Annotated in this window: 38 protein-coding genes, 1 tRNA gene and 1 riboswitch (2 of these 40 cut by a window edge); of the genes, 19 read left to right on the top strand and 20 right to left on the bottom strand. The window is 67.1% G+C overall.

Annotation, left to right across the window (positions count from 1 at the left end; translation table 11 throughout):
* The 7 genes from hutH to AC5JDC_RS23385 form a co-directional block, all read left to right on the top strand.
* Positions 1-721, top strand: partial view of a histidine ammonia-lyase gene (gene hutH / locus AC5JDC_RS23415; protein ID WP_495845040.1) — the final stretch only. Its footprint begins 815 nt before the window's first position; the window shows 721 of its 1,536 coding nt (coding positions 816-1,536); its start codon lies beyond the left edge, outside the window; it ends in the stop codon at positions 719-721.
* Entirely contained in the window at positions 718-1,572 is an 855-nt protein-coding gene (hutG, locus tag AC5JDC_RS23410) for an N-formylglutamate deformylase (protein ID WP_495845038.1), read from the top strand. Before hutH ends, hutG begins: the two co-directional genes overlap by 4 nt.
* Positions 1,569-3,239, top strand: a complete 1,671-nt coding sequence (gene hutU, locus AC5JDC_RS23405) for a urocanate hydratase (RefSeq protein ID WP_495845036.1) — start codon at positions 1,569-1,571, stop codon at positions 3,237-3,239. Before hutG ends, hutU begins: the two co-directional genes overlap by 4 nt.
* Positions 3,236-3,823 (top strand): HutD/Ves family protein, encoded by a 588-nt coding sequence (locus AC5JDC_RS23400; protein WP_495845034.1) that lies wholly within the window; start codon positions 3,236-3,238, stop codon positions 3,821-3,823. Before hutU ends, AC5JDC_RS23400 begins: the two co-directional genes overlap by 4 nt.
* Before the next feature lie 250 nt (positions 3,824-4,073).
* Positions 4,074-12,644, top strand: coding sequence for a GH36-type glycosyl hydrolase domain-containing protein (locus AC5JDC_RS23395; protein WP_495845032.1), 8,571 nt, complete (start codon positions 4,074-4,076; stop codon positions 12,642-12,644).
* 219 nt (positions 12,645-12,863) lie between these two features.
* Positions 12,864-14,639: a glucan ABC transporter ATP-binding protein/ permease gene (locus AC5JDC_RS23390; RefSeq protein ID WP_106772157.1), complete on the top strand. Its 1,776-nt coding sequence runs from the start codon at positions 12,864-12,866 to the stop codon at positions 14,637-14,639.
* Positions 14,640-14,836: 197 nt separating this feature from the next.
* Positions 14,837-15,625, top strand: a complete 789-nt coding sequence (locus AC5JDC_RS23385; RefSeq protein WP_495845030.1) for a heme ABC transporter permease — start codon at positions 14,837-14,839, stop codon at positions 15,623-15,625.
* On the opposite strand, the gene AC5JDC_RS23380 is transcribed toward AC5JDC_RS23385, so the two are convergent.
* The 5 genes from AC5JDC_RS23380 to AC5JDC_RS23360 form a co-directional block, all read right to left on the bottom strand.
* Positions 15,612-15,848: an Lrp/AsnC ligand binding domain-containing protein gene (locus AC5JDC_RS23380; RefSeq protein WP_106772159.1), complete on the bottom strand. Its 237-nt coding sequence runs from the start codon at positions 15,846-15,848 to the stop codon at positions 15,612-15,614. The genes AC5JDC_RS23385 and AC5JDC_RS23380 overlap by 14 nt on opposite strands.
* A 98-nt stretch (positions 15,849-15,946) precedes the next feature.
* Entirely contained in the window at positions 15,947-16,969 is a 1,023-nt protein-coding gene (locus tag AC5JDC_RS23375; protein ID WP_495845027.1) for an aldo/keto reductase, read from the bottom strand.
* A gap of 62 nt (positions 16,970-17,031) precedes the next feature.
* Complete coding sequence (locus AC5JDC_RS23370; RefSeq protein ID WP_495845025.1) at positions 17,032-17,949, bottom strand: carbohydrate ABC transporter permease; 918 nt, start codon at positions 17,947-17,949, stop codon at positions 17,032-17,034.
* A gap of 172 nt (positions 17,950-18,121) precedes the next feature.
* On the bottom strand, positions 18,122-19,141 hold the full coding sequence (locus tag AC5JDC_RS23365; RefSeq protein ID WP_495845069.1) for a carbohydrate ABC transporter permease: 1,020 nt from the start codon (positions 19,139-19,141) through the stop codon (positions 18,122-18,124).
* A 199-nt stretch (positions 19,142-19,340) separates the two neighbouring features.
* Complete coding sequence (locus tag AC5JDC_RS23360; protein WP_495845022.1) at positions 19,341-20,987, bottom strand: extracellular solute-binding protein; 1,647 nt, start codon at positions 20,985-20,987, stop codon at positions 19,341-19,343.
* Between the two features lie 254 nt (positions 20,988-21,241).
* Here AC5JDC_RS23360 and AC5JDC_RS23355 point away from each other — a divergent pair, with 254 nt between their 5' ends.
* From AC5JDC_RS23355 to rbsK, 5 genes are all read left to right on the top strand, one after another.
* On the top strand, positions 21,242-21,514 hold the full coding sequence (locus AC5JDC_RS23355; RefSeq protein WP_495845020.1) for a CopG family ribbon-helix-helix protein: 273 nt from the start codon (positions 21,242-21,244) through the stop codon (positions 21,512-21,514).
* Positions 21,511-21,795 carry a type II toxin-antitoxin system RelE/ParE family toxin gene (locus tag AC5JDC_RS23350; RefSeq protein ID WP_495845018.1) on the top strand — a complete coding sequence of 95 codons (285 nt, stop codon included), beginning with the start codon at positions 21,511-21,513 and terminating at the stop codon, positions 21,793-21,795. The genes AC5JDC_RS23355 and AC5JDC_RS23350 overlap by 4 nt, the downstream gene beginning before the upstream one ends.
* A 134-nt stretch (positions 21,796-21,929) precedes the next feature.
* Entirely contained in the window at positions 21,930-22,979 is a 1,050-nt protein-coding gene (locus tag AC5JDC_RS23345) for an ABC transporter ATP-binding protein (protein WP_495845016.1), read from the top strand.
* A gap of 53 nt (positions 22,980-23,032) precedes the next feature.
* Complete coding sequence (locus tag AC5JDC_RS23340) at positions 23,033-23,485, top strand: RbsD/FucU family protein (protein WP_495845013.1); 453 nt, start codon at positions 23,033-23,035, stop codon at positions 23,483-23,485.
* Positions 23,486-23,489: 4 nt separating this feature from the next.
* Entirely contained in the window at positions 23,490-24,413 is a 924-nt protein-coding gene (gene rbsK / locus AC5JDC_RS23335) for a ribokinase (protein WP_495845011.1), read from the top strand.
* On the opposite strand, the gene AC5JDC_RS23330 is transcribed toward rbsK, so the two are convergent.
* On the bottom strand, positions 24,410-25,222 hold the full coding sequence (locus AC5JDC_RS23330) for an SDR family oxidoreductase (RefSeq protein WP_495845010.1): 813 nt from the start codon (positions 25,220-25,222) through the stop codon (positions 24,410-24,412). The two genes, rbsK and AC5JDC_RS23330, sit on opposite strands and share 4 nt — an antisense overlap.
* A 179-nt stretch (positions 25,223-25,401) precedes the next feature.
* On the opposite strand from AC5JDC_RS23330, the gene AC5JDC_RS23325 reads away from it, so the two are divergent.
* Both AC5JDC_RS23325 and AC5JDC_RS23320 read left to right on the top strand, forming a co-directional pair.
* The gene (locus tag AC5JDC_RS23325) at positions 25,402-27,024 is read left to right on the top strand and encodes an LTA synthase family protein (RefSeq protein WP_495845067.1); all 1,623 of its coding nucleotides are present in this window, start codon (positions 25,402-25,404) and stop codon (positions 27,022-27,024) included.
* Positions 27,021-28,322, top strand: a complete 1,302-nt coding sequence (locus AC5JDC_RS23320; RefSeq protein ID WP_495845008.1) for a capsule polysaccharide biogenesis protein — start codon at positions 27,021-27,023, stop codon at positions 28,320-28,322. Before AC5JDC_RS23325 ends, AC5JDC_RS23320 begins: the two co-directional genes overlap by 4 nt.
* A gap of 30 nt (positions 28,323-28,352) precedes the next feature.
* On the opposite strand, the gene AC5JDC_RS23315 is transcribed toward AC5JDC_RS23320, so the two are convergent.
* Together AC5JDC_RS23315 and AC5JDC_RS23310 are read right to left on the bottom strand one after the other, a co-directional pair.
* Positions 28,353-29,753: an aminotransferase class I/II-fold pyridoxal phosphate-dependent enzyme gene (locus tag AC5JDC_RS23315; RefSeq protein WP_106772171.1), complete on the bottom strand. Its 1,401-nt coding sequence runs from the start codon at positions 29,751-29,753 to the stop codon at positions 28,353-28,355.
* Positions 29,750-37,219 carry an SDR family NAD(P)-dependent oxidoreductase gene (locus tag AC5JDC_RS23310; RefSeq protein WP_495845005.1) on the bottom strand — a complete coding sequence of 2,490 codons (7,470 nt, stop codon included), beginning with the start codon at positions 37,217-37,219 and terminating at the stop codon, positions 29,750-29,752. Before AC5JDC_RS23310 ends, AC5JDC_RS23315 begins: the two co-directional genes overlap by 4 nt.
* 624 nt (positions 37,220-37,843) lie before the next feature.
* Between AC5JDC_RS23310 and AC5JDC_RS23305 the strand changes: the two genes are divergently transcribed.
* From AC5JDC_RS23305 to AC5JDC_RS23285, 5 genes are all read left to right on the top strand, one after another.
* Complete coding sequence (locus AC5JDC_RS23305) at positions 37,844-39,286, top strand: phosphohexomutase domain-containing protein (RefSeq protein WP_495845003.1); 1,443 nt, start codon at positions 37,844-37,846, stop codon at positions 39,284-39,286.
* Positions 39,283-40,698, top strand: coding sequence for a mannose-1-phosphate guanylyltransferase/mannose-6-phosphate isomerase (locus AC5JDC_RS23300; protein ID WP_495845001.1), 1,416 nt, complete (start codon positions 39,283-39,285; stop codon positions 40,696-40,698). Before AC5JDC_RS23305 ends, AC5JDC_RS23300 begins: the two co-directional genes overlap by 4 nt.
* 29 nt (positions 40,699-40,727) lie before the next feature.
* The gene (locus tag AC5JDC_RS23295; RefSeq protein ID WP_495844999.1) at positions 40,728-41,303 is read left to right on the top strand and encodes a DUF1349 domain-containing protein; all 576 of its coding nucleotides are present in this window, start codon (positions 40,728-40,730) and stop codon (positions 41,301-41,303) included.
* Between the two features lie 275 nt (positions 41,304-41,578).
* Positions 41,579-42,361 carry a DUF6030 family protein gene (locus AC5JDC_RS23290; RefSeq protein WP_495844998.1) on the top strand — a complete coding sequence of 261 codons (783 nt, stop codon included), beginning with the start codon at positions 41,579-41,581 and terminating at the stop codon, positions 42,359-42,361.
* 161 nt (positions 42,362-42,522) lie between these two features.
* A tRNA-Gln gene (locus AC5JDC_RS23285) sits at positions 42,523-42,596 on the top strand.
* A 127-nt stretch (positions 42,597-42,723) separates the two neighbouring features.
* Here the strand turns inward: AC5JDC_RS23285 and AC5JDC_RS23280 are convergent.
* From AC5JDC_RS23280 to AC5JDC_RS23225, 12 genes are all read right to left on the bottom strand, one after another.
* Entirely contained in the window at positions 42,724-44,592 is a 1,869-nt protein-coding gene (locus AC5JDC_RS23280; RefSeq protein ID WP_495844997.1) for a beta strand repeat-containing protein, read from the bottom strand.
* Positions 44,593-44,804: 212 nt separating this feature from the next.
* A complete protein-coding gene (locus AC5JDC_RS23275; protein WP_495844995.1) occupies positions 44,805-45,710 on the bottom strand; it encodes a bestrophin family protein in 906 nt (301 codons plus the stop codon).
* Positions 45,711-45,824: 114 nt separating this feature from the next.
* Entirely contained in the window at positions 45,825-47,873 is a 2,049-nt protein-coding gene (gene parE, locus AC5JDC_RS23270) for a DNA topoisomerase IV subunit B (protein ID WP_495845065.1), read from the bottom strand.
* Positions 47,874-48,677: 804 nt separating this feature from the next.
* Positions 48,678-51,482: an aminomethyl-transferring glycine dehydrogenase gene (gcvP, locus tag AC5JDC_RS23265; protein ID WP_495845064.1), complete on the bottom strand. Its 2,805-nt coding sequence runs from the start codon at positions 51,480-51,482 to the stop codon at positions 48,678-48,680.
* 22 nt (positions 51,483-51,504) lie between these two features.
* Positions 51,505-51,873: a glycine cleavage system protein GcvH gene (gene gcvH / locus AC5JDC_RS23260; protein ID WP_106770397.1), complete on the bottom strand. Its 369-nt coding sequence runs from the start codon at positions 51,871-51,873 to the stop codon at positions 51,505-51,507.
* A gap of 4 nt (positions 51,874-51,877) precedes the next feature.
* A complete protein-coding gene (gene gcvT / locus AC5JDC_RS23255) occupies positions 51,878-52,978 on the bottom strand; it encodes a glycine cleavage system aminomethyltransferase GcvT (protein ID WP_495844992.1) in 1,101 nt (366 codons plus the stop codon).
* A gap of 148 nt (positions 52,979-53,126) precedes the next feature.
* Positions 53,127-53,213: riboswitch (glycine riboswitch) on the bottom strand.
* 154 nt (positions 53,214-53,367) lie between these two features.
* Positions 53,368-53,757, bottom strand: coding sequence for a helix-turn-helix domain-containing protein (locus AC5JDC_RS23250; RefSeq protein WP_106770395.1), 390 nt, complete (start codon positions 53,755-53,757; stop codon positions 53,368-53,370).
* 143 nt (positions 53,758-53,900) lie between these two features.
* A complete protein-coding gene (locus AC5JDC_RS23245; RefSeq protein ID WP_495844989.1) occupies positions 53,901-54,683 on the bottom strand; it encodes a molybdopterin-binding protein in 783 nt (260 codons plus the stop codon).
* 5 nt (positions 54,684-54,688) lie between these two features.
* Positions 54,689-55,552, bottom strand: a complete 864-nt coding sequence (locus AC5JDC_RS23240; protein WP_495844988.1) for a cytochrome b/b6 domain-containing protein — start codon at positions 55,550-55,552, stop codon at positions 54,689-54,691.
* Between the two features lie 116 nt (positions 55,553-55,668).
* Positions 55,669-56,325 (bottom strand): DUF1345 domain-containing protein, encoded by a 657-nt coding sequence (locus AC5JDC_RS23235; RefSeq protein ID WP_495844986.1) that lies wholly within the window; start codon positions 56,323-56,325, stop codon positions 55,669-55,671.
* The gene (locus AC5JDC_RS23230; RefSeq protein ID WP_495844984.1) at positions 56,322-56,786 is read right to left on the bottom strand and encodes a YaiI/YqxD family protein; all 465 of its coding nucleotides are present in this window, start codon (positions 56,784-56,786) and stop codon (positions 56,322-56,324) included. The genes AC5JDC_RS23235 and AC5JDC_RS23230 overlap by 4 nt, the downstream gene beginning before the upstream one ends.
* Before the next feature lie 10 nt (positions 56,787-56,796).
* Positions 56,797-57,671 carry the 3' portion of an S-(hydroxymethyl)glutathione dehydrogenase/class III alcohol dehydrogenase gene (locus AC5JDC_RS23225; RefSeq protein WP_495844982.1) on the bottom strand. 253 nt of this gene lie beyond the right edge of the window, so the window shows 875 of its 1,128 coding nt (coding positions 254-1,128); its start codon lies beyond the right edge, outside the window — the gene reads right to left on this strand; the stop codon is at positions 56,797-56,799.

Here is a 57,671-nt window from a genome sequence, read left to right as displayed (position 1 = left end):
CGACGAGCGCGTGCAGGACCCGTATTGCATCCGCTGCCAGCCGCAGGTCGACGGCGCCTGCCTCGACCTGCTGCGCATGGCGGCGCGCACGCTGGAGACCGAGGCCAACGCCGTCACCGACAACCCGCTGGTGCTGGGTGACGGGTCGGTGGTTTCGGGCGGCAATTTCCACGCCGAGCCGGTTGCCTTCGCTGCCGACCAGATCGCTATCGCAGTCTGCGAGGTCGGCGCCATCGCTCAGCGCCGCATCGCGCTGCTGGTCGATCCGGGGCTGTCCTTCGGTCTGCCGGCCTTTTTGGCGAAGAAGCCGGGGCTCAACTCCGGTCTGATGATCGCAGAGGTGACATCGGCGGCGCTGATGAGCGAGAACAAGCAGATGGCGCATCCCGCCTCCGTCGATTCGACGCCTACCTCCGCTAACCAGGAGGACCACGTCTCCATGGCCTGCCATGGCGCCAGGCGGCTTCTGCAGATGACGCGGAATCTCGCCGGCATCATCGGCATCGAGGCGATCACCGCGGCGCAAGGCGTGGATTTTCGGGCTCCGCTCAGGACCGGGACCGAATTGCTCAAGGCGCATGCGGCGATCCGGGCGATTGTGCCCGAGCTGGAAGTCGACCGATATATGGCCGACGATCTGGCGGCGGGTGCGGAATTGGTGCTGTCGGGAACGCTGAACGCCAGCGTGGGCAAGGGCGTCCTGCCGGAGCTGGAGGCATGAGCAACGAAAGGGAGATCGTAACGGGCGAGGATGGCCATACATATCCATCGGTTCATGTGAACCCCGGCAAATCGCCGCTTATATTGGCATTCCCGCATGTCGGAACTGCTGTCGCGCCATTGATCGAAGGGCGCTTGAATCATGAAGGTTGCAAGTTCCGGGACACCGATTGGCACGTGGATGAACTCTATCGCGGGATTCTTCCCAACGTGACGACGATTGCTGCGACCTTCCATCGCTACGTCATCGACGCCAACCGCGATCCGTCCGGGAAAAGCCTTTATCCCGGCCAGAACACAACCGGGCTGGTGCCGCTCACCGACTTCGATGACCAGCCGATCTGGAGGGACGGCGAGGAGCCGACCGAAACCGATATTGCCGCGCGGCTCAATGACTTCCACAGACCCTATCATGCCGCCCTGGAAGACGAAATCGAACGCGTGAAGGCCCTCCACGGGGTTGTTGTCCTCTATGACTGCCATTCGATCCGCTCGCGCTGCCCATTCCTGTTCGACGGCGTGCTTCCGGATTTCAACATCGGTACGGACAACGGCCGCACCTGCGCACCGAAAATCGAGAAAGCCGTGGCGGACATCTGCTCGAAGGCGGATGGTTACACGTCAGTCCTCAATGGCCGTTTCCGGGGCGGGTGGACAACACGGCACTACGGCCGGCCTCAGGACGGCCTCCACGCCATTCAAATGGAACTGACGCAGGCCACTCATCTGCAAAGTGAGGAGCTGCCCTTTGCCTTCGACTACGACAAGGCGCGCCGGCTGCGGATCGTGCTCGCCGAGATTCTGAACACCATCGAAACAATTGCCTATGAACTAGCCCGAGGCCGGACATGACCAATCCCCGCCACAACATCCGCGAGGTCCGCGCTCCACGCGGCGACAAACTCAACGCGAAATCCTGGACGACCGAGGCGCCGCTCAGGATGTTGATGAACAATCTCGACCCGGACGTGGCCGAAAACCCCAACGAACTGGTCGTCTATGGCGGTATCGGCCGTGCGGCCAGGACGTGGAACGATTTCGACGCAATCGTCGCGGCGCTGAAGACGCTGGAGAACGATGAGACGCTGCTGGTGCAGTCGGGAAAGCCGGTCGGCGTGTTCCGCACCCATGCCGACGCGCCGCGCGTGCTGATCGCCAACTCCAACCTGGTGCCGCACTGGGCCGACTGGGCGCATTTCAACGAGCTCGATAGAAAGGGCCTGATGATGTACGGCCAGATGACGGCCGGATCGTGGATCTATATCGGTACACAGGGCATCGTGCAGGGCACCTACGAGACGTTCGTCGAGGCCGGCCGCCAGCATTATGGCGGCAAGCTCACGGGCAAGTGGATCCTGACGGCCGGTCTCGGCGGCATGGGCGGCGCCCAGCCGCTTGCCGCCGTCATGGCCGGCGCCTGCTGCCTCGCCATCGAATGCAATCCCGACTCGATCGATTTTCGCCTGCGCACCCGCTATCTCGACGAGAAGGCCGGGACGATCGACGAGGCGCTGGAAAAGATCGAGCGCTGGACCAAGGCGGGTGAGGCGAAGTCGGTCGGGCTGCTCGGCAATGCCGCCGACATCGTGCCGGAACTGCTGCGGCGCGGCGTGCGGCCGGACATGCTGACCGACCAGACTTCCGCCCATGACCCGCTGAACGGCTATCTGCCGAAAGGCTGGTCGCTGGCCGAATGGCGCGAGAAGCGCATCAGCGATCCGAAGGCCGTGGAGAAGGCGGCACGCGCCTCCATGCGCGAGCATGTCGAGGCGATGGTCGGTTTCTGGAACGCCGGCGTGCCGACGCTCGACTATGGCAACAACATCCGCCAGGTGGCCAAGGACGAAGGTTTCGAGAACGCCTTCGCCTTCCCCGGCTTCGTGCCGGCCTATATCCGCCCGCTGTTCTGCCGCGGCATCGGTCCGTTCCGCTGGGCGGCACTTTCAGGCGATCCGGAAGACATCTACAAGACCGACGCCAAGGTGAAGGAGCTGACGCCCGGCAACAGTCACCTGCACAATTGGCTCGAAATGGCGCGCCAGCGCATTTCCTTCCAGGGCCTGCCGGCCCGCATCTGCTGGGTCGGGCTCGGCGATCGCCACCGGCTCGGGCTGGCCTTCAACGAGATGGTGGCCAAGGGCGAGCTGAAGGCGCCGATCGTCATCGGCCGCGACCATCTCGATTCCGGCTCGGTCGCCTCGCCCAACCGCGAGACCGAGGCGATGAAGGACGGCTCCGACGCCGTCTCCGACTGGCCGCTGCTCAATGCCCTGCTCAACACGGCCTCCGGCGCCACCTGGGTGTCGTTGCATCACGGCGGCGGCGTCGGCATGGGCTTTTCCCAGCACGCCGGCATGGTCATCGTCGCCGATGGCACGCCGGAAGCGGCGCGCCGTCTGGAGCGGGTGTTGTGGAACGACCCGGCCAGCGGCGTCATGCGCCACGCCGACGCCGGCTACGAGATCGCCCTCGACTGCGCCCGCGAGAAGCAGCTCAACCTGCCCGGCATTCTCGGGTGAGCGGTTTTGCCGTCATCCGAGCCGCCGACCATCGCGTCATGCGCTGGAAGAACGGAGGCGGCGAGACGGCCGAGGTCCTGATCTGGCCGGCAGGCGCGACGCTGGACGATTTCGACTGGCGGCTGTCGATGGCGCGGGTCGAGGCCGACGGGCCGTTCTCCGCCTTTCCCGGCATCGACCGCACGCTGGCGGTGCTCGAGGGAGAGGGTATCCGGCTGGTGGTCGGCGACGATTCCGCAGTCACGCTGACACAGGATTCGCCGCCCTTCGCCTTTGCCGCCGACCGGCCGGCCGCCGCCGACCTCGTCGGCGGACCGATCGTCGACCTCAACATGATGTCGCGACGCGGCCGCGTCGCGCATACGATGACACGCCTTGTCCTGGACGGTGCCGCCGCGATCGAGCTTTCCGACGCCGGGACCCTCGTCTTCTGCGCGGAAGGCGAAGTCGCAATCCAAGCGGTCGACGCCACGGCGGTGCTCGGCAGGCGGGACACGCTGATGTGTTCCGGCGTGATCGCCGCCGCGGTCCTGCGGCCCCAGCCTACAGCATTGATTTATGTGACAAAGATCGTACGCGGCTGACGCCGTTCACAGAGATTTCATCGCATTCTCGTATCACCACGAAAAAGCCAAAAATCGCTGCGCTTTCCATCATCGACCGGACGGTGTCGGCGGTCAATGCGTGAGCGGGGCGATGGTGGCGTGCGTCGCGAACTGAAATCGAAGATCGACCGGTACAGGATGCAACCTTTCCAGATTGAAACGGTTAAGCGCTCTTAAGGCCACGGCGTCCGCCGCGGCCTTTCCTTGTGTGAGTGGAACCCGACATTTAATGAATATTCAGGCCAGGCCCGATACGGCCAAGACCGCGAGCCCGCTCTTTCCCGCCGCGGCGGAACAGCCGATTCGTTCGACTTTCTTGCAGGAAGACCGTCTGCACGCCTTGGGACAGAGCCTGGCGCGTAACGAGCCGGTTCCGCTGAGCGGCCTTGAAGCGTTCGATTTCCAGGCACGGCATCGCGACAACGCCGCCAGGATTCTCGAAACCTACCGCTCCACCAACTCCGCCCAGGCACGCGGCGAACCGATAACGCCGGCGGCCCAGTGGCTGCTCGACAATAATTACGTGGTCGAGGAGACCATTTTCCAGATCAAGCGCGACCTGCCGCCGCGCTTCTATCGCCAGTTGCCGAGCATGAAACTGCCGGGCGGCGGAGAAGTTCCGCGCGCCCTGGCGCTTGCCTGGGTCTATGTCGCCCATTCCGACAGCGCCGTATCCGCGCAGATGCTGAAGGCGCTGGTCGACGGCTATCAGAGCATCCAGCCGTTCAAGATCGGGGAATTGTGGGCGCTGCCGTCCCTGCTGCGCTTCGTGCTGGTGGAGAACTTGCGCCGCATCGCGGTCCGGGTGAAGCGGGCGCGCGAGATGCGCCAGATCGCCAACGAGGTCGCCGACAGGGTGCTGGCGACCGGTGAGGGCGAGGATCGCCGCGCCATCATGGCTGCCTATGCGACGCATGCGCGCGACACCACCTTCGCCACCCAGCTGCTCTACCGGCTGCGCGACGGCTCGCAGAATGCCGGCGAGGCGCTGGTATGGCTCGAGGACGAGCTGGAGAAGTTCGGCTCGGATGCCGAGCAGATCACGCTGGGCGAGCATCACGTGCTGTCCAGCGGCAACGTGACTGCCGGCAACATCATCCGCGGCCTGCGCCTGATCAACGACGTCGACTGGCCGGAGTGGTTCGAGGGCGTCAGCCGCATCGACGGGCTGCTGCGTGAGCGCGGCGACTATGCGGCACTCGATTTCGAATCGCGCAACCAGTATCGCGGCGAGATCGAGGAGCTTGCCCGCCGCTCCAATCTCTCGGAATACGAGGTGGCCGTGCGGGCGACCGAGATGGCCGGCAAGTCGGTGCGTCCGGGCGCCGCGATCGACGCCCTCGGCATGCCGGAAGCTACGGATGTCGGCTTCTTTCTCGTCGGCGAAGGCCGCCGGCAACTGGAGAGGGCGATCGGCTACAGACCGGGGTTCGGCCGCCGCCTGGTACGCTCCTTCCATGCCGCCGGCTGGCTGGGCATCGTGCTGCCGGTGTTCGCGCTGACGGTGATCCTGCTCGTCGCGACCGGGTCGGCGCTTGCCAGCCTCGGTCTCTCGCCGGTGTCCATCGCCCTGCTGCTGATCCTGTTCGCTGTGCCGGCGAGCGAAGGCGCGCTTTCCTTCTTCAACACCGTGGTGCTGCTGTTCCTCGAGCCGACCAGGCTGCCCGGTTACGAGTTCAAGGACGGCATCCCGCCCGAGGCGCGCACGCTGGTCGTGGTGCCGTCGCTGATCAGCTCGCGCGACGACGTCGAGGAAAGCGTGCGCACGCTCGAGGTGCACCATTTGGCCAACATGAAGGGTGCGCTGCATTACGCGCTGCTCTCGGACTGGCCCGACAGCGACACCGAGCAGAGCGCGTCCGACCTGGAGATCCTCGCCCATGCGCGCACCGAGATCGCCCGGCTCAACGAACGCTATCCCTCGGAAGGCGCGCCGAAATTCTACATCCTGCACCGCCGCCGGCTCTACAACGAGCAGGAAGGCCGCTGGATGGGCTGGGAGCGCAAGCGCGGCAAGCTGCACGAGCTGAACCTGCTGCTGCGCGGCGATGCCGACACGACCTTCATGCCGCCGGAGCAACCGCTGCCGGCCGGCGTCGTCTACGTCATGACGCTCGACGCCGACACCAAGATGACGCGCGACGTGGTCACGGAACTCGTCGGCAAGCTGTGCCATCCGCTGAACCGACCGGAAGTCGACCCGAAGACGGGCAAGATCACGCACGGCTATTCGATCCTGCAGCCGCGCGTCACCGCCTCGCTGACCACCGGCGACGAGGCGTCGTTCTTCCAGCGCGTGTTCTCCGCCAATCGTGGCCTAGATCCCTATGTCTTCGCCGTCTCGGACCTTTACCAGGACGTGTTCGGCGAAGGCACCTTCACCGGCAAGGGCCTCTACCACATCGACGCCTTCGAGGCGGCCCTCAAGGGGCGCATCCCCGAGAACACGGTCCTCAGCCACGACCTGCTCGAGGGCGCCTACAGCCGCTGCGCGCTCGTCACCGACGTCGAGGTGGTCGAGGATTATCCGACCCGCTACTCCGTCGACGCCTCGCGACAGCACCGCTGGGCACGCGGCGACTGGCAGCTCCTGCGCTACATCCTCGACCCCGCCTCGGGCGTGCCGGCGCTGTCGCGCTGGAAGATGGTCGACAATCTCCGCCGCTCGATCACCCCGATCTTCTGGGTGATCGCGGCGATCGCCGGCTGGACGCTGCTTCCCTTCACGCAGGCGGCGCAGTGGCAGGCGCTGCTCATCCTCAGCCTGTTCATGGCGCCGACCTTCGACGTGGTCGACGGGCTCCTGCCGAAGAGCAAGGACGTCACCGCGCGCGGCCACTTCAATGCACTGTTCCGCGACGCCGTCTTCGCGACGGCCATGGTGGCGCTCAAGGTAGTGCTGATGGCGCATACCGCCTGGATGATGGGCGACGCCATCGTCCGCACCCTCTACAGGTTGTTCGTGAGCCGCCAGCACCTGCTCGAATGGCGCACCGCCTCGCAGGCGCACAAGGCCGGCGGCAACACGCTGACGGCCTATTACGGCATGATGTACGGTGCCGTGGTGATCGCGGTGATCGGCCTGGTCATCCCGGTCGCCGCCGACTCGACCGGCGCCTTCGTCGCCTTCTTCTTCACCATCTTCTGGGCGGGATCGCCGGCCTTCGCCTGGCTGATCAGCCGCTCGGCCGAGACCGAGGACCGCCTGCGGGTCTCGCCGTCCGACCGCAAGGCGCTGCGCGTGGTGGCGCGCCGCACCTGGGCCTATTTCGAGACCTATGTGACGGCCGGGCAGAACCATCTGCCGCCCGACAATTTCCAGGAGACGCCGGTTCCGGTCGTCGCGGCGCGCACGTCTCCGACCAATATCGGCGTCTATCTGCTGTCGATCGTGTCTGCCCGCGACTTCGGCTGGATCAGCCTGTCGGAAGCCGTCACCCGCATCGACCGGACGATGGCCACGCTGGAGCGCATGGAGCGGTTCAGGGGTCATCTTTACAACTGGTACGAGACCGACACGCTGCGGCCGCTCAACCCGCCCTACATCTCGAGCGTCGACAGCGGCAACCTGGCCGGCCATCTCATCGCCGTCGCGGCCGCCTGCGCCGAATGGGCGGAGGCTCCGTCCGTGCACCTGCAGGGCGAGTTCGACGGCCTGCTCGACACGGTCACCATCCTCGAGGAGAGCCTCAACGAGCTGCCCGACGACCGGCGCCAGCTCAGGCCGCTGCGCCAGCGCCTGCGCGACCGCATCGAAGGCGTGCAGCGCGCCGTCGAGACGATCAAGGGCCAGCCGGAAATGGCCTCGATCCGCACCATCAACCTGACCGTGCTGGCCGGCGAGATCCGCAAGCTGGCGGCGGCCATGCACACCGAGGTCGGCTCGGTGAAGAGCGAGATTCTTTCGGACTGGGCGGAGAAGCTGCAGGCGACCTGCGAGGCGCATGTGCATGACGCGCACAGCGACGACCGCAGCGTCGAGGCGCTGCGGGTGAAGCTGCTGGAGCTGCGCGAGCGCACGCGCAAGTTCGCCTTCGAGATGAACTTCTCCTTCCTGCTCCGGCAGGACCGCAAGCTGCTGTCAATCGGCTACCGCGTCGAGCAGCACCAGCTCGACGAGAGCTGCTACGACCTGATCGCCTCGGAGGCGCGGCTCACCAGCCTGTTCGGCATCGCCAAGGGAGACCTGCCGACCGAACACTGGTTCCGCCTCGGACGGCCGATCGTCGAGATCGGCTTCAAGGGCGCGCTGCTGTCCTGGTCGGGCTCGATGTTCGAGTACCTGATGCCGCCGCTGGTCATGAAGGAACCGCAGGGCGGCATCCTCAACCAGACCAACAACCTGATCATCAGCCGGCAGATCCAGTACGGCCGGCAGAAGCGCGTGCCGTGGGGCATCTCGGAGGCGGCCTACAACGCCCGCGACCGCGAGATGACCTACCAGTACACCAATTTCGGTGTGCCGGGGCTCGGGCTGAAGCGCGGCCTTGCCCAGAACACGGTGATCGCGCCCTATGCGACGGTGCTCGCCGCACAGTTCATGCCGGCCGAGGCGGTGCGCAACCTCAGGCGGCTGAAGGGTGTCGGCGCGCTCGGCCGCTACGGCTATCACGACGCGGTCGACTATACTCCGCAGCGCGTGCCCGAGGGCACCGACCATGCGGTGGTCTACAATTATTATGCCCACCACCAGGGCATGACGATCGTCGCGGTGGAGAACGCCATCTTCGAAGGCCGCATGCGCGACCGCTTCCACAGCGATCCGGTGATCGAGGCGGCCGAGTTGCTGCTGCAGGAGAAGGCGCCGCGCCACATCCCGGTCGCCACGGTGCGCACCGAGGCCGACGACGAGGTGAGCGTCGAGCAGGACGAGGCGAGCGTCGACAGCCGCACCATTCTCAACCCCTCGCACGCGCTGCGCGCCACCAACCTGATGTCGAACGGCCGCTATTCGGTGATGGTGACGGCGACCGGTACCGGCTACAGCCGCTGGAACGACTTTGCCGTGAGCCGCTGGCGCGCCGATCCGTCGGAGGACCGCGACGGCTCCTTCATCTTCCTGCGCGACGTGGCGTCCGACGACTGGTGGTCGGCCACTGTCGAGCCGCGGCGGGCGGAGGGCGAACGCGCCTACGCCCACTTCACCGACGACAAGGCGACCTTCACCAAGATCGTCGGCACGCTGCGCTCGGAAGTCGAATGCATCGTGGTTTCCGAGGGCAATGGCGAGGGCCGGCGCGTCACGCTGCACAATGACGGCGACGTCGACCGCCATATCGAGGTGACGTCCTTCGTCGAATGCGCGCTGGCGCCGGAACTCGACGATGCCGCCCATCCCGCCTTCTCGAAGATGTTCGTGGAGACCGAGATCGGCGGCGCCCGCAAGGTGATCTTCGCCCGGCGCCGCAAGCGCTCCGGCGGCGATCCCGACATCGAGGCGGCGCATTTCGTCACCGACGCCTCCGGCATCGAGCGCGACACCGAGGCCGAGACCGACCGGCGCGCCTTCATCGGTCGCGGCCGCAGCATCGCCGATCCGGCCGCGCTCGATCCCGGCGCGACGCTCGGCGGCAATGCCGGCTTCGTGCTCGATCCGATCATGGCGCTCCGCCGGCGCGTGCGCGTGCCCGCCAACAAGAAGGTGCAGCTCACCTTCTGGACGGTGGTCGGCGCGAGCCGCTCCGAGATCGAGGCGGTGGTGGCGCTGCTCGACCATCACGACAGTTTCGCCCGCCAGGCCATGCTGTCCTGGACCCGCTCGCAGGTGCAGACCCGCCACATGGGGCTCAGCCTCGCCGATGCCGCCAACGTGCAGCGGCTGGCGCGCTATCTGATCTATCCCGACGCGCATCTGCGCGCCGCGCCCGAGGCGATCGCCGGGGGCCTCGGCAAGCAGTCGGCGCTGTGGCCGATGGCGATTTCCGGCGACTTCCCGATCTTCGCGATCCGGATCGGCGACGTCGCCGATCTCGAGATCGTCGCCCAGGCGCTGCGCTACCAGGAATACATGCGGGGAAGGGGGCTGGTCGCCGATCTGGTGATTCTCAACGAGCAGGCGGCCTCCTACGTGCAGGACCTGCAGCAGGCGATCGAATCGCTGTGCGAGAACAGCCGGCTGCGCGGCTCCGAGCTCGGCCCGCGCCAGCATATCTTCGCGGTGCGCCGCGACCTGATGGACGAGGAATCCTACCGCACGCTGCTGGCGGTGGCGCGCATCGTCCTGCACACCCGCAACGGCACCGTGTTCGACCAGGTCGAGCGCGCCGAGGCGGCGGCGATCCAGGCGCGCGAGGCTGCCCGCGAGGCGACGGAGGCGGCAGGAGTGCCGCATCCGCCGGTGCCCGCGCCTGCCGAGCATCGCGACGTCGCAGCCGACGGGACCGGTCTTGACCATTGGAACGGCTTCGGCGGCTTCGCCAATGGCGGCCGCGACTATGTGGTGCGGCTGACCGGCACCCGCACGACGCCGCAGCCCTGGATCAACGTGATCGCCAATTCCGCCTTCGGCTTCCATGTCTCGGCCGAGGGTGCTGCCTTCACCTGGAGCCGCAACAGCCGCGACTTCCAGCTCACGCCGTGGTCGAATGACCCGGTCTCCAACCGGCCGGGCGAGGCGATCTATGTCTTCGACCACGCCAGCCGAAAGGCGTTCGCGCCCTTCGCCGCCGTGGCGCGCGACCCGGCGGTGACCTACGAGGCCCGCCACGGCCAGGGCGTCAGCACCTTCACTGCGAAGCGGGGCACCGTGTCGCTCGAGCTGCAGCAGATCGTCGATCCGGCCGACCCGGTGAAGGTGGCGCGGCTCAGTATCCGCAACAGCGGGTCGCTGGCCGCGAAATTCACCGTCTATGCCTATGCGGAGTGGGTGCTCGGCAACAATCGTCCGCGCTCGGCGCCCAACGTCGTGCCGGCGCTCGACGCCGAGACCGGCGCATTGCTGGCGTCCAACCCCTACAGCCTCGACTTCGCCGATCGCGTCGCCTTCCTGGCGAGCGATACCGCGGCGCAGTCGGTGACCACCGACCGCGGCGAATTCCTCGGCCAGGACGGTACCGTCGAATGGCCCCGGGCTGTCACGGCGGGCGCCGCACTTTCCGGCAAGGTCGAGGCCGGCCTCGATCCCTGCGCGGCGATGGCACGCGAGGTCGAGATTCCGGCCGGCGGGGAGGTCTCGCTGCTGTGGCTGATGGGCGATGCGGGATCCGCCGAGGAGGCTGGAGCCCTGGTCGCGCGCCACCGTGCAAGGGACTTCGACGAGCGGCTGGCCGACAACGAGCGGACCTGGCGCGGCTTCCTCGACACCTTGCAGGTGGAGACGCCCGACAAGGCGCTCGACGCCATGGTCAACCACTGGCTGCCCTACCAGAGCATCGCCTGCCGTATCCGCGCGCGCTCGGCTTTCTACCAGGCAAGCGGCGCCTACGGTTTCCGCGATCAATTGCAGGACACGCTGGCCTTCCTGCTGCACGATCCGAAGCTGGCCGAGGCGCAGATACTCAACGCCGCCAGCCGCCAGTTCATGGAAGGCGACGTCCAGCACTGGTGGCTGCCGCGCACCGGCGCGGGCGTGCGCAGCATGATCTCCGACGACGTGGTGTGGCTGGGCTACGCGACCGCGCACTTCGTCGAGGTCACCGGCGACGTTTCGATCCTTGAGAAGAAGGTGCCGTTCGTCTCCGGGCCGGTGCTGAAGCCGGGCGAGCACGATGCCTTCTTCACGCCGGAGCCGACACGCGAGACCGCGACCATCTACGAGCACTGCGCCCGCGCCCTCGACCTGGCGGTCGCCCGCACGGCCGAGAGCGGCCTGCCCCTTATCCTCGGCGGCGACTGGAACGACGGCATGAACCGGGTCGGCGAGCACGGCAAGGGCGAGAGCGTCTGGCTGGGCTGGTTCCTGCTGAAGACGCTGGACGACTTCACGCCGACCGCCCGCAGGCGCGGCGACACGGCGCGCGCCGACAAATGGAAGGCTCACGCCAAGGCGCTCAAGGCGGCGCTGGAGGAGAAGGCCTGGGACGGCGCCTGGTACCGCCGCGGCAGCTATGACGACGGCTCGCCGCTCGGCTCGCGCCAATCCGACGAGTGCCAGATCGATTCGATCGCGCAGTCCTGGAGCGTGCTGGCGGGCGGCGATGCCGAGCGGTCGCGGACGGCGATGGATTCGGCCCACGAGCGGCTGGTCGATTCGGAACTCGGCATCATCAAGCTGTTCACGCCGCCCTTCTCGGCGACCGACAAGGAGCCCGGCTACATAAAAAGCTATCCGCCGGGCGTGCGCGAGAATGGCGGCCAGTATACCCACGCGGCGACCTGGTTTGTCATCGCCCTGGCGAAAATGGGGCGCGCCGACGATGCCTGGCGCTGCTTCGACATGATCAACCCGGTCACCCACGCGGCCGACGAGGAGGCTGCCCGGCGTTATCGCGTGGAGCCCTATGTGGTCGCCGCGGACGTCTATTCCAGCGCCGACAAGGGCGGGCGCGGCGGCTGGACTTGGTACACCGGTTCGGCGGGCTGGCTCTATCGCGCCGCCGTCGAGGCCGTTCTCGGCATTCGCCGCCACGGCGACGAGATAGTCGTCGACCCAGCGATTCCAAGTACTTGGGACGGGTTTTCCGCCTCGCTGAATCTGGCCGGCAGATCGTACCGCATCCGCGTTTCGAGGAAGGGTGGCGACGGATCGCTCGCTGTGGAAGTCGATGGAAATACTCTCGACGGAAATACATTCCGCCTTGCCCAGGGCGAAAGCTCCGGTCGTGGCGGCAAGGTCGTACGGCTGCGGGGGACCGGAAGCTGAGTTCACGAATTGGAGCCGGGTCGCCATGATTTCGCCGCAACGCCGCCTTTTTTGTTGAAAACTCAAACCGTTATCGGATCACGGGAGATTTCGGTTTGTTACGATCTTTTGTTCGAAAAGTTGGAACCGGGCGGGTAGGGGGGCATTGAAGTGCGATGCCGCAGCCGATACTTGTGGTCGGATTGCTGCGCTGCACAATAATTGGCGTGAGGGATTGGCGTGACTTTACTTGAGGTCTACTGGCGAGCGCTGAGATACCTCGGCGCCGAAAAGCACAAGGTGGTGCTGATCTGCGCGGCGAACGTCGCGCTCGGCATGGTCACCATCGCCGAACCCGTCCTGTTCGGACAGATCATCGACGCCATCGCCGAGAAGGAGGATCTGGTCGATCCGCTGGCGTTGTGGGCAGGGCTGGGGGCCTTCAACATCGTCGCCTTCGTGCTGGTGGCGCGCGGCGCCGACCGCCTGGCGCATGCGCGGCGCGTCAGCGTGCTGTGCGAATCCTTCGAGCGCGTGATCTCGATGCCGCTGTCGTGGCACCAGAAGCGGGGCACCTCCAATGCCCTGCACACGCTGCTGCGCGCCGTCGAGACGCTGTTCACGCTGTGGCTGGAATTCATGCGCACGCATCTGGCGACGGCCGTCGCCCTGCTGCTGCTCATCCCGACGGCGCTGTCGCTCGACCTGCGCATGTCGATGGTGCTGTTCGCGCTCGGCGTGCTCTACGTGCTGATCGGGCGCATGGTCATGCGCAAGACCAAGGCCGGCCAGGCCCAGGTCGAAGGCCATTATCACGAGGTTTTCTCGCATGTCACCGACACCGTCAGCAACGTGACGGTGCTGCAGAGCTACAACCGCGTCGCCCAGGAGACAGAGGCGCTGCGCGGCTACACGCGCCGCCTGCTGGATGCGCAGTTCCCGGTGCTCGACTGGTGGGCCCTGGCCAGTGCCCTGCACCGGCTGGCCTCGACCATCTCGATGATGATCGTGCTGATCATCGGCGCCATGCTGGTATCCAGCGGCCAGCTGCGTATCGGCGACATCGTCGCCTTCACCGGCTTCGCCACCCTGCTGATCAGCCGGCTCGACCAGCTTTCGGCCTTCGTCAACCAGATCTTCGAGGCGCGCGCCAAGCTGGAGGCCTTTTACCAGCTCGAGGACGCCTCCGCCGAGGCGGTCGAGCCCGAGGGTCTCGACGAGCTCAAGAACGTCGGCGGAACGATCCGCTTCGAGGACGTCAGCTTCTCCTTCGCCGACACCGGCGAGGGGCTGGAGGATGTGTCCTTCGAGGTGAAGGCCGGTCAGACGGTAGCGATCGTCGGGCCGACCGGCGCCGGCAAGACGACGCTGATCAACCTGCTGCAGCGGGTGCACACCCCAAGGCACGGCCGCATCCTGATCGACGGCGTCGACACCCGCACCGTGACCAAGCAGTCGCTGCGCCAGTCGATCGCCGCGGTGTTCCAGGATGCCGGCCTGTTCGACCGCTCGATCGAGGAGAACATCCGCATCGGACGCGAGGGCGCTGCCAACACCGAGGTGCATGCCGCCGCCGAAGCCGCTGCCGCGCAGGAGTTCATCCTGGCCAAGAGCGAAGGTTACGACACGCGTGTCGGCGAGCGCGGCGGCCAGCTCTCGGGCGGCGAGCGGCAGCGCGTGGCGATCGCCCGCGCCATCCTGAAGAACGCGCCGATCCTGGTGCTCGACGAGGCGACCAGCGCGCTCGACGTCGAGACCGAGGCGCGCGTCAAGGACGCGATCGACGGACTGCGCCGAGGCCGCACCACCTTCATCATCGCCCACCGCCTGACCACGGTGCGCGATGCCGACCTCGTCATCTTCATGGATAAGGGCCGCATCATCGAGATGGGCGGCTTCGCCGAGTTGTCGGCCACCAATGGACGCTTCGCCGCGCTGCTGCGCGCCGGCGGCCTGCTGGCGGACGACGATGTGCGACGCCTGAGCCACGTCCCGGTGCGCGAACGGGCGGCCTGACACAAGTCCTCCTTTTCCGAAGGGGCGGTTCCGGGCTTCTCCCGGGGTGCAGGCAGAAGGACTTGCCGCTCCTTCTACCTGCTGGAACGGCCGCTGGCATGAGACACGGCCGGCAGGCCGCGGGCGGAGGAGAGACGCGTGCTTCCGCTTCGTTCGGCCGCGTTGCAGCAGGCACGGCGCGGCGCTATGTAAGGCCCATGAGCGAGACCAGCACCCGCGACCAGACGGCCCGCCCCGGGCGATGGGCGGAGCTTGCCAATCCGACGCGCTTCCTGGCGCTGGCCGACCGGTTGATTCCCTGGCTGGCGGCCGCGGCCACGGTCGTCCTGGCCGCCGGGCTCTATCTATCCTTCACGGCGCCCGAGGATTACCAGCAGGGCATCACGGTGCGAATCATGTACATCCACGTGCCGTTCGCCTGGCTGTCGATGCTCTGCTATTCTCTGATGGCGCTGTCGGCGCTGGGCACGCTGGTGTGGCGCCATCCGCTCGCCGACGTCGCGCTGAAGGCGGCGGCACCCATCGGCGCCCTGTTCACGGCCCTGGCGCTGGTCACCGGCTCGATCTGGGGCAAGCCGATGTGGGGCACCTGGTGGGTGTGGGATGCCCGCCTGACCTCGGTCTTCGTGCTGTTCCTGATGTATCTCGGCATCATCTCGCTGACGCGGGCGCTCGACGAACCGTCGCGCTCTGCCCGCGCCGCGGCCATCATCACGCTGGTCGGCTTCGTCAACATCCCGATCATAAAATTCTCGGTCGACTGGTGGAACACGCTGCATCAGCCGGCCTCGGTCATTCGCTTGGACGGACCGACCATTCATCCGAGCCTTTTGTGGCCGCTGCTGGTGATGGCGGCGGGCTTCACCATCCTGTTCGTCACGCTGCATCTGATGGCGATGCGCAACGAGATACAGCGCCGCCGCGTCGCTGCCATGCGGCAGGTCGCGGCACGGCGAGCCGAGCGGACGGCGCTTAGAACGCCTTGAAGGTCAGCGTCGTCAGCGAGCGCACGATGCCCGGCACGTTGGCGACGTTCTCGTTGATGAACTTTCCGATGTCGACGCCGTCGTCGATATAGACCTTCATCAAAAGATCGTACTCGCCGCTGGTCGAATAGAGCTCCGACGCCACTTCGCGTTCATAGAGCGCGTCGGCTACCTCGTAGGTCTTGCCCGGGGCACATTGCAACTGGACGAAAACGGCTCGCATGGGACCTCCGGTTGTCTGAGCGGCCCCTTCTTACATCGCCCGCCTTGGGCCGGCCAGTGCCGCCGTGATGTCCGGCCGCCGACGCACCGGACGTCCTGTCAGCCGGTCGGCGCATCCGGGCGCAGCAGGCCTTCGGCCTTCAGGTCCTCCCACAACGCCGGCGGAATCCTCGCGTCGAGCAGGGCACGGTTGCTCTCGACCTCAGCCACCCGCTGGCCGCCGGGGATGACCGAGACGACGGAAGGGTGCGCCAGCGGGAACTTCAGCGCCGCCTCGATCAGGCGGACGCCGTGGCGCTTGCAGACGGCTTCGATTCTCGCCACGCGGCCGAGAACTTCCTGCGACGCTTCCGAGTAGTTGTAATAGGCGCCCGGCTTCGCGCCCGTGGCGAGGATGCCGGAATTATAGGGGCCGCCGAGCACGATGCCGATGCCGCGCTCCTGGCAGAGCGGCAGGAAGCTCTCCAGTGCCTCCTGCTCCAGCAGCGTGTAGCGGCCGGCGAGCAGGAAGAGGTCGAAGTCGCCGCGTTCGGCCAGCGCCTGCGCCGCCTGCCATTCGTTGATGCCGGCGCCGATCGCCTTGATCACGCCCTGGTCGCGCAGCGACACCAGCGCGCCGTAGCCGGAGCGCATCAGCTCGTCGATGCGGGCGTCGGCGGCGGCGCGGCTGCCGTGGGTGAAGACGTCCACGTCGTGGGCGAAGAGGATGTCGATGCGGTCGACACCGAGGCGCTCCAGCGAGAACTCGACCGAGCGCATGACGCCGTCATGGCTGTAGTCGTAGACCTCGCGCCGCGACGGCGTGTCGAAGAATTTTCCTATGCCGGTGCGCCGGTCCGGCGGGCAGACCTCGAGCAGGCGGCCGATCTTGGTCGACAGCACGTAGTCGTCGCGGTGCTTGCCGCGCAGGAAGCGGTTGAGGCGGGTCTCCGACAGGCCGAGGCCGTAGAGCGGTGCCGTGTCGTAATAACGCACGCCGGTCTCCCAGGCCTTTTCCAGGATGGCATGGGCGTCGTCGTCGGCAACGGCGCGGTAGAGATTGCCGAGCGGCGCCGTGCCGAAGCCGAGCTCGGTGAAATCCAGGCCGCCATTGCCGATGCGGTCGAAGTGCCGAACGTCCATTCCGTTTCCTCCCGATGGGAACCGGGACATCAGCCCGGTCCGTAGTGCATGACGATGCGACTCTACTTCACAGCACCCGCCGTCATGCCCTTGATAAGATAGCGTTCCAGCAGAACGCCGATGATCGCCAGCGGCGCGATCGCGGCGGTCGACAGCGCCGCCATCGACCACCAGTTGATGCCTTGCGAGCCGGTCTGGCTAGCGACCATCACCGGGATGGTGTTGGCGTTGGTCGAGGTGAGCAGGGCGGCGAAGAAATATTCGTTCCAGCACAGCACCATCGACAGGATGAAGGCCGCCACCATGCCGGGCAAGGCGATGGGGAGCACGATCTGAAAGAACGCGCCCCAGACCGACAGGCCGTCGACGAGGGCCGCCTCCTCCAGTTCGACCGGGATCGAGTTGAACTGGTCGCGCATGATCCAGATCACGATCGGCAGCACCATCAGCGTGTAGAGCAGGATCAAGCCGATGCGCGTGTCGAGCAGGCCGAGCCCCTTGTAGAGCACGAGGAAGGGCAGGGCGAGCACGACCGGCGGCAGGATCAGCTGCGACAGGAAGAAGAAGGAAATGTCCTCGTTCTTCATCCAGCCGAACTTGTAGCGGAAGCGGGTGAGCCCATAGGCGGCGAGGCTGCCGATGACGATCGCCAGCGCCGAGGCGCCGACCGAGGTGATCACCGAATTGAAGAAGCGCTTGAGAAACTCGTCGCGCACGGTGGAGGTGCCGCCGATGGTGTCGGGCGACAGGCCGAGCGAGCGCCAGCCGCGCCAGTCGGGCGTGAAGTCGACCCATGGGATCAGATGGCCCTGGGTGACGTTGGGCGCCGTCTTGAACGAGGTGGTGATGGTCCAGTAGATCGGGAACAGGCAGATGAAGGCCCAGAAGATCAGCGCCCCGTAGATGAAGACGCGGCTGGTGAGGAAGGCCGCCGGCGAGCGGACTTCCGAAGGGGCGTGTTCGATGGCTTCGGCGGTCATGCGGCCACCTCGAATCTGGTGTGCAGAGCACCCCCACCCCTAACCCCTCCCCACAAGGGGGAGGGGGATACTGCGACCGTTGCGCCAACAGTGATGATGATAGCGCCGCGTTGTTCCCCTCCCCCTTGTGGGGAGGGGTTAGGGGTGGGGGTACGGTTCATCTCCATCGCCATCACGTCACATTCCGCACGAAGCGGTTCGCGAGCTTCAGCAGCAGCGTCACGAACACGATGATGATGATGAGGTAGACCATGGCGAGCATGGTGCCATAGCCGACATTGGAGCGGTCGCGGTACTCGCGGAAGATGAAGCTGGTGACGGTGTCGGTCGCCCCGCCCGGACCGCCGGAGGTGACGGTGATGACGATGTCGGCGAGCTTCAGCTTGAAGATGATGCGCAGGATGAGCGCGGTCACCGACACCGGCAGCATCAGCGGGAAGGTGACGCCCCAGAAAGTTTGCCAGGCGGAGGCGCCGTCGACCTTGGCGGCTTCCAGCACGTCGCGCGGCGTGGCCTGCAGGCCGGCGAGCAGCATGATCATCAGGAAGGGGATGAAGGTCCAGGCGTCGAGCAGCATGATCGAGAATTTCGCCGTCCACGGGCTGGCGAAGAAGGCGGGATTGTCCCAGCCGAGTTTGCGCGCCAGCGTAGCGGCCGGGCCGAAGCGGTATTCCATCAGCGACTTGCCGATCATCCACGAAACCGCCACCGGCGACAGCATCAGTGGCAGCAGGAAGACCACGCGGAAGAATTTTCGCGCGCGGATCTGGGCGTTGAGCAGCAGCGCCAGGCCGAAGGCGATGACGTATTCGACGAGCACGGCCAGCACGTAGAAGACCATGTTGAGCAGCGCGTTACTGTAGAACGGGTCGCGCAGCATCTGCCAGAAATTGGCGAGGCCGTTGAATTTCGGCGTGCCGCTGAGATTCCAGTCGAGCGTGGCGATGTAGAAGCCGAACAGGGTGGGGAACACCACCATGGCGATGGTGAAGAGCAGCGCCGGCAGCAGGAACAGCGCGCGATACCCTTCCTCGCCGCGCGTCAGCACCTGGCCGACGCCGAGCGCCACGCCCCACAGGATGTAGGCATAGAGCAGCGGCCGCCAGGTCGAAAAGCCGAAGCCGATGGCGCCGGCGGCGTAGAGGATCTGGATGAGCGCGACGATGGCAAGGCCCGCCGTGGCGAGCGCCATGAGCGCGCCGCCGAGTTTCTTGCGACCCGGCGCGATGGTATCGAGCGAGGCGCTGAGCGACGTGTTCTCAGCGATTGCCGTGGCTTGTTCGGACACGCGGGGTTCCACAAGATGGGTGACAGGAAGCCTATCCCGGCTTGCCGGTCAAAAAAAGCCCGGCGGCAACGCCGCCGGGATGATGTCCAAGCGTTTCGCCGGGCTACATGCCGAGCGAGGCCTTGTAGAGCTTGATCTGGCTCTCGCGACCGATCTGATCGGTGATCTTCTCCCACGCGGCGGCGATGGCGTCGGCCGTCTCCTGAGCGGAGGCATACTGGCCGTTGACGCCCTTCACCAACTCGTCCTCGGCGATCGAGTAGTACTGGAAGATGCCGGGGATGCGCGGTTCGATAGCGGCATTCGGGTGATTGTAGCTGTCGAGGTTCGAGCCCAGATAATCCTCGACGAAGGCGCGGTCGTAGCCCGCCGCTTCCCACTCCTCATACTGGAAGTGCGAGTTGCGGTAGGGCTGGAAGCCCGACGGGTAGGCCGAGGTCCACAGCGACAGGTCCTTGCCGCCAAGGTGCGCCGCGGCCGACCAGGCGGCCTTGCGCTTCTTCTCGTCCGACGAGACGCGGCTCGTCACATAGACGCCCCAGCCGAGATAGGCCATGTTCGGAGCGAAATTCTCCTTCTCCTCCCAGGCGCTGGTCTTGGCGTTGTAGACGCGCTTGGCGCCGGGATTGATCGAGAAGCCGACCACGTCGCCGACCACGGAGGTGTCCGAGGTGCGGGCATTGGAGCCGACGTCGCCCCACCAGCAGAGCGCAGCACCGGTGCCGCCGAGGAACTGCGAGAATGCGGTGGCGTTCGGGTCGGCATTGAGCTGATCCGGCGGATAGGCATTGGCCTTGACCAGATCGAGCACGTCCTGGATCGCCTGAACCCAGGCCGGATTGTTGATGCGCGGCTTCATGGTGTCGGGGTCGAACAGCCACGCCGCGTCGTCCGGATGCTTGGCGTAGGCGCTGGCGCGATCCCCGAGGAAATAGAAGCCGAAGCCGCCCCACTGGTATTTCAGCGGGTCGAGGAAGCCGAAGGCCGGCGTTCCGGTGATCGGGTCGTTCTTGCCGGCAAGGGCGGCGGCGAGCGCCGGGAAATCCTCCCAGTGCGTCGGCACATCGGCCATGCCGCTGATCGAGCCGTCGCCGAAATAGTCCTTGCGGTAGGCGAAGGTGTGGCAGTCGCCGTCGATGGTGATGCGGTAGGTCTTGCCGTCCCAGGTACCGACGGGCGCCTTCAGATAGTTGACGAGGTCGTCGGCCTCGATCTGGGTCGCTACCCAGCCGGGCATCTCGTCGAGCAGGCCGCGGCCGGCCGTGTCGCCCTCGAAGGGCGCGCCCATCTCGATGATGTCGAAGTCGACCGTGCCGGTGGCGATCGACTGCTGCAGGCGGGCATTGTAGTCGGCCTGGGCGAGGTCGATCCAGTTGATCTTGGCGCCGGTATAGGCCTCCCACGGCTTCAGGAAGCCGCGGAACAGGAAGTTGTGGAGGTTCTGGTTGTTGAGCCCCATGAAGGTGAGCTCGACGCCGGCGAACTCGCCTTCCTTGACGTTGGCCTTGGTGGCGCCGAGGCAGAGCTCGCCGACCTTCTGCCAGTCGGCGTCGGTGGGCGAGCCCTTGCCGACGCCCGGAATCTTCAGGATCTCGGCGCGCACATTGTCCTGCGCGGACGCCCCCCCGGCCAGCGCGCCGATGCCCGCCGACGAGGCGGCGGCGACCGCCGCCATGCTCGCGGCGCCCTTCAGCACGTCGCGGCGGGTCGCCCCCATGCGGACGAGATGGTTATAGAGACTTACCTTCATGTCGTTCTCCTCCCGGACATGTTTGGAATTTTTGCTACGGCCAGTGGACTGTCGCGGGTGCGCCTGTCGTTCCCCTTATCTCGCGCTGACGAGCGAGCTTTTCCCTCGGCCGTTCATTGGTGCATGACTATTTCATGCGCGCAAGGGGCGCGCAACTGGTCTGGCGGGCATTGTCATTGGCAGATTGCTGATGGACGCCTGGCCATTTCGGCGGTAATATCAAGAGGTATCACCAAGCGCTAACGGCAATTCCAATGGCGACATCGATCAAGATCGACGACGACCTCAAGGCTCGCGTTCAACAGTTGGCCGGGCAAAGGCAGAGGTCGCCGCACTGGGTCATGCGCGAGGCCATCCGGCAATATGTGGAGCGCGAGGAAGCCCGGGAAAGTTTCAAGAAGGAAGCCCTCTCCTCTTGGAAGGAATATCAGGAGACGGGTCGCCATCTCACCGGAGAAGAGGTGCGCGGTTGGCTCCGGACCTGGGGCGGTGACGACGAGCAGGCAGTGCCCGATTGCCACGAGTGACCGTCACCGAGGCGGCGGTCCTCGGGCTGGAGCGGTGCCGCCGCTTTCTGACCGGCAAGAATCCGCATGCTGCCAAACGCGCCGCCCAGGCGATCGAGCGGCAGTTTCTGCTGCTGGAAATGACGCCGGACATGGGCCGTCCATTCGCCGATGCCCCTGAACTGCGCGAAATTCTGATCAGCTTCGGCGATTCCGGATATGTGGCCTTGTACCGCCATGAACCGTCCGACGATGCCGTGTACGTGCTGGCGTTTAGGCATCAGAAGGAAGCGGGGTACTGATCCAGGGCGGAAAGGCGGCGCGTTCCTCCTCGGGGGCTTTGCGCGAGCAGGATGGCCAAAACCTCCGCTGTGGACTCCCGCCCGCCGGCCCGTTAGCTTCGCCGCAAAATGGCCGAGCGGCCGATGGGGGGAAGATGGCTCAGGTGGCGATCCGAGACGTGTCGAAGGACTTCGGGGCCGTCAAGGTGCTGCACGGGGTCAGCGTCGACATCCCCGACGGCGCCTTCGTCGTGCTGGTCGGGCCGTCCGGCTGCGGCAAGTCGACCCTGCTGCGCATGGTGGCCGGGCTGGAGAGCGTCAGCGGCGGCACCATCGCGATCGGCGAGCGTACCGTCAACAACCTGCCGCCGGCCAAGCGCGACATTGCCATGGTCTTCCAGAACTACGCGCTCTATCCGCACAAGACGGTGGCGCAGAACATGGCGTTCGCGCTGAAGCTCAGGAAGACCGAGCCGAAAATCATCGCGGAACGGGTGAGGAAAGCCGCCGAAATCCTTGACCTGACTCCCTATCTCGGCCGCTACCCCCGCCAGCTCTCCGGCGGCCAGCGCCAGCGTGTGGCCATGGGCCGGGCGATCGTGCGCGACCCGCAGGTGTTTCTCTTCGACGAGCCGCTCAGCAATCTCGACGCAAAGCTGCGCGTGCAGATGCGCACCGAGATCAAGGAACTGCACCAGCGGCTGAGGACGACTACCATCTATGTCACCCACGACCAGGTCGAGGCCATGACCATGGCCGACAAGATCGTCGTCATGCAGGCCGGCCGCATCGAGCAGATCGGCGCGCCGCTCGACCTGTTCGACCGTCCCGCCAATGTATTCGTGGCGGGCTTCATCGGCTCGCCGGCGATGAACCTGCTCAAGGGCCGGGCCGTGGCCGGCGGCGTCGACGTCGGCGGTACGGTCATGCCGGTTCCGGCCGCCGCAAGGATCGAGGAGGGCCGGGAGGTTCTCTACGGCGTACGGCCGGAGCATTTCGACCTGGCCGAGGATGGATTTCCCGCGCAGATCAAGGTGGTGGAGCCGACCGGCTCGGAGACCATGGTGTTCCTGCGCTTCGGCGAGCGCGAGATCGTGACGCTGTTTCGCGAGCGGCACAATTTCAAGCCGGGTGACACGCTCGCCTTGCGCCCGCGCGCCGAACTCGTGCATCTGTTCGACCCGCAGAGCGGAAAGCGTCTCTGACCGGGACAGCCCTTCATGCGGACGTCGCCGCGACCTATTCGGGAGAAGATTCGATGCTCAAGGGAATAAACCCGCTGCTCAACGCCGACGTGCTCCAGGCGCTGCGGGCGATGGGCCATGGCGACGACCTGATCATCGCCGACAGCAATTTCCCGTCCGATTCGGTAGCGCGACAGACGCGGCTTGGCAGGCTGCTGAGGATCGACGCGCCGGCGCCCGCGGTGGTCGAGGCCGTGCTGTCGCTTTATCCGCTCGATACCTTCGTCGACGACGCGGCAGCGCGCATGGAGGTGGTCGGCAGCCCGGACGAGGTGCCGCTGGTGCAGCGCGAGGTGCAGGCCGCGATCGACGCGGCCGAGGGCAAGCCCTGGCCGATGATCGCCGTCGAGCGTTATGCCTTCTACGAACGTTCCAAGCAGGCCTATTGCGTCATCCAGACGGGGGAACGGCGCTTCTACGGCTGCTTCGCCTTCCGCAAGGGCGTGATCCCGCCGGACGCGGCCTGACGCCATGGCGAAGCCGATCGTCATCCTCGGCGTGTTCGTCGCCGACACCGCCTATAGGGCGCAGCGCCAGCCGCGCATCGGCGAAACCCTTCTAGGAAACGGCTTCAAGCTCGGCCCGGGCGGAAAAGGCTCGAACCAGGCGGTGGCCGCCGGACGCCTCGGCGCGGATGTGAGCTTCGTCACCAGGCTCGGTCGCGATCCCTTCGCCGAGATGGCGCTGGCGACCTGGAAGGAAGCGGGGGTGAAGCCCGCGGTGATCGAGACGCCGGAGAGCTATACCGGCGCCGCCTACATCTTCATCGAGGAGGGAACGGGCAACAACGCCATCATCGTCTCGCCGGGTGCTGCCATGCTGATCTCGCCCGCCGACATCGACCGGCATGCCGGGTTGATCCGCTCGGCCGGCGTCTTCGTCACCCAGCTCGAGCAGCCGGTCGACGCGGCGATCCGGGCGCTGGAGATCGCCCGCGGGGCAGGCGTCACGACGATCCTCAATCCAGCGCCGGCGGCGAGCCTGCCGGAGCGCATCTTCGCGCTCTGCGACTACGTCACCCCCAACGAGACCGAGACGGAGGAAATGACCGGCATCAAGGTCGAGTCGGTCGAGGACGCCCGCCGGGCCGCCGAGGCTTTCCTCACAAAGGGTGCCGGAGCGGCGCTGATCACCTTGGGCGAGCGCGGCGCGCTGCTGCATGACGGCCGGCGCTCCGAGCTGGTGTCGGCGGTGACTGCCGGTCCGGTCGTGGAAACCACGGGGGCAGGGGATGCCTTCAACGGCGGCTTCGCCGTCGGCCTGTCGCGCGGGCTCGACCCGCTGGAGGCGGTGCGCTTCGCCTGCGCAGTGGCCGGCATCTCGGTGACGCGGCCCGGCACGGCGCCGTCCATGCCGTCGCTTGCCGAGGTCGAGGCGTTGCTGGCGCGCTTCTAGGCGCGCCGTCCGGCCGCGCGGCCCGCAGCCGCGATCCGGCGGTCGAAGAACGGCCGCAGGAAGGGCATGGCGACCGAGCCGAACATGCCGAGCATCTTCATCTGCACACCGGGATAGATGGCGAAGCGGCCTCGGTCGAGGCCGGCGAGCGCTGCCCGGGCCACGGCCTCGGCGCTCCACAGGCCGCCTGCGCCGATCGCCGCCTGCGCCTCGGCAGGGCGCAGCGGCCGCTCGGCGGCAAGCTGCGGCGTCTCGGTATCCGGCGGAAAGCAGATCGAGACGGTGATGCCGAGCGGCCTGGCCTCCGCCCTCAGCGCCTCGGCGAAGCCGGCGACCGCGTATTTCGACGCGCAATAGGCGGTGTAGCCGAAAATGCCGATCAGCCCGGCGCCGGAGCCGAGCATCAGGATTTTTCCCTGCCGCCGCGCCTTCATGCCCGGATAGACGGCGCGCACGGCGTTGACCGTGCCGAAGAAATTGGTGCGGATCTGGTTTTCGAAGGCCTCAGGCGCCTGTTCATCGAAGCGACCCGGCAAAACGATGCCGGCCGAGCTAACGAGCGTCGCGCAGGGGCCGAGCACGGCCTCGCATTCCGCGATTGCGCGTACGATTTCGCGGGCTTCCCCGGCGTCGGCGGCTTCGGCATGGAAGCGGCCCTTGCCGAATCGCGTCTCGAGATCGCGCAGCCGCTCGTCCAGGCGGGATTGCGAGCGGCCGATCAGCGACACGCTGTCGCCGCGCGTCGCGCTCGCCTCGGCGAGAGCCGCGCCGATGCCGCTCGATCCCCCGGTGATGATCACATGCGCCATGCTGCCCTCGACCGTTCGTTCTTACCATCCTGCCGTGAGGTCAACAAACCGAACGCGCTTGCGCACGGATATTGGATCACGTCACCTTGATTTGCCGTGAAAAAATTGCGAACACCCATGCGCCGACGGCAATACCAGAGGGGGTTGAGCCGTTCTGATAGGCATCAGACCTCGCTGTCCTGCGGGGGTCCTCGACGGGGAACGGCTTGAGTTTGGGACTGTTCGAGCACCCTCTCGCGCTTTTGACCGCAGCCCTTGCCGCGGTTGTCATCGTGGCTGCGATAGCGGATCGCTTTGCCTTGCCGGCCAAGGTATGGCGCGGCAGCCGCCCGGTCCGCACGCCGGCGTCCACGGCAGTCGACTTCGCCGCGTGGATCGCCGTCGTGCTGCTGGTATACGCGCTGTTCTTCGCCATCTCCTGGCGACCGCTCTACGCACTCGCCGGGAGCCTCAGCACCTTCATAATCTTCACGCTGATTTCACGCGCCAAGTTCCAGTTCATCCGCGAGCCGCTGGTCTTCTCCGACGTGGCGCTCGCCTTCCTGGTCCTGCGGCACAAGGAAATGTTCTATGCGACATGGCTCAACGTCGCGTTCTGGGTGGTGGCGCTGGGCTATGTGTTCGGCGCATCGGCGCTGTTCATGATCTTCGAGGAGCCGATCCTGCCGGGCGTCGCGCAGGAACTGGCGATCGCGGCCATGCTCGTGGCTGCGGCGGCGCCGGGGCTGCTGCTGTTCCTGTCCGGCATCCGCCAGCCGCTCGCCGGACTTTCCGCAGCGCTCATCGGCAAGGACGACATCAAGACGCTGACCGTTCGGCTGGGCACATCGGCGGCGCTGCTCTACGGGTTCCTGGCGTGGCTCGGCCGCCGCGAAGCTCCGCGGCTGCGTCCGGCGGCTTCGAGCTTGTCCGGCGTTGCGGCGCCCGTTGATGCCGCCGGCGAAGGCGACATGCCGCTGCTGGTCGTGTGGCAGTCCGAATCGTTCATGGACATGCGCCATTTCGGCGTGAAGCTTGCCCTGCCCAATCTCGATCGCCTGCGTCGGCGCGCCGTGGAATGGGGCCGCATGTCGAGCGTTTTCGAAGGTGGCTACACGCTGCGCACCGAATTCTCGGTCATTTCCGGGCTGCCGCCTGAGGCGCTGGGCCCCGACGCGTCCTATCCATATCTGCGCGCCGCCGCCTATTCCGAGATCGCGTGGCCCAACCGCCTCCGCAAGGCCGGGTGGAACACGCATTTCCTGCACCCCTACGACCGCCGCTTCTTCTCGCGCGACCGCGCCCTGCCGCTGCTCGGCTTCGAGGCGATGACCATGCTCGACGGCTTCGAGCACGACCCGCGACACCAGGGTCCCTACGTCTCGGACATGACCCTGTCGGAACGGCTGCTCGATCTTTGCCGGGGCGACGGCTCGAAGGGACAGTTCCTGTTCGCCGCCTCGGTCGAGAACCACGGGCCGTGGCGCCCCAGCCCGCGTGGCGGCGGCGAGCCGCTCGACATCTATCTCGCCATCCTGCAGCGCTCCGATGCCGCGCTGGGCTTCCTTGCCGACGAACTCGACCGGCTCGACCGCCCCGTCTGGCTCGCCTTCTACGGCGACCATGCGCCGATCCTCAAATCCTTCGCCGATCCGTTTCCCGATCCGAGGACGGACTACGTGATCGTGCCGATGGCCCGTGCCGCCGAGGGCGCCGCCCCGCAGCTGTCTCCGGTGGAGAAGGCGCCGTGGGAGCTGATCGCCGATATGGTAAGGCATGCCGGCCTGCGCGGCCCGCTGGCCGATGCCGGGGGCGCCCGATGAGCCCCGGCGATTTGCTCGGCCCGCCGCTGCGCGGCCGCACCTTCCTGTTCCTGCAGGGGCCGTCGTCGCCGCTGTTCGCGCGCATCGCCGCGCATCTGGATAAGCTCGGCCACCGCTGCCTGCGCGTCAATCTCTGCGCCGGCGATTGGGTCTTCTGGCGCCGCCAGGGCGGCATCAATTACCGGGGCAGGCTTGCCGACTGGCCTGCCTTCATCGCGAAGCTGATGGATACCGAAGGGGTCGGCGGCATCGTGCTGCTCGGCGAGGAGCGGCCGCACCACCTCGCCGCGGCGGAGGCGGCCAAGGCGCGCGGCATTCCTGTCTATGCCGTCGAGATGGGCTATCTCAGGCCGGACTGGATCCGCATCGAACGCGACGGCAGCGGCTATCATTCGCATTTCCCGACCGATCCCGCCGTGATCCTGAAGGCGGCCGCGGGGCTGCCCGAGCCAGACTTGAAGGTGCAGCACTACACGCAGTCCTTCCTGGCGGACGCCGTTTACGACCTGCTCTTCAACCTGCCCAACGTCTTTCTGCGGTTCCTGTATCCGCATTACCGCTGGCACGCGATCTTCCATCCGCTCGCCGAATACGCCGGCTGGGTCGCCCGGCTGCTACAGGCGCGGGGCCGCGCCCGCCGGCGCATGATGACGCTGCAGCGTATCCACGATGCCCGCGATCCCTATTTCGTCTTTCCGCTGCAACTGGAGACGGACTACCAGATCCGTGCCTATTCGAACTTCGGGAGCCAGCGGGACGCCATCGCCCTCGTCATCGAGTCGTTCGCGGCCAACGCGGCACCGGATGCGCGCCTGCTGTTCAAGGTGCACCCGCTCGACAACGGCCTGATTCCCTGGGAGAAGGAGATCGCGGCCCATGCAAGGCGCAAGGGCATCGCCGACCGCGTTCACTTCGTCGACGGCGGCAATCTCTCGCGCATGATCATGCTTTCGGCGGGCGTGGTCACCATCAACTCGACGGCCGGCATCGTCGGCCTGCAGCGCGGCAAGCCGGTCAAGGCGCTCGGCGTCGCCATCTTCGACATACCGGGACTGACCGACCCCGGGCCGCTCGATCGCTTCTGGCGGGAGGGCGCCGCGCCCGATCCCGAACTGGTCGACGCGTTCCTACGCCTGATCGCGGCGACGCTGCACGTTCGCGGCAACTTCTACTCGTGGGCGGGCGTGGAGGCCGGCGCCGAGGCGATCGCCCGACGCCTGCACGAGGGCAGGGTCAACGAGCCGGGCGGCTTCGTGCCGGTACCGCCACGCATGCGGCCGGTGGACGCCGCGCCGTGAACGCGCCGCCCTGGCCTTGGGGCTGTAGCGCTATGATTCGGCCGCCATCCGGCGCAGGACGGCCTCGATATCGACGGAACCCACACCGAAATTGCGGGCGATGAGGGCCTCCAGCTTCTCGGCAGTCCTGCTCACGGCGAACTCGATCTGCTCGGGCGTGTGCTCGGCGGTGATGAAGAAGCGCAGCCGCGCCTGTCCTTCCGGGACCGCCGGATGGATGATCGGCATCACGTTGATGCCGGCCTCCAGCAGGTCGTTGCAGAGCTGCGCGGCGCGCATCGAATCGCCGACGATGACCGGGATGACCGAGCAGCCGACGCTCACCCCGGTGTCGAGTCCGCGGGCGCGCGCCAGATCGAAGAACAGGCGGCCGTTGGCGCGCATGCGCGTGACGCGCTCCGGCTCGCGATCGATCAGGTCGAGCGAGGTCCAGGCGGCCGCGGCGAGCGCCGGCGCCAGACCGACGCTGTAGACGAAGCCGCCGGCATGGCCCTTGAGCAGGGTGACCAAGGCCTCGTTGCCGGCGACATAGCCGCCGCAGCTCGCGGTCGTCTTCGACAGCGTGCCCATCCAGATGTCGACGTCGCGCGGGTTGCAGCCGTGATACTCGGCCGTCCCGCGGCCGGTCCCGCCGATGACGCCGAGCGCATGCGCGTCGTCGACCATCAGCCAGAAACCGTAGCGCGCCCTGAGTTCGATCAGCCGGCGCAGGTCGGCGACGTCGCCGTCCATGGAGTAGACGCCTTCGACCAGCACCAGGGTGCGTCGGTGCCGGCCCGCCACCGAGCGCAGGACGCGCTCGAGATCCTCGGCGTCGTTGTGGCGGAAGAAGCGCCGATGCGCGCCGGACAGCTTTGCGCCCGTCAGCGCGCTGTTGTGGATGAACTCGTCGTGGATGATAAGGTCTTCCGGCCCGAGCAGCGTGCCGATCGCAGTGACGTTGGTCAGATAACCGCTGACGAAGACGATCGCCGCCTCGACGCCGTAGAAGGACGCGAGCTTGGCCTCGAGCTCGCCATGGATCGGGCGCTCGCCGGCGACCAGCCGGCTGGCGGAGGCCGAGATGCCGTAGCGGTCGATCGCCTTCTTGCTGGCCGCGAGCACCTCAGGATGGCGGTTCATGCCGAGATAGTCGTAGGAGGCGAAGTTAACCAGTTCCCGGCCGTCCACGACGGTGGTGGCGCCCGCCGCCCCGGCATGGCTGCGGAAGAATGGGTTGTCGATGCCGAGCTGGTCGCCGGCGGCGGCCTGCGCCATGATCTGCCTGTGCTCAGGCAGGTCGGCGAAGGACGGCACCTGTTCCGTTGGAAACGGCGCGGCCGGCCGCGCGACCCGCTTCGCCGCCGGCCGGGCATGGTCCTTCATGAAACTCAGCACCTGGTCGCGGACGGCGCTGGCGTCTCGGTTCCTGGAGCTCGGAGCGTCCTTCATTGCGAGCCTGCCTTTGCCAGCGTCGTATGGCGCGTGGCGAGGTGGTCGACGACGGTGACATTGGCGCCCTTGTCGTCGGCCATGCCGGTACCGGCGTGCTCGGTGACCTTGAGGTAGAGCTTGCGCGCGACGTCGCCGACCGTGGTGCTTTGGGTGACGCTGGACAGCGGCATCTCGAACCCGGTCTTCTGCCGGAAGCTCATGCCGAGCTCCATCGCCATCAGGCTGTCGAGCCCGACATCCTTGATGATTTTCAGCGGCGAGATCTCGGTCGCCGGGATGCGCAGGATGGTGGCGATCTCGGTGGCGACGAGCTGGAAGATCAACTGCTCGCCTTCCTCCTGGGTCTTGCCCTGTACCAGCCAGACGAGGTCGATGCGGTCGCCGTCGCCACCGGCCGACTGGGTCTTGGCCGAGCGCGCGACCACCTCGAAGAGCGGCGCGGCGACCGTCTTCAGGTGCCGGGCCATGCCCATGTCGATCTCGGCGATCGCGATCACCGCCGCCTCGACCGTGCCGGGGTCGCGTCCCACATAGGCGTCGACATAGGCGAGCGCCTGCGCGGCCGACATGCCGGTCTTGCCGATGCGCTTCGACAGGAGATCGTTGACGTCGCTGTTGCGGGCAAGGAAGCCGGTGTCGGAGATGGCGCCGAAGCCGACGGCGAGCGCCGGCAGGCCGGCGCGCCGGCGAGCCCGGGCCAACCCTTCGAGATAGCCGTTCGCCGCGACATAGTTGGCCTGTCCGGGGTTTCCGACCAGCGTCGTCGCCGACGAGAACAGGATGAAGTGATCGAGGGCGTCCTGCCTGGTCAGCCGGTCGAAGATTGCCGCTGCCCTGGCCTTGGGCGCCACGACCGCGCGCACCCGCTCTTCCGTCAGGTTCTCGATGAGGGCGTCGTCCAGCACCATGGCGGCGTGGACGACCGTCTTCAGCGGCCCCGAGGCGCGAACGGCCTCGAGCATACCCGTAACCGCCGCCTCGTCGGTGATGTCGCAGGCATGGAGTGAGGTCTTCACGCCCTGCGCTGCCCACTTGGCGATGGCGGCTGTCGTATCGTCGTCGGCCACGCCGCGGCGCGAGCAGAGCGCGATCTTGCGCGCGCCCTTCTCCACCAGCCAGTGCGCCGTCGCCAGTCCGAAGCCGCCTATGCCGCCGAGCACGAGATGGACGCCGGCGGGATCGGCGCGCAGGCCGGCCCGCGGAGCCATCAACACGGCATCCTCGCCGGGAACGGGCGCCTTGACCACGATCTTGCCGATATGGCCGGAGCCCTGCATCAGCCGGAAGGCGGAAACGATCTCGTCATGCCGGAAGGCGCGGTAGGGCAGGGGCGTCAGGTCGCCCTTCTCGAACAGCGCGGACAACTCGGCGAGCAGACTGGCGCTCAGCTCCGGCTGGGCGTTGAGCAACTGGTCGGCGTCGATGCCGAAATAGCTGATGTTGCGGCGGAACGGCCGCAGCCCGATCTTGGTGTCGGCGTAGAAGTCGCGCTTGCCCAGCTCGAGGAAGCGGCCGAACGGCTTGAGCAGCGACAGGCTCCGCTCCATCGCCTCCGAGAACAGCGAGTTGAGCACGATGTCCACGCCCTTCTGGCCGGTGGCGGCGAGCACGTCCTCCACGAAGGTGAGCGTGCGCGAGTTGAACACATGGTCGGCGCCCAGGGTCTCCAGCAGCCGACGCTTCTCCACCGATCCCGCCGTGGCGATCACCGTGGCGCCGCGTGCCTTGGCGACCTGCAGCGCCGCCAGGCCGACGCCGCCAGCGCCGCCATGGATCAGGATCGTCTCGCCGGCGCGGATGCGGGCGAGTTCGACGACCGCGTAGTAGGCGGTGAGGAAGGCGACCGGCAGCGTCGCGCCGGCGATCGGGTCGATACCGGCCGGCAGCCGCGCCACGCCCGAGCGCTTCACGCAGACATGTGTCGAGAAGGCCGCCGGAGCGACCGCCATGACGGCTTCGCCCACCGCGAGATCCTTGACGCCGGCGCCGATGGCCAGCACGTGGCCGGCGCACTCCATGCCGATCGTCGGGCCGGCAAAGCCGTCCTCGAGCGCCTCCTCGGGCAACATGCCCATGGCCCACATGACGTCGCGGAAATTGAGCCCGGTGGCGGCAACGGCAATGAGCACTTCGTCCGGGCCGGGCATGGACGGCGTCGCCGTCTGCCAGACGATGCTGGCGACCTGCGAGGCGACGGCCTGACGGACGGTCGCCGCTGTGAAGTCGTGCGTGCCGGATTGCCCGCCGCTGGCGGGGCCGGGCACGATCCGCAGTTCCTGCGCATTGCCGGTGTCGGGATCGATCGCCCACTCGCGGTTGTCGCTGTCGCCGGTCATCAGCGCCAGGGTCTTTTCCAGTCCGACAGCCGGGCCGCCGTCGCAGCCCGACAGATCGACGCTGTGCAGGTCGATCGCCTCGACCTCGTTGCGCAGCACGCGCAGATAGCTGCGCAGCCCCTCGTCGCGGGCCGAAAGCGGTGTTGCACCGTCCGGAGATTTGCCGGCGGGACTGCCGAGCAGGACGGCGAGCCGCTTCTTCGCCGCGGCATCGCCGACCTGCAGCGCCTGTGCGACCATGGCCACCTGCATCGCGCTCTTCGCCAGCCAGTCCGAGTCGTCTCCCTCGACCGCCGCCGGCACGTAGATGACGTTGCGTGCTACCGGATCAAGGCCGGCAAGGGCAGACGAAAACGCCTGCCGGTCCGCTTCGGCGTCACCTAGGAAACGGATCGATGCGAAGGGCGGCCTGCTCTCGAAGGCCGCATCGCCATGATGGACGACCAGCGCCGGCTGCCGTTCCGCCGGCCAGGCCGGCAGCGCGATCGTGCCGCGTGCCGCCGCTTCCACGGTGACGACGGGTCCCTCCGCAAGTCCGTGCTGCGTTACGGCCGGTGCCTCCAGCGGCAACAGGCGCAGCAAGGACTGCCAATCCTCCGCCGAGGCCAACTGGCCCACGGGGAACTCGACGCTTTTGCCGCGATCGAACCAGCCATCGCTCAGGCCGAAAGCGAAATCGGCAAAGGCGCTCGGCGCGGGTGCGCAGATCATCAGCTGCGTCGCCGGGCCGAACAGCGCTTCGACGGTCCTTCCGGCGTCATCGCCGCTCATCAGTGCGAAGGCGTGGTCGGCCGCGCTGATCACGATGTCGGCGACGCCGATCTGGGCCACGTCGGACGGACGCGCGATCGTCACCAATGGAGCGGCCTCGAAGGCGATCGAGAGTTCGGCAAAGGCGGTGTCGCGCGATTCGACCGCGACAAAGGCCGCGCCGGTCTCCGCAGCCAGGCGCGCCAGATTGGCGGTTACCGACCGCGAAACGGTACCGAGCTCGACGATGCGGCGCACCGGCCGGACCTCTCCTCCGCCACGAAGCGCCTTGCGCAGCGCAGACGTGATCATCTTCACCCGCGCGGCGCTGGCCGGCGAATGCGCCCTGAGCGTATCGATCGTGGTGTCGCTCAGCACGTTCGGCCGCGTCGATGCCTCGTCGAGGCGCTCGACCGGTCCCGCGTGCAGCCTGTCGAGGCGGTCCATCGCTTCCAGGTGCACGTCGTTCACCGCGACGATCTCGGCGATGCGGTCCGGCCTGTCGCGATAGACGGCACCGACGATCTCGGCCACCGCGGGCAACGAGCAGTCGGCCTCGATCCTCCAGTCCCCGTCTTCGCGCCGGGCCAGATCCACCGACTCCAGCAGGTACAGGCAGTTCGCCAGGAAGCATTGGAAGTCGGCATCGCCGGGCAGCGCGACGGCGGCGAGCATGCCGGTGTTGCGGCTTGCCTTGCGGGCGATCTCGAAGCTGGCGCGGTAGATCGCCGCCTCGATCATCTGGGAAGAGCCGTCGCCCTGGTCGTCGCCGGCCTCGAAAAATGGGCCAGGCTTGGCCGGCATCGCCGCAGCGGGCTGGAACGGCGGAACCCGGCTCGGCACAAGCGCCTGGTGGTAGGTGACGTCGTCCAGCGGCTTCTGCTGACGCAGGTAGGTACGCTTGAAGCGGCAATCTTCGATAACCGCGGCGATTTCGCCCGATTTGTCGAAGAACGTGAAATCGGCCTTGATCGAGCCTGCCGAAACGCGCCGGATGTCGATCACCGCCCGCGTGAGCGTGCCGCCGGCACCGTAAAGGCGCGTGCAGCCGAAGCGGACGGGAATATAGGGCGCGCCGCGCGCCTCTCCGGAGATGTCGCCGAACACGGCGACGAGGCCGTGGAAGGCAGCGTCCACGGAGACCGGGTGCAGGTTGTAGGTCACATGCGGATTGCGCGGCGCGGCCGGCAGGTCGAGCGCGACGTCGATCCGGTCCTCGCCGATCCGCGAGGCCTCGCGCAGAAGCTGGAAGGTCGGGCCGTAATCCAGTCCGAAATGACGGGCCGTCTCGTAGGCCACGGCGCCGGCAATCGGTTCCTTCTGCGCGCGCTTGCGCGCCGGGACCGGTTTCGGCCGGCCGGCCGGGAGACGGTGGCAGCGGGCGATGGCATGCACCGTCCAATCGTCGCTGCTCAGCCTGTCGCGCGACCTGATCTCGATGTCGCCGGTGTCGCCGGAGATGGTCGTCGACAGCTCGCGCAAATGGCTGTCGGACAGTTCGAGCGGACGGAAGATTTCCAGATTGGAGATTTCGACCTGCTCGGTCTCCAGGAACTGGCTCGCCGCCGAGATCGCAATGTCGAGGAAGGCGCTGCCGGGCAGGATCGGCTGGCCGTCGACGACATGTTCGGCGAGGTCGGGGAAGAGGTGCGCGTCGACATGGTTCTTCCAGCTTCCGCCGGACCGGTCGATGCGCCAGCCGGCCAGCGTATGCGGCGTATCGAGGCGCCCGTAGAGGTCGATGGCGTCGCTGGTGAACTCGTGGCGCATGTCGATCGGCTCGAACGGCAGCGACGGCAGTTCGACGCGCGCGTTGCGTGTGCCGAAGGCCTTCCGCCGGTCGAAGGCGCCGCCATTGGCGATCACGCGGGCGAAGGTGGTGGAGACCGGGTCCGCGGCGTTATCCTCGCGCAGCAGCGAACCGATGGCGGCCGCGGCGACCGAGCGGTCCTTGATCGTGTCCTTCAGATAGGATGTCAGGATCGGGCGCGGGCCGATCTCGACGAACAGGGTGCAGCCGAGGTCGATCGCCGTATGCGTGGCCTGCACGAAATGCACGGGCTCGCGCACGTTGCTCCACCAGTAGGCCGGATCGAGGCTGTTGCCGGACAGCACGCCGCCGGTCACCGTCGATATGAACGGCACCTGCGAGGTCCTGAGCGCGATCTGCGACATGTCCTCGAGGAAATCGTCCTTGGCGATCTCGATCAGCGGATGGTGGAAGGGATAGTTGATGTCGAGAACCTGCCCGACGACGCGTTCCGCCCGCATGACGTCGCGCAGCGCCGCGATCTGCTCGGTCGGTCCGGAGACCGACACCGATCCCTTGGCGTTGACGGCGGCCACGGTGATCTGGTCGAGGCCGTGGCGTCGGAAGAAGGCCATCGCGTCGTCCGGCGCGAGCTGCACCGCGGCCATGCCGCCCGAGCCGGCCAGCCGGTCCTGATGGTAGGAGCGCTTCGCCACCACGGAGACGGCGTCGACCAGCGAGATCGCCCCGGAGACGTAGGCGGCAGCCACCTCCCCGACCGAATGGCCGTAGACGGCGGCCGGTTTCACCCCGAGCAGGCCGAGCACGTCGGCGAGAGCGGCCTGGATGGCGAACAGCAGCGGCTGTCCGATCTTGGTGTCGCGCAGCTTCGTGTCGAGCTCGGGGTCGAGCAGCAGGTCGATGAGGCTGATCTGAGCGCGGACCTGGAACAGCGCGTGGATGACGTTGAAGCGGTCGCGGAAGGCCGTGTTGCGCCGGTAGGCGTCGATCGCCATGCCGGCCCATTGCGAGCCGTTGCCGGAAAACACGAAGGCGATCCTGGCGTCGTCCTGTACGGCTTCGGCCTGCACGCCTTCCTTGGCGTTGCGATCGCGCAGGCGCGCGTCGAGCGCCCTGACAATGGTTTCCGGGTCGTCGCCGACCGCGACGAACCGATGTTTCAGGCGTGCCCGATTCGCTCCCGTGGCCGCCACGAGCGGACGGCGCTCGTGGGGCGCGACATCCTTCAGCCTGGCGCGGTGGGATTTAAGCAGCGCTTCCAGCGCGGACGCGGTATGGGCGCTGGCGAGAAACACCTTGCCGCCGGCCTCCGGCTTGTCGCGGACGGGCCCGTCATGCGGATCGCTGATGATGACATGCGCGTTGGTGCCGCCGAAGCCGAAGGAATTGACGCCGGCGAGCCGCGCATGCTTGCCGTGCAGCAGCTCGATCGGTTCGCCAGCGACATGGACGTTGAGCGCCTTGAAATCGACCGACTCGTTCGGCGTGTCGAAATGCAGCGACGCCGGGAAGAAATTATGTTCCAGCGCCAGCATCGCCTTCATCAGGCCGAGCAGGCCGGATGCAGGCTCGGTGTGCCCGATGTTGGTCTTGATCGAGCCGATGGGGATAGGCGCCCGGCGGGAAGCCCCGATGACGGTGCCGATCGACCAGACCTCGGCCGGATCGCCCACCTTGGTGCCGGTGCCGTGGCCCTCGATGAAGGCGAGCCGGTTCGGATCGATGCCGTTGCCTTCGTAGAGAGATCTCAGCAACTGCGCCTGCGCCTGCTGCGAGGGAAGCGAGATGCCGTTGGTCCGGCCGGCGGAGTTCACGCCGGAGGCGAGGACGCGGGCATAGCTGCGGTCGCCCTCGGCAAGCGCGGTATCGCTGCGGCGCAGGATCACGACGGCGCCGCCTTCGGCCCGGACATAGCCGATGCCGTCATTGTCGTAGGCACGGCAAAGCCCCTCAGGCGACAGCATCCTGGCCTGCGCGAAGCCGACGAAGGCGAGCGGATGGGTGAGCGCGTTGACGCCGCCGACGATCGCCGTGTCGACCTCTCCGTCCTCCAGCGCCTTCATCGCCAGGTCGAGCGCCACCAGCGACGACGAGCAGGCGGTGTCGACGGTGAGGCTCGGGCCGTTCAGACCGAAGACATGGGAAATGCGGTTGGAAACGATCGACAGCGTGTTGCCGGTCATGAAATGCGGGCCGGCCGCGGCGGGGTCCTCGACGATGAGGTTGCCGTGGTCGAGTGCCGATGCGCCGATATAGACGCCGACGCGCTGGCTGCGCAGGTCGGTGAAGTCGAGGTTCGCGCTTTCGAGCGCCCGCCAGGTAAGCTGCAGAATCATCCGCTGCTGCGGATCCATCAGCTGCGCCTCGCGCTGCGACAACCCGAACACTCCCGCGTCGAAGCTGAAGCAGTTGTCGATGATGCCCGCGGCAAACGTGTAGGTCTTGCCGCGCGTTCCGATTTCGGGATGCCAATAGCGCGATTGATCCCACCGGTCGGCGGGCACCTGCGTGATCATGCAGCGACGCTGCCGCAGGAGTTCGAAAAGCTGCTCTGGCGTGTTTGCGCCCGGCGCCAAAACGGCGCGACCAATGATTTCTACCGACATGTCCCCTGACGCCGTTACACCAAGATCATGAACCTGGACCGCCCCGTTCGAAGTCGGTTATTCAGGAAAAGAAACTCCCGATCCTGTTCTCGTTGCGCCTCCCATGAGGAGACGAAAGTCTGGTAACGACGCCATTGGCACGACCGACCGTTCCGGTACTTTGCATTGTTCAGCTCGTATTCTTTTTGCTGCCTGGTCACATGCCCCAACAAATCGGTAGTAGCTCATGTAACGGCGCGAGACAATCGAAGAAGGCAAAAAATGATGGAATATGACGCGGCATACCCGGAACAACGTTTCCGTTCAGTAGCTTAGCCCGGTCATGCGCGCCCGTCCTGTAGTCCTGCCACAATTTCGTCCCTATTGTCGTTTTCCAGGGACAATTGGTCGACGCCCGCTGAATACAGCCGTGGTATTCTTTAGTCACCTGATGACGAATATGAACATCATCTGGCAACCATTCTGATTTTTTGTGACGATCGTGGATGCCGCCGTCACTTCATCCATCCGATAATCGATGCGCTTCGACGTCTGGAGAGTCAAGGGCACGGCCATTGACAAGCCGTTTGCGCGCGATCATTGGACGTTCTACGCCCGGAAAACGGTCGCTCGGCACGGGGTTGAATGGTTGCTTTCGGAACAAGCGGGCTTCGCGGTCTGGCGACGGATCTGCTTTCGGGGCCTGGCTACGTGCATGTTTCGGCTTTTGCCACCCATCTTGCGGAGGCGGGCCGGGTGGTTCGCGGATGCGCGGTGTTCGTCGGCAGCGACCGCCGCGACAGCAGTCCGGAGCTGACGCGCCAGACGCTTGCGGCGCTCGCCGCGGCGGGTTTTGCGCCGGTCTATTGCGGCGTGCTGCCGACGCCGGCATTGGCTTTTCACGCGATGAGCCTGCAGGCGCCGGCGGTCATGGTGACGGGCTCGCACATTCCGGCCGACCGCAACGGGCTCAAATTCTACCGGCCGGACGGCGAGATCGACAAGGCCGACGAACGGGCGATCGCGGCGCTGGCGGCGGCCGCGCCGGCAGCTGTGCCGGCCAGGCTTGCGGCTTTGCCGGCGCCGGACGCGGCGGCGCGGGATCGCTACGCCGCCCGCTACCGGGCTGCCTTCCCGTCGCCGATCCTGCGCGCGCGGCGCGTCGGACTGTGGCGGCACAGCTCGGTCGCCGCCGACCTTCTGGCCGGGCTGCTGGCGGGCCTCGGCGCCGAGGTGGTCGAGCTCGGCGCCAGCGACGGTTTTGTCGCCGTCGACACCGAGGCGATCGACGCGGCGACGGCGGAACGGCTGGCGCACTGGTCGCGGCAGCATCGGCTGGATGCGATCGTCTCGACCGACGGCGACGGCGACCGGCCGCTGCTTGCCGACGAGACGGGCCGGATCGTTCGCGGCGACGCGCTCGGGCTGGTGGCGGCGCGCCTGCTCGAGGCCGATGCCGTGGTGACGCCGGTCTCGTCCAATCCCGGCATCGACGACCGTTTCGGCTTCGCGGTGATCCGCACCAGGGTCGGCTCGCCCTTCGTGCTGGAGGGAATGGACACGGCGGCAAGGCGCGGCTTCACCCGCGTGCTCGGCTTCGAGGCGAATGGCGGCCTGCTGCTCGGCTCCGCGGTCGATCTCGGCGCCGCCCGGCTCGACGCGTTGCCGACCCGCGACAGCATGCTGCCGCTGCTCTGCGCCTTCGCCGCGGCAGGCGCGCATGGGCTGCCGCTGTCAAAGCTGTTCGACGATCTCGCCCTGCCGGCCTGCGTCAGCGGCCGCGTCGAGAATTTTTCGCGCGCCGACAGCGACCGGCTGATGGCTGCGCTGCGGGCCTCGCCCGACGCTGTGGGCAGCATCCTCGGCCCGATCGGCACGGCCACCCGCATCGACGACATCGACGGCCTGCGGATTCATCTCGACGGCGGCGGCATGATCCATCTCAGGCCCTCCGGCAACGCGCCGGAGATGCGCTGCTATGCCGCCGCGCCGACGCCCGAGCGCGCCGCAGCCCTGCTGGCGGCGGGGCTGGCGGCGATCGAACGGTTTCCCGACACCAACGAAACGCTTTGCGGAGCAGGCCAGTGAGCATCGTACCAGTGATCATCAGCGGCGGCGCCGGCTCGCGGCTCTGGCCATTGTCGCGCGAGGGCCATCCAAAACCGCTGATCGAGATGGGCGACGGCCAGTCGCTGCTGCGGCACGCCTATCGCCGCGCCCTGGCGATCCCGGGCGTCGCCGACATCCTCACCGTCACCAACCGCGATCTGCTGTTCGTCAGCGAGGACGAGTACCGCGACACCGGGCTCGCCGCGCCGCGGCTCACCTATCTGCTCGAGCCGGAAGGCCGCGACACGGCGGCCGCCATCGCCGCCGCCACGCTTGCCGTGGAGGAGGCGCATGGGCGCGACGCGGTGATGATCGTGCTGCCGGCCGACCACATGGTGACCGACGTGCCGGCCTTCGTCGCGGCGGCCGAAGAGGCGGCCGCGCTCGCCCGCCAGGGCCGGCTCGTCACCTTCGGCATCCGCCCGACCCGGCCGGAGACCGGCTACGGTTACATCGAGGCCTCCGGCACCGACGTGCTGCGCTTCGTCGAGAAGCCTGACCTGGCGCGCGCCGAGAGCTATGTCGCCGCCGGCAGCTTCTACTGGAACGCCGGCATGTTCTGCTTTGCCGCGGGCACCATGCTCGGCCTGCTCGAATCCTTGGCCCCCGACATTTTGCGCGACTGCCGGGCGGCGCTGAAGGCGGCGCGGCGCGTCAAGGGCGACGGCGTCGCCCAGATCGAGCTCGACAAGACCCGCTTTGCCGCGGTGCGAAAAGAATCGATCGATTACGCGGTGCTGGAGAAGGCGGAAAACGTGTCGGTCGTGCCCTGCGACATCGGCTGGAGCGACATCGGCTCGTGGACGGCCTTCGCCGACCTGCTTGCGGCCGACGAGGCCGGCAACCGGCTGGCCGGCGAGGTGGCGCTGGTCGACACGCGCAACACCGTCATTGCCGGCGGCGGCCGGCTGATCGGTGCGGTCGGGGTGGAGGACCTGATCATCGTCGACACCGCCGACGCGCTGCTGGTCGCCGGCAAGGACAGCGCCCAGGAGGTGAAGACGCTGTTCAACCGGCTGAAGGCGGATGGCCACGAGGCCGCCCGCCTGCACCGCACCGTGCACCGTCCCTGGGGCACCTACACCGTGCTGGAGGAGGGCGAGCGCTTCAAGATCAAGCGCATCGAGGTGAAACCCGGCGGCCGCCTCAGCCTGCAGATGCATCATCACCGCTCGGAACACTGGGTGGTCGTCTCCGGCACCGCCCGCATCGTCAACGGCGACACCGAGATGCTGCTGGCCACCAACCAGTCGACCTACATCCCCGCCGGCACCAACCATCGGCTGGAAAATCCCGGCATCCTGCGCCTGGTCATGATCGAGGTGCAGACCGGCGACTATCTCGGCGAGGACGACATCGTCCGCCTCGACGACGTCTATGGCCGAAGCTGAGCCGAGGCGGGCCGGAAGTGGAGGGGATCATGGGCGGGACCTATGCCTGGATCAACGAGCCGGCCTCGTGGTCGGGCGACGCGCCCGCGCTCGTCGTCGCCACCGACAAGGCGACGGATTTCTGGCGCGAGACGTTTTACGGCTTCGTGCGCGACAGCGGCCACGCTTTCCTGACGCCGATTTCGGGCGACTTCACGATTTCGGCGACCGTCGTCGGCGATTACGAACAGCTTTACGACCAGGCCGGGCTGATGCTCAGGCTGGACGAGCGCAACTGGATCAAGACCGGTATCGAATACACCGACGGCATGATGCATTTTTCCGTCGTCGTGACGCGCGAAGTGTCGGACTGGTCGGTCATACCGCTGCCCGATGCACGGCCCGACGACGCGGTCGAGATGCGGCTGACACGCCATGGCGATGCCGTGCGCATCCAGTACCGGCTCGGCGGCACATCCTGGCAGATGGCGCGGCTGGCACCGTTCCCGGCAGCGGACGCCTCGGCCGGCGTCATGGCCTGCTCGCCGGAGCGCGGCGGATTTCGTGCCCGCTTCCGCGACATCGCGGTCGGGCCGGCGATCGCCCGAAAACTGCACGCCGACTGAGCCGGCGGGGGAGGGGCTCCGCGGAGGCTCCTTGCAGTGCCTTTGTCGAACGGTATACCAGTGGTCACAAGCTTTGGCCGAGGGCGCACACCTCACCGCCTCGCTTCGCATGCCCCTTTCCGGTGGGAGGAATCGGTTGAGGCGGTACAGGCGCTCGCCAGCCTGGTTTGAGGTGGGGAGTGGCGAGCGAGCGAGCCGGTGAGGGGACTTGAGCACCTGAGGTCACGGCATCTGCCGGCACGGAAGCCGGCGAAAGATGGGCAAACGGAGCCAGGGTGACGAGCGGCAGGACGAACGGGCTGCGCGGAAAGGCGAGGTGGCGGACGGTCCTGCTGCCGGCCGCGCTGGCCGTCGTCCTCGTCGTCCCGGCTCTCAACCGGCATCCGGTACCTGAGCCGGCCCTGCCGCCGGCTGCCATTGTCGAGGCGAAGAAAATCGAGCCGCCGCGTCGGCGTCCCGGCTTCCTGTCGACGGTCGCCGGCAGTCCCTATCCGTTCCGGTCGGCGATCGGCGTCAATCCGGAACAGGTCTGCGACCGCCTCGACGAAGCGGGTTTCGCCAATTCCGGCTGGCGCGGCGCCGAGGTCGCCGGTGTCTGGGAATGCATGGCGCTGCTCCAGGCCCCCGCCGACGGCGGAGCCGGAGAGGTTTTGGAAACGCCGCAAAACAGCCTGTTCTATCTGCTGCGCGGCCGCGCCAGCCGCCGCATCAACTACGCCCGCATGAAGATCAACCTGCTCGACCCGGCCGGCGAGGCCAAAACGCTCGCCGACGCGGTGCGCTTCATGGAACTGTTCGCGGCGGCGGCCGGCTTCGACCTGCCTGCCGACCTGCGCGACGCGATCCTCGAGAAGACGCCGGCGACGGTCGTCACCCGCGACGTCAATTTCAAGCTGAAGCCGGAATTCGACGACCCGGCCCGCTTCAACCTGTCGATCGAGTTCGGCCCGACGCTTTATTCCTTCTACCGGACGCCTGCGCCCGAACCGCGGCCCGCCGCTTCGCGCGCCGTACCGGAGGCGGACGGCAAGGGCGGGCGCCTGCGCAAGGCGGAATGAAGGTTCGGCGCGCCGGTCCGTCGCCGGTCGCGGCTTCACCGTCCGATGACAGGGTCGGGGGAACCATCTCGCGTTTCACGCACTTGACTCTTGCGCTGTCGCGGATACAAGGCAGCGCATCCGCTTCGGCGGACCGGTCGCGGCGCTCTCCGCCGCGCTGCTGGGGAATAGGTTAACGGTAGACCAGCGGACTCTGACTCCGTTAGTCCTGGTTCGAATCCAGGTTCCCCAGCCAAAAAATCTCAGACCTTGATGAATCGGCTCCGCAGGACATTCCTTGCCGCGCCGTCGATGCCGATTGTCAATCCGCGTTGCTGTGGTCAATCCGTATCAAGCGACGGATCGATCACGGCAATGCGTCATCAGACCACCACGAAATTGGCCGCCGACAGCGCAAGACCGGGCGACAGCGCGGCGAACTTCACCGGGGCGAAGGCGCTGGCCGAGCCGTCGGCGTCGTAGAACAGCGAGCCGGTGGTGGAGTTATAGAGGATGCGGTCGTCGGCGTCCCTGGCTGCGAGCGCGATGTCCTTGAAGGCCGAGGCGTCGAGCGTGCCCAGCGTGGTCAGCGCCGTGAAGATGGCGTCGTCGAGATGGATGGAATCGTCGGCAACGCTGAAGTCGGCGATGCGGTCGACATTGCCGGCTCCCAGCGCGGTGGAGAAGCGGAAGGCGTCGGCGCCGCCCATGCCGAACAGCGTGTCGATGCCGCCGCCGCCGTCGAGCACGTTGTCGCCGTTGTTGCCGCGCACCCACTGGCGGATTTCGTTGCCGGTGAGGTCGACGGCGGAGGTGGCTGTGAGCGAGGTGGTGTTGAGGTATTCGACGCTGACGCCGGCGGCCAGCACGAAATCGACGCCGGCGGCGAGGCGGTCGTGGCCTTCGCCGGCGATCTCGACGATCAGGGCGGCGGCGGCATAGACGATGTAGGTGTCGTTGCCGTCATTGCCGATCAGCGTGTCGGGCACGCCGTCGTTGGGGAGCGGCCCGGTGCCGCCGTCATGCAGGATGTTGGCGCCGTCGTTGCCGGTGAGCGTATCGCTGAACAGCGAACCCCTCAGATTCTCGATGCCGGAGAGCGTGTCGCCGCTGGCATCGCCGGACGACGCTTGCGGCCCGGCCTGGCCGAGATCGACCGTCACGCCCGCCGAGGAAGCGGTATAACTGACGGTGTCGTCGTCGGCCCCGCCATTCAGCGTCTCGACCGCCGCGCCGCCGAGCAAAGTATCGTTGCCGGCCCCGCCGTTCAGGATCGCCGCGCCGTCGAGGACATCGTTGCCGGCCCCGCCGTCGAGCGTGCCGGCCCCCGTTCCGGTCAACCGGTCGGCGAACGCCGCGCCGATAGCGTTCTCGATGCCCGACAGCGTGTCGCCCTGGGCGTCGCCGCCTGTGCCGGTGCCGGCGGCGAGATTGACGATCACCGCGGCGGCGGAGCCGGAATAGTCGGCCGTGTCGACGCCTCCGCCGCCGGTGAGGGCGTCGGCGCCGGCACCGCCGATGAGTACTTCGTCGCCGGCCGAGCCGTTGAGGCTGTCGTTGCCGGCCGACCCGATCACACGCTCGATGCCGGTCAACGTGTCGCCCTGGGCGTCGCCGCCGCTGCCGGTGCCGCTGGTGAGATTGACGATCACGGGCGAAGCGGAGGCGGAATAGTCCGCCGTGTCGGAGATGCCAGCGCCGCCTTGCAGCGAATCGGCGCCCGCGCCGCCGACCAGGACGTCGTCGCCGGCGCCGCCGAGGAGGATGTCGCTGCCGCCGAGGCCGGTCAGGATGTCGTTGCCGCCCTGGCCATTGAGAGTATTGGCTCCCGCGCTGCCCGTGAGCGTGTCGCTCCCCGTGTTGGAGCCGATCAGGCTGGTGATGTCCTGCAGGAAATCGTTCTGGGCGTCGCCGCCGAAACCCATCGCTGCATTGGTGAGCTGGAGGTTGACGCCCAACATCGGCAGGATGAGGCTGACGGTCACCGAGAGGTCTATGGTCACGCCGTCGATGGAGGTGGTGTAGTCGGCGGCGTCGATACCCGAGGCGGTGATCACGCCGGAGGAATTGAGCAGGCCTCCGATGATCACATCCGCGCCGGCGCCGCCGCGGATGACATCATCGCCGGACCAGCCGATCGCGATATCGTCGCCGGCGAGCGCGTCGACAAAATCGTTTCCTATGGCCTGGATCGGGCCATTCATAAGGTCGGGGAACAGCTCGGCGCCGTTGGAACCGGTAAAAGTGGCCACGAAGTGCTCCTTGAGACGTTGTCGACTGCGCAATGTGCCACGCAGGCCGCCGACCCGCGCATAGCTACCTTGAGTTGTAGCACACGAATCGCCGACGGGTCGCTGATCCATGTGAACTGGAAGTTGGTGCCAACCCGGACATCGTTCAGACGGCTACGAAGTCGACCGCTGAGAGAGAAAGGCAGAGCCGGGAAGTCGTGGCCTGGCCCACGCTACGAGAAGAAGAAGTCCTTCGCCGGCAGCATCGGCGGCGCCGGCTCGTCCAGCGCTTCCAGGACCGAGATCTCGCAGACGCGGCAGAGCCCGTCCAGCGCGAGGTCGTTGGCTTCGGTGCCGAACGGGTCTTCCAGCTCCTCCGACAGGGCGTCGAGGCCGAAGAAGGTGTAGGCGATCAGCGCGGTGAACAGCGGCGTCGCCCAGCCGGTGGAAGCGACGAGGCCGAAGGGCAGCAGCAGGCAGACGATATGCGCCGTGCGCTGCAAGAGCAGCGTATAGGCGAAGGGCAGCGGCGTGCCGGCGATGCGTTCGCAGCCGGCCTGCAGGGCGGCGAGCGAGGCGAGCCGTTCGTCGAGGATGCGGTAGCCGATCGCGTCGATCTCGCCGGCCTTGTGCGCCGCGCCCACCTGCCTGCCCATCCGCCGCACCATTTCGTCCGCGCGGTTGGCGTGGCCGGAGAGGCCGTCGGCCTCGGCGCCGATGAAGGTCTTGGCGTCGGCCGTGGCATCGACCCGGCGCAATTGCCCGCGCAGGAGATGGCAGAAAGCGAGCGCGTTCATCAGCAGCGCGCGATGCCGGTCGCGCTCCTCGATCAGCGCGGTGGCCGCACGGGCCAGGTTACGGATGTCGAAGACCAGCTGGCCCCACAGTTTTCGCGCCTCCCACCAGCGGTCATAGGCGGCGTTGTTGCGGAAGCCGAGATAGATCGACAGCGTGATGGCGATCAACCCGAACGGCGCGATGCTGAAATCGCTCATGTCGAGGGCGAAATGGCGCACGGCGGCGACCACCAGCGCGGCATAGGCGGCGAAACCGAGCATGTGCGGCAGGATGCGCGGCACGATCGAGCCGCGCATGACGAAGAACAGCTGGAAGATGTTGGGCCTGGGACGGACGATCATGGTGTTTTGGTGCGTCCTTCGAGGCTCGCCGCTCCAGTTTGCCTTCAAATTCGCCTTGAGGTGAGGAAAGCCGTTTGCGGCGAGCCTCGATGGGTGCGCCGCAAGCGGGGCATCTCAGATGTCCAGTTCGTCGGCCTCGGCGAACTCGGCGCGTTCCTGGATGAAGCGGAAGCGCGCCTCGGCCTTGGTGCCCATCAGCGAATCGACGGCCGTCCTGGTGGCCTCCTCGTCGTCCAGCACCTCGACCCGCAGCAGCGTGCGCTTCTTCGAATCCATGGTTGTCTCCTTGAGCTGGGCGGCCATCATCTCGCCGAGACCCTTGAAGCGGCCGAGCTCGACCTTGCCGCGGCCGGTGAACTCGGTCTTCAACAGCTCGTCCTTGTGCGCGTCGTCGCGCGCATACATCACCTTGCCGCCCTGGCTGATGCGGTAGAGCGGCGGCACGGCCAGGTAGAGATGGCCGCCACGGACGAGCTGCGGCATCTCCTGGTAGAAGAAGGTGATGAGCAGCGAGGCGATGTGGGCACCGTCGACGTCGGCGTCGGTCATGATGATCACGCGGTCGTAGCGCAGGTCTTCCTCGCGGTAGCGCGAGCGCGTGCCGCAGCCGAGCGCCTGGATCAGGTCGGCAATGAGCTGGTTGGAAGCGAGCTTGTCGCTGCCGGCGCTGGCGACGTTGAGGATTTTTCCGCGCAGCGGCAGCACCGCCTGCATGGCGCGGTCGCGCGCCTGTTTTGCCGAGCCGCCGGCCGAGTCGCCCTCGACGATGAAGATTTCCGCGCCGGCGGCCGCCGTCTGCGTGCAGTCGGCGAGCTTTCCGGGCAAGCGCAGCTTGCGCACCGCGCTCTTGCGGCTGACCTCCTTCTCCTGGCGGCGGCGCACGCGCTCGTCGGCGCGCGCGATCACCCAGTCGAGCAGTTTTGTCGCTTCCTGCGGATTGTCGGCGAGCCAATGATCGAAGGCGTCGCGCACCGCATTCTCGACGATGCGGATCGCCTCGACGGTGGCCAGCCGGTCCTTGGTCTGGCCGACGAATTCCGGCTCGCGGATGAACACCGACAGCATGCCGGCGGCCGAGATCATCACGTCTTCCGGCGTCACCACGGCGGCGCGTTTGTTGCCGACGAGGTCGGCATAGGCCTTCAGCCCGCGCGTCAGCACCGAGCGGAAGCCGGCCTCGTGCGTGCCGCCGTCGGACGTGGGAATGGTGTTGCAGTAGGAGTTCAGAAAACCGTCGCCGCCGTACCAGGTGACGGCCCATTCGATCGAGCCGTGGCCGCCCTGCTTGTCGCTCTTGCCGGCGAACACCTCGCGGGTGACCTGGAACTCGTCGCCGAGCGTCGCGACCAGATAATCCTTCAGGCCGCCGGGGAAGTGGAAGACCGCCTTGTCCGGCGTCTTGTCCTTGTCGGCGATGAGTTCCGGCGCGCAGGACCAGCGGATTTCCACGCCGCCGAACAGATAGGCCTTCGAGCGCGCCATGCGGTAGAGCCGCGCCGGCTCGAACTTCGCGCCCTTGCCGAAGATGTCGGCGTCGGGATGGAAGCGGATCTTGGTGCCGCGCCGGTTCTGCACGTCGCCCAGCGGCTCCAGCCCGCCCTGCGGCACGCCGCGGGAAAAGCGCTGGCGATAGAGTTTTCGCCCGCGCGCCACCTCCACCTCGAGAAGGTCCGACAGGGCGTTCACCACCGATACGCCGACGCCGTGCAGACCGCCGGAGGTCTCGTAGACTTTCGAATCGAACTTGCCGCCGGCGTGCAGCGTGCACATGATCACTTCCAGCGCCGACTTGGTCGGGAATTTCGGATGCGGGTCGACCGGGATGCCGCGGCCGTTGTCGGTGACGGTGAGAAATCCGTCGGCGGAAAGCTCGACCTCGATGAAGGTGGCGTGTCCCGCCACCGCCTCGTCCATCGAATTGTCGATGACCTCGGCGAACAGATGGTGCAGCGCCTTCTCGTCGGTGCCGCCGATATACATGCCCGGCCGCCGGCGCACCGGCTCCAGCCCTTCCAGCACCTCGATATGGCTGGCGTCGTAGCCTTCACTGCCGTCCTTGGTCACGACGGTCTTGCGTGCCGCCTGCACGATCGGGTCGATCGGGCGCGGAGCGCGAGCGGGTTGCGCCCCGAGATTGGCAAAAAGGTCGTTGCTGTCGTCCATCAGATTGTCGGTCAAGTGATTCGAGCCCAGTCCGATCCTTGCACGAAAAACCGGCGCCGCGACACTGGTTCGCGATTCGTTCGCGTTGCTGTGCGTGTCGATTGTGGCGCCGTCATGGTTACTCGACGGTTGACGCCACGGCGGCCGGTGTGCGGCGCTCTATAAGCACCGACAGGACGGCAACGGCAAGTCCCGCGGAGCAGAAGCTATTTTCCGACGCATGCCATCGAACAGGTTTCAAGACTGTCTCCTGCAGCCAAGCTTCATCCTCGCCACGCCCTGCTTTTCGCAGTCTGGCCATTGAAAGGAAAGTGCGGGAAGCGGGGCGCGGGGCCGAGCCTCTCTAAGTAAAGTACGTGGCGCGGTGACCCGCGCCCCGCCGGCGTTCTTGCCCGTCCGCTAGCCCGCATTCGCGCGACCTTCGCGGCTGGGGCCCGGGTCTCCAGCTCACGCCAGCCGCGCTACCGTTTGCGCGGCCGACCCGGCGCCGACGCTCCCTCCTGATACCCGGTGCGCACCAGATTCCCGCAGGGAGGGCTTTCGGGCGCAAGTATGAGGAGATGGAAAGGGAGGGGATAGAATTTGGCCCGCGCGCGACGTCCGCCGCATTCCACAGCTTGGAAAAAACAGGGCAAGTGCCGGGGACAGTTTACTTTTTTCGGCCCGCGCGACTTCTGAACCGCTGCGGCTTTCTGCCGAAAGAAAGTAAACTGTCCCCTGCGGTTCCGCCTCGAGCATCGATCACGCGGGGCGAATTTTCGACCTGCCGGCGGGCGTTAAATTTACACCCGCTCTGCTCCGCTGCTACTCCGCCGCCCCGAGATAAGCCTCCACCGGCGGGCAGGAGCAGACGAGGTTGCGGTCGCCGGCGACGTTGTCGATGCGCGACACCGGCGGCCAATACTTCGCCGTCGTGTCCGGATCGCCGGCGGGGTAGGCGGCCTCCATCCGCGAATAGGGATGGCGCCAGTCGCCGGCCAGCGTCTCGGTTGCGGTGTGCGGCGCGTTGGCGAGCGGGTTGTCGTCCTTCGGCCATTCGCCCGACGCCACCTTCGCGGCTTCCCTGGCAATGGAGATCATCGCCGCGCAGAAGCGGTCGAGCTCGCGCTTGGGCTCGGACTCGGTCGGCTCGACCATCAGCGTCCCCGCAACCGGCCAGGACATGGTCGGTGCGTGAAAACCGTAGTCGATCAGCCGCTTGGCGACGTCTTCCACGGTGACGCCGGCGCTCTCCTTGAGCACGCGCGTGTCGAGGATGCACTCGTGCGCCACGCGGTCGCCGCGACCCTTGTAGAGCAGCGGATAGTGGTCCTTCAGGCGGGTGGCTACGTAGTTGGCGGCGAGAATCGCCTGTTCGGTCGCCTGCTTCAGGCCGGCCGCGCCCATCATGCGGATATACATCCAGGTGATCGGCAGGATCGAGGCGCTGCCGAAGGGCGCGGCCGAGACCGGATGGCTGGAGCCCTCGTGGACGTGACCGGGCAGGAACGGCGCCAGGTGCTCCGCCACGCCGATCGGGCCGACGCCGGGCCCGCCGCCGCCATGCGGGATGCAGAAGGTCTTGTGCAGGTTCATGTGGCAGACGTCGCCGCCGATGTCGCCGGGCCGCGCCAGCCCGACCAGCGCGTTGAGGTTGGCGCCGTCGAGATAGACCTGCCCGCCATGGTCATGGATGAGCTGGCAGAGATCCTTGACGCCCTCCTCGAAGACGCCATGCGTCGACGGATAGGTGATCATCAGCGCGGCGAGCTTGTCGGCATGCTGGGCGACCTTGGAGTGCATGTCGTCCATGTCGATGTCGCCGCTGTCGGTGCAGCGCACCACCACCACGTCCATGCCGGCCATCGCCGCGCTGGCCGGATTGGTGCCGTGGGCGGAGGAGGGGATCAGGCAGACGGTGCGGTGCGGCTCGCCGCGCGCCGCATGGTAGCGGCGGATGGCGAGCAGCCCGGCATATTCGCCCTGGCTGCCGGCATTGGGCTGCAGCGACACCCCGGCGAAGCCGGTGATCTCGGCAAGCCAGCGCTCGAGATCGTCGGTCATCGACCTGTAGCCCTTGGCGTGCTCCTTCGGCGCGAACGGGTGGAGATTGGCCACGCTCGGCCAGCTCACCGGGATCATCTCGGCGGCGGCATTGAGCTTCATGGTGCAGGAGCCGAGCGGGATCATGGTGCGGTCGAGCGCCAGATCCTTGTCGGCGAGCTTGCGCAGGAACCGCATCATCTCGGTTTCCGAGCGGTTCTCGTGGAACACCGGCTGCGACAGGAAGCCGTTGATCTCGCGGGCCTTGCCCGGCAGCAGGCGCCCGGCCTTCTCCGGAACGTCCGCGCCGAACAGGGCGGCAATCGCCTGGAGGTCGGCCTCGGTCGAGGTCTCGTCGAAGCTGATGCCGAGCCGGTCGCCGTCGATGGCCCTGAGCAGGCGTCCGTCCTTCTCGGCTTCCTTCGCAATGGCATTGGCCCGGCCGGGCACCTCGACGGTGACGGCGTCGAAACGCCTGTCGCCAAGCACGGTCACGCCCTCGGCCTTCAGGCCGGCGGCGAGCCGCGCCGCGAGGTCGTGCGCATGCGCGGCGATCGCCTGCAAGCCGTCCGGGCCGTGCCAGATGGCGTAGGCGGTCGCCATGTTGGCGAGCAGGGCCTGGGCCGTGCAGATGTTGGAGGTCGCCTTGTCGCGGCGGATGTGCTGCTCGCGCGTCTGCAGCGCCAGCCGGTAGCCGGGCCGGCCTTTCGTGTCGACGGACTGGCCGACCAGGCGGCCGGGCATCAGACGGGTCAGCCTGTCGGAGACGGCGCAATAGGCGGCGTGCGGGCCGCCGAAGCCGATCGGCACGCCGAAGCGCTGCATGGAGCCGACGGCGATGTCGGCCCCGAGGCTGGCCGGCGTCTGCATGACGGTGAGCGCCAGCGGGTCGGCGACGAAGATGACGATCGCGCCGGCCGCCTTGGCTTCGGCGATCTTGGCGGCATGGTCGCCGAAGACCCCATATGTGTCCGGCCAGGCGACGACCAACGCCGCGGTGTTTTCGTCGACCACGTCGCCGTCGACCTCGATGCCGAGCGGCTCGGCGCGCGTCTCGACCACCGCCCGCGTCTGCGGGTGCGGCTCGCCGGCGAAGGCGATGCGGCCGCGCTTCTCCTTGTGATGGCGGAAGGCGATGCCTACGGCTTCGGCCAGCGCGGTCGCCTCGTCGAGCAGCGAGGCGGAGGCGACCGGCAGGCCGGTCAGCTCCGCCACCAGCGTCTGGAAATTGAACAGCATCTCCAGCCGGCCCTGGCTGATCTCGGCCTGGTAGGGGGTGTAGGCCGTGTACCAGGCGGGATTTTCGAACAGGTTGCGCAGGATCACCGGCGGCACATGCGTGCCGTGATAGCCGAGGCCGACAAAGCTCTTCAGCACGACATTGGCCGACATTTTTTGCGCAAGCTCGGCCAGCGCCTCGGCTTCGCTGGCCGGTGCCGGCAGGTCGAGCGGACGCTCCAGCCGGATCCGCTTAGGGACGGCCTGCGAGATCAGGGTTTCGAGCGACGGCACACCGATCGCGGCAAGCATGGCGCGGGTGTCGGCGACGCCGGGGCCGATATGGCGGGGGGCGAAGGCATTCTTCATGGTCATGGCGGCCATCCTGCGTTCAGCCGGTGTGTTTTTCGTAGGCGGCAAGGTCCATCAGGCCGTCCAGCTGGCTCTTGTCGGAAAGCTTCATCTTCCACAGCCAGCCATCGCCCGTGGCCGAGGAGTTGACCAGCGCCGGCTCGGACGAGAGCGATGCATTGGCCTCCAGAATCTCGCCGTCGGCCGGCGCGTACACGTCGGACGCTGCCTTGACCGATTCGACCACCACCGCCGTGTCGCCCTTCTTCAAGGCGCGGCCGACTTCCGGCAGCTCGACGAAGACCAGGTCGCCGAGCTGTTCCTGCGCGTAGTCAGTGATGCCCACGGTCGCCGTGTCGCCCTCGACGCGGATCCATTCGTGGTCTTCCGTGTAGTAGATCTGGGGCATGGGCTCATCCTTTGCGGTAGCGATGGGGCGTGAAGGGAAGAGTGTGGACGTCGACGGGGATCTTGGTGCCGCGCACCTCGGCGAAGACGCGCGTGCCCGGCGCGGCAAGCGGCGCCGCCACGTAGCCGATGGCGACGGGATGGCCGGCCGACGGGCCGAAGCCGCCGGAGGTGACGCGGCCGACCGCCTGGCCGGTCTCGTCGGTCAGTTCGGCGCCGGCGCGCACCGGCTGGCGGCCGTCCGGCTTCAGCCCGACGCGCTTTTCCGCCGCGCCCAGCGCGATCGTCTTGTGCAGCGCGTCGGCGCCGACGAAGGTGCCCTGCGTGCGCAGCGGCTTGGGGATCGCCCACAGCAGCCCGGCCGCCACCGGGTCGGTGTCCTCCGAAATGTCCTGGCCGTGCAGGCAGAGTCCGGCCTCCAGGCGCAGGCTGTCGCGGGCGGCTAGCCCGATCCACATGACGCGTCCGTCGGCGAAGAGCTTGGCAACGAGATCGCGCGCGTCGGCTTCCGGCAGGCCGATCTCGAAGCCGTCCTCGCCGGTGTAGCCGGAGCGGCTCATGAACCAGCCCGGCTTCGGCTCGAGGCCGGTCATGAAGGTGAGCAAGCCGGTATCGATGCCGGCCCCGGTCAAAGCGGCCTCGGCCTCCGGTCCCTGGATCGCCAGGAAGACGCGCTCCAGCGGTTCCACCGTGCAGTCGAGTCCGGCGGCGAGCGCCTCGAGATGCGCGCCGTCCTTCTCCGCATTGCCGGCATTGGCGACGACCATGAAGCGGGTGGGGCCGAGCCGGGTGACGATCAGGTCGTCGATGATGCCGGCGGTCTCGGTGAGCAGGAAGGTGTATTTCGACAGCCCTTCGCTCAGCGCCTCCGCGTCGAGGGGGCAGGCCTTCGACAGCAGGGTCGCCGCGCCGGGGCCGGAGACGGCAATCAGCTTCATGTGCGAGATGTCGAACAGCCCGGCATGTTCGCGCGTGTGAAGATGCTCCTTCATCACGCCGGGCGGATAGGTCAGCGGCATCGACCAGCCGGCAAAGGCGCCGAAGCGCGCGCCGGCTGCCTGATGGAGGTCTTCGAGCGGAAGTTTCTTCTGGCCGACGTCAGTCATTGCTTCTCCAGAGCGCACGCGTCCGACCGTCGAAACGGTCCTATCGTGCCCCTCTGTCTGAAGCCTGAGAGACTCGCGCAGCCGGAACTCTGTCGGCGACGCTTACACCTTCGGCGCGGGGTTTTCGGCCCCGACTTTCCAGAGTGTCTACCCGGCGGCGGTTCTTTTGCCTGAGAGATTTCGGGCGGATTTCCCCTTCGGCGGCAGCGTCGCTGCTCTCTCCCGCAAACCGGTGAAGCTCCTTTCGGAACCTCGGACGACTCGTGTGTAGCCCAGCCCAGCGCTTTTGTCACGTCGCTATTGCACTGCAATATGTCGCGATGGGAACGCGGATGTCGCCCCCGGGATGACGGCGAGGCCCGGAAGGCCGGCGCCGCCGTCCGAATGGATCAGTCGAATGCGGGTTGCCGCAACCGGGCGAGGTCGCCTTCGAGCCGCGTGATCAGGTGTCCGGTTTCCACATGCAGCAGCTTCAGTCGGTCGAGTTGCGCGCTCACGGCAACGGCGAGTTCGGAGGGATCGGGTTCGTCGGGCGAGGTTCCGATGCCGTGCAGTACCCATGACAGGCTGACGTTGAGCAGGCCGGAGAGCATGGTCAGCCGCCTGGCGTCGGGTTGCGAGCGGTCGCTCTCCCAGGCTTTCACGGTGGCCATCTTCACGCCGAGCCGCCAGGCCAGTTCCTTGACGCTGAGGCCGGTCGTTTCGCGGGCCCGCGAGAGCCGCCCGCCAATGGTGTCGAAGTCGGGAGTTTCGTCGAAAATGCTCGTGCTGTCCGGCACCCGGTGCACCTCCTTGCTGATCGTGGGGAGTGTCGTGCGAAGCGACGACGGTGTGCTTCAAACATGTCGGACCATGCCGGCATGCACAACCGCTTGATCGGGAATTTCGCGTAACCTGCTGTAAACAGGCCCGAAAAAGTACCTCAGATGCCGCCGAACCAGTCGTAGCCGCGGTCCTCCCAATAGCCGCCCTTGCCGAAACCGATCGCGGCGAAGCTGTCGACCAGCTCGATGCGATGGATGTATTTCGGCATCTTGTAGCCGAGCTGGCGCTCGACCCGTACGCGCAGGGGCGCGCCGTTCTCAACCGGCAGCGGCCGGCCGTTCAGCCCGTAGGCGAGGATGGTCTGCGGGTGGTAGGCGTCGACGAGGTCGATCGAGCCGTAATATCTGATCTCGCCCGACAGGCCGCGCTCGATCGTGTCCAGGCAGTAAAACACGGCGAAGCGCGCCGTCGGCCGCACCCGCGCCTCGTCGAGCACGAGCGACAGCGGCACGCCCGTCCATTTGGCAATGCAGCTCCAGCCCTCGACGCAGTCGTGCCGGGTGATCTGCGTGCGCGACGGCATGGCCAGCAACTGTTCGCGCGTCAGCGACAGCGGCTTTTCGACCGTGCCGGCGATGTCAAGCCGCCAGTCGGCGAAGTCGCGCGACAGCAGCTCCTTGTAGACGGCATCGTCGGGCGCGCTCACGCCGTTCGGCTTCTGCGGCTGGCGGATGTCGGCCTCGGAAAACTCCTGCGCCAGCGTATGGCCCCCGCCGAGCAGCCTTTGGACGCGGTAGGTGAGGGCGTTGGCGCCCGCCATCACTTCGCGGAGACGGCTGTCGGGCGCGTCGAATACGTCGCAGCCCGGAAGCAGCAGGCTCGACGCGGCAAGGCCGGAACCGGTCAGGAATTTTCGCCGGCCGATGCTGAAGCGCGTCATCGTCGTCACCTCGGCTCTGTCGGCGATGCGGTCCGGGCTGGTGGATCGGCACGGTACCAGCCGGTGACGATCGAGCGCAGCTCGTTGAGCGGGCCGGCGGCCAGAATCATGGCCATGTGGATCATGAAGAAGCCGACCAGCAGCACCATCGCCAGGAAATGGATGGTGCGGGCCGTCTGCCTGCCGCCGAGCAGGTCTGGCAGCCACGGCATCAGCGCGTTGGCGGATGGCGACATGGCGAGCCCGGTGGCGATCATCAGCGGCAGCAGCACGAGCAGAACGCCGGCATAGGCGAGCTTTTGCAGCGGGTTGTAGGCGCGGCCGTGGTGGAAGCGCAGACGGATATGGTTCGCGACATCGCGCGGAAGCCCCGCCAGATCGGCCCGACGCGGCAGCAGGTCGCGGACGAGATGGCCGTTGAGCAGGCTGCCGATCAGCCACAGGAGCAAGCTGGCGACGAGAACCCACGCGAAGAGGAAATGCACCACGCGTCCGGTCGCCAGATCCTGCCCGGACGGGATGGTCGCCCAGGCCGGGAAGGCGCGTGCGGCGTCGCGTCCGTCGCGTTGCGAAAGCCCGAGCAGGCCGGTGGTGTCGAATCGCGCGCCAAGAATTTCGGTCACGCCGCGCCGGCCGGCGCCGGTGTCCTCGTCGAGGATCGCCAGAACCCGGTTGTCGAAGGCGACGCCCGACTGATCGCCGACATAGAGTACCGGATGGGCGTTGAATATCTGCAGGCCCGATAGCAGCAGGAAGAACAAGCTGATCGCCCAGGCCCAGTGCGTCAGCCGTGTCGACAGGGCCTGGCGATAGACGAGCGGTCCTTTGATGCCCCTCGCCGGGCGTCCTTCGGCGGTATCCGATTTCATGCGACCGGCCCCTGCGGGCGCGCCGTGGGCGCCCTTCATTCAGAGATACGAAGGGGTGATTGCTTCGGTTTCAACGAACGCCGCTCGCATCCCCGCGGGGTGCGTTCGGCAACAAGCTATGGGCTGGGCGCGAGCGACACGGCAAGGTTCACGGCGGCCGCCACCAGCACGGTGTTGAAGAAGAACGAGACGATCGCATGGAGGATGTTGATGCGCCGCATCGCCGAAGTGGTGACGGCGACGTCGGAGGTCTGCGCCGTCATGCCGATCACGTAGGAGAAGTAGACGAAGTCGCTGCCGCCAGGCTCCTTCGTGCCGGGAAAGTCGAGGCCGCGCCTGGCTCGCGGCCCGGTGGCCTCGTCTTCCCCATCGGGCTGCCAGTAGAGATGCGCGTAGTGAACGGCCGCCATCATGTGGATGGCCAGCCAGCCCAGCGGCACCGCCGAAAGCGACAGCGCATAGAGCAGCGGGTCCGGCGCGCTGCGGGCATTGATGGTGAGGAACAGCGACGCCACCGCGACCGCAACCGCGCCCAGCGTGATGAGGAAGATGATCGAGACCGGAATGTCGTCGCTGGCGGCGTGGCGGCGCAGGTAGCTCGGGGTGAGGCGCGGCAGGCCGGCGAGCGTTGCCGCCAGGTAGGTGAGGAAGAACGCATTGGCGGCGATCGTCACGGCAAGCATCGGCGCGAACCGGAGTGCGACCCCGCCGGCGGCGACGGCTGCGGCCGCCGCCAGATAGAACCCCATGTGTTTCTTCAGCAGGAATGTCATGTCTGCGCCGCGGCGACGGCCCGGCGGCATTGCTCGTCCAGGGCGCTGAGGAAGCGCGAACGGTCCTGCCGGGAGAAGCCGGCGTTGAAACCCTTGCTCTCTCCGGTCTCGCGCAGATGCTGCTTCAGGTCGCGCATGGCGACCGCCATGCCGATGTTGTCGGGGGTGAACGGCTTTCCGGTCGGCCCGAGCACATGCGCGCCGCCGCCAACGGCGCGTGCCGCGAGCGGGATGTCGGCGGTCACCACGATGTCGTTGGCCTTGGCGTTGTCGACGATCCAGTCGTCCGCCGCATCCGCCGATTTCGACACGACCACATTGCGTATCATGGGATCGCGCGACGGGCGCAGGCCGCCGTTGGAGACGAAGGTGACGACGAGGCCGAAGCGCTCCGCCACCTTCACCACTTCCTCCTTCACCGGGCAGGCGTCGGCGTCGACATAGATCTGCGGCGCCTGCATGGGTTGGACCTCAGTAGACGACCACGCTGCGGATGCTCTCGCCGGCATGCATGAGATCGAAACCCTTGTTGATCTCGTCAAGCGCCAGCGTGTGGGTGATCATCGGGTCGATCTCGATCTTGCCGGCCATGTACCAGTCGACGATCTTCGGCACGTCGGTGCGGCCGCGCGCGCCGCCGAAGGCCGCACCCTTCCAGACGCGCCCGGTGACGAGCTGGAACGGCCGCGTCGAAATCTCCTGGCCGGCGCCGGCCACGCCGATGACGATCGACTGGCCCCAGCCGCGATGCGCCGCTTCAAGCGCCTGGCGCATCACCTTGACATTGCCGGTGCAGTCGAAGGTGTAGTCGGCGCCGCCGATCTGGTCGGCGCCGCGCTTGGTCAGGTTGACCAGGTAGGGAACGATGTCGCCGTCGACCTCCTTCGGGTTGACGAAATGGGTCATGCCGAAGCGCTCGCCCCATGCCTTCTTGTCGTTGTTCAGGTCGACGCCGATGATCATGTCGGCGCCGACCAGCCTCAAGCCCTGGATGACGTTGAGGCCGATGCCGCCGAGCCCGAAGACGATCGCCGTGGCGCCGGCCTCCACCTGGGCGGTGTTGATGACGGCGCCGATGCCGGTGGTCACGCCGCAGCCGATGTAGCAGATCTTGTCGAAGGGGGCGTCCGGATTGACCTTGGCCAGCGCGATCTCCGGCAGCACGGTGAAATTGGAGAAGGTCGAGCAGCCCATGTAGTGGAAAACCTTCTCGCCGTTCAGCGAGAAACGCGAGCTGCCGTCCGGCATCAGGCCCTGGCCCTGGGTGGCGCGGATGGCCGTGCACAGATTGGTCTTGCGCGACAGGCAGGACGGGCACTGCCGGCATTCCGGCGTGTAGAGCGGGA

Source organism: Kumtagia sp. (genome assembly GCF_059502445.1).
This window is presented reverse-complemented; position numbering and strand designations above follow the sequence as displayed.

Bases quoted from the DNA above. Each gene is read 5' to 3' on its own strand.
- parE (WP_495845065.1), bottom strand. From the start codon at position 47,873: ATGGACGACAGCAACGACCTTTTTGCCAATCTCGGGGCGCAACCCGCT.
- AC5JDC_RS23320 (WP_495845008.1), top strand. From the start codon at position 27,021: ATGAGCCCCGGCGATTTGCTCGGCCCGCCGCTGCGCGGCCGCACCTTC.
- AC5JDC_RS23360 (WP_495845022.1), bottom strand. From the start codon at position 20,987: ATGAAGGTAAGTCTCTATAACCATCTCGTCCGCATGGGGGCGACCCGC.
- AC5JDC_RS23245 (WP_495844989.1), bottom strand. From the start codon at position 54,683: ATGACGCGCTTCAGCATCGGCCGGCGAAAATTCCTGACCGGTTCCGGC.
- rbsK (WP_495845011.1), top strand. From the start codon at position 23,490: ATGGCGAAGCCGATCGTCATCCTCGGCGTGTTCGTCGCCGACACCGCC.
- AC5JDC_RS23365 (WP_495845069.1), bottom strand. From the start codon at position 19,141: ATGGCGCTCGCCACGGCGGGCCTTGCCATCGTCGCGCTCATCCAGATC.
- AC5JDC_RS23230 (WP_495844984.1), bottom strand. From the start codon at position 56,786: ATGCAGGCGCCGCAGATCTATGTCGACGCCGACGCCTGCCCGGTGAAG.
- AC5JDC_RS23375 (WP_495845027.1), bottom strand. From the start codon at position 16,969: ATGGACGTTCGGCACTTCGACCGCATCGGCAATGGCGGCCTGGATTTC.
- AC5JDC_RS23310 (WP_495845005.1), bottom strand. From the start codon at position 37,219: ATGTCGGTAGAAATCATTGGTCGCGCCGTTTTGGCGCCGGGCGCAAAC.
- gcvP (WP_495845064.1), bottom strand. From the start codon at position 51,482: ATGAAGAATGCCTTCGCCCCCCGCCATATCGGCCCCGGCGTCGCCGAC.
- AC5JDC_RS23235 (WP_495844986.1), bottom strand. From the start codon at position 56,325: ATGACATTCCTGCTGAAGAAACACATGGGGTTCTATCTGGCGGCGGCC.
- AC5JDC_RS23385 (WP_495845030.1), top strand. From the start codon at position 14,837: ATGAGCGAGACCAGCACCCGCGACCAGACGGCCCGCCCCGGGCGATGG.
- AC5JDC_RS23355 (WP_495845020.1), top strand. From the start codon at position 21,242: ATGGCGACATCGATCAAGATCGACGACGACCTCAAGGCTCGCGTTCAA.
- hutU (WP_495845036.1), top strand. From the start codon at position 1,569: ATGACCAATCCCCGCCACAACATCCGCGAGGTCCGCGCTCCACGCGGC.
- AC5JDC_RS23395 (WP_495845032.1), top strand. From the start codon at position 4,074: ATGAATATTCAGGCCAGGCCCGATACGGCCAAGACCGCGAGCCCGCTC.
- AC5JDC_RS23315 (WP_106772171.1), bottom strand. From the start codon at position 29,753: ATGAAGGACGCTCCGAGCTCCAGGAACCGAGACGCCAGCGCCGTCCGC.
- AC5JDC_RS23370 (WP_495845025.1), bottom strand. From the start codon at position 17,949: ATGACCGCCGAAGCCATCGAACACGCCCCTTCGGAAGTCCGCTCGCCG.
- AC5JDC_RS23345 (WP_495845016.1), top strand. From the start codon at position 21,930: ATGGCTCAGGTGGCGATCCGAGACGTGTCGAAGGACTTCGGGGCCGTC.
- AC5JDC_RS23240 (WP_495844988.1), bottom strand. From the start codon at position 55,552: ATGAAATCGGATACCGCCGAAGGACGCCCGGCGAGGGGCATCAAAGGA.
- AC5JDC_RS23380 (WP_106772159.1), bottom strand. From the start codon at position 15,848: ATGCGAGCCGTTTTCGTCCAGTTGCAATGTGCCCCGGGCAAGACCTAC.
- AC5JDC_RS23340 (WP_495845013.1), top strand. From the start codon at position 23,033: ATGCTCAAGGGAATAAACCCGCTGCTCAACGCCGACGTGCTCCAGGCG.
- AC5JDC_RS23330 (WP_495845010.1), bottom strand. From the start codon at position 25,222: ATGGCGCATGTGATCATCACCGGGGGATCGAGCGGCATCGGCGCGGCT.
- gcvT (WP_495844992.1), bottom strand. From the start codon at position 52,978: ATGACTGACGTCGGCCAGAAGAAACTTCCGCTCGAAGACCTCCATCAG.
- AC5JDC_RS23295 (WP_495844999.1), top strand. From the start codon at position 40,728: ATGGGCGGGACCTATGCCTGGATCAACGAGCCGGCCTCGTGGTCGGGC.
- AC5JDC_RS23275 (WP_495844995.1), bottom strand. From the start codon at position 45,710: ATGATCGTCCGTCCCAGGCCCAACATCTTCCAGCTGTTCTTCGTCATG.
- gcvH (WP_106770397.1), bottom strand. From the start codon at position 51,873: ATGCCCCAGATCTACTACACGGAAGACCACGAATGGATCCGCGTCGAG.
- hutG (WP_495845038.1), top strand. From the start codon at position 718: ATGAGCAACGAAAGGGAGATCGTAACGGGCGAGGATGGCCATACATAT.
- AC5JDC_RS23305 (WP_495845003.1), top strand. From the start codon at position 37,844: ATGGTTGCTTTCGGAACAAGCGGGCTTCGCGGTCTGGCGACGGATCTG.